This window comes from Staphylococcus pasteuri, assembly GCF_030547725.1.
Lineage (GTDB): Bacteria > Bacillota > Bacilli > Staphylococcales > Staphylococcaceae > Staphylococcus > Staphylococcus pasteuri.
In genome coordinates, this window is the sequence record NZ_JAUOQO010000007.1 from 1 (window position 1) to 57671 (window position 57671).

Annotated in this window: 65 protein-coding genes (1 of these 65 running past the window's edge); 36 read left to right on the forward strand and 29 right to left on the reverse strand. The window is 30.8% G+C overall.

The annotated features are described in order from the left end of the window. Positions 1 to 94 precede the first annotated feature (94 nt). A complete protein-coding gene (locus Q4528_RS08870; RefSeq protein WP_046467118.1) occupies positions 95 to 625 on the reverse strand; it encodes a hypothetical protein in 531 nt (176 codons plus the stop codon). 310 nt (positions 626 to 935) lie between these two features. On the opposite strand from Q4528_RS08870, the gene Q4528_RS08875 reads away from it, so the two are divergent. From Q4528_RS08875 to Q4528_RS08885, 3 genes are all read left to right on the forward strand, one after another. Then, complete coding sequence (locus tag Q4528_RS08875) at positions 936 to 1862, forward strand: bile acid:sodium symporter family protein (protein WP_046467119.1); 927 nt, start codon at positions 936 to 938, stop codon at positions 1860 to 1862. A 117-nt stretch (positions 1863 to 1979) separates the two neighbouring features. Next, entirely contained in the window at positions 1980 to 2618 is a 639-nt protein-coding gene (locus Q4528_RS08880; RefSeq protein ID WP_029055817.1) for an HAD family hydrolase, read from the forward strand. Positions 2619 to 2628: 10 nt separating this feature from the next. Continuing rightward, positions 2629 to 2817 (forward strand): hypothetical protein, encoded by a 189-nt coding sequence (locus Q4528_RS08885; RefSeq protein ID WP_046467120.1) that lies wholly within the window; start codon positions 2629 to 2631, stop codon positions 2815 to 2817. Between the two features lie 69 nt (positions 2818 to 2886). Here Q4528_RS08885 and Q4528_RS08890 read toward each other — a convergent pair whose 3' ends face one another. Together Q4528_RS08890 and Q4528_RS08895 are read right to left on the reverse strand one after the other, a co-directional pair. Continuing rightward, positions 2887 to 3069, reverse strand: coding sequence for a hypothetical protein (locus tag Q4528_RS08890; RefSeq protein WP_017636465.1), 183 nt, complete (start codon positions 3067 to 3069; stop codon positions 2887 to 2889). Further along, positions 3069 to 3422: a hypothetical protein gene (locus tag Q4528_RS08895; protein ID WP_046467121.1), complete on the reverse strand. Its 354-nt coding sequence runs from the start codon at positions 3420 to 3422 to the stop codon at positions 3069 to 3071. The genes Q4528_RS08890 and Q4528_RS08895 overlap by 1 nt, the downstream gene beginning before the upstream one ends. 273 nt (positions 3423 to 3695) lie before the next feature. Between Q4528_RS08895 and Q4528_RS08900 the strand changes: the two genes are divergently transcribed. Next, complete coding sequence (locus Q4528_RS08900; RefSeq protein ID WP_046467122.1) at positions 3696 to 5093, forward strand: amino acid permease; 1398 nt, start codon at positions 3696 to 3698, stop codon at positions 5091 to 5093. A gap of 130 nt (positions 5094 to 5223) precedes the next feature. Here the strand turns inward: Q4528_RS08900 and Q4528_RS08905 are convergent, their stop codons facing one another. The 5 genes from Q4528_RS08905 to Q4528_RS08925 form a co-directional block, all read right to left on the reverse strand. After that, a complete protein-coding gene (locus Q4528_RS08905; protein ID WP_303521286.1) occupies positions 5224 to 6096 on the reverse strand; it encodes a MurR/RpiR family transcriptional regulator in 873 nt (290 codons plus the stop codon). 1 nt (position 6097) lies between these two features. Then, the gene (locus tag Q4528_RS08910) at positions 6098 to 7540 is read right to left on the reverse strand and encodes a PTS transporter subunit EIIC (protein ID WP_017636461.1); all 1443 of its coding nucleotides are present in this window, start codon (positions 7538 to 7540) and stop codon (positions 6098 to 6100) included. 14 nt (positions 7541 to 7554) lie between these two features. Further along, positions 7555 to 8442: an N-acetylmuramic acid 6-phosphate etherase gene (gene murQ / locus Q4528_RS08915; RefSeq protein WP_017636460.1), complete on the reverse strand. Its 888-nt coding sequence runs from the start codon at positions 8440 to 8442 to the stop codon at positions 7555 to 7557. Positions 8443 to 8445: 3 nt separating this feature from the next. Continuing rightward, positions 8446 to 9501 (reverse strand): MupG family TIM beta-alpha barrel fold protein, encoded by a 1056-nt coding sequence (locus tag Q4528_RS08920; RefSeq protein ID WP_046467124.1) that lies wholly within the window; start codon positions 9499 to 9501, stop codon positions 8446 to 8448. A gap of 185 nt (positions 9502 to 9686) precedes the next feature. Then, on the reverse strand, positions 9687 to 10031 hold the full coding sequence (locus Q4528_RS08925; RefSeq protein WP_046467125.1) for a hypothetical protein: 345 nt from the start codon (positions 10029 to 10031) through the stop codon (positions 9687 to 9689). Positions 10032 to 10076: 45 nt separating this feature from the next. Between Q4528_RS08925 and Q4528_RS08930 the strand changes: the two genes are divergently transcribed. After that, positions 10077 to 10811, forward strand: a complete 735-nt coding sequence (locus Q4528_RS08930; RefSeq protein ID WP_046467126.1) for a CPBP family intramembrane glutamic endopeptidase — start codon at positions 10077 to 10079, stop codon at positions 10809 to 10811. A gap of 286 nt (positions 10812 to 11097) precedes the next feature. On the opposite strand, the gene Q4528_RS08935 is transcribed toward Q4528_RS08930, so the two are convergent. Continuing rightward, on the reverse strand, positions 11098 to 11808 hold the full coding sequence (locus Q4528_RS08935) for a helix-turn-helix transcriptional regulator (RefSeq protein WP_046467127.1): 711 nt from the start codon (positions 11806 to 11808) through the stop codon (positions 11098 to 11100). Between the two features lie 447 nt (positions 11809 to 12255). Between Q4528_RS08935 and Q4528_RS08940 the strand changes: the two genes are divergently transcribed. The 7 genes from Q4528_RS08940 (at position 12256) to Q4528_RS08970 (ending at position 20328) form a co-directional block, all read left to right on the forward strand. Beyond that, on the forward strand, positions 12256 to 13047 hold the full coding sequence (locus Q4528_RS08940) for an inositol monophosphatase family protein (RefSeq protein WP_046467128.1): 792 nt from the start codon (positions 12256 to 12258) through the stop codon (positions 13045 to 13047). A 174-nt stretch (positions 13048 to 13221) separates the two neighbouring features. After that, positions 13222 to 14172: an LCP family glycopolymer transferase gene (locus Q4528_RS08945; RefSeq protein ID WP_029055824.1), complete on the forward strand. Its 951-nt coding sequence runs from the start codon at positions 13222 to 13224 to the stop codon at positions 14170 to 14172. Between the two features lie 243 nt (positions 14173 to 14415). Then, positions 14416 to 17370, forward strand: coding sequence for a formate dehydrogenase subunit alpha (fdhF, locus tag Q4528_RS08950; RefSeq protein WP_072291829.1), 2955 nt, complete (start codon positions 14416 to 14418; stop codon positions 17368 to 17370). After that, positions 17370 to 17840 carry a helical membrane plugin domain-containing protein gene (locus Q4528_RS08955; protein WP_017636452.1) on the forward strand — a complete coding sequence of 157 codons (471 nt, stop codon included), beginning with the start codon at positions 17370 to 17372 and terminating at the stop codon, positions 17838 to 17840. The genes fdhF and Q4528_RS08955 overlap by 1 nt, the downstream gene beginning before the upstream one ends. A gap of 142 nt (positions 17841 to 17982) precedes the next feature. Then, positions 17983 to 18231: a hypothetical protein gene (locus Q4528_RS08960; protein ID WP_017636451.1), complete on the forward strand. Its 249-nt coding sequence runs from the start codon at positions 17983 to 17985 to the stop codon at positions 18229 to 18231. A gap of 23 nt (positions 18232 to 18254) precedes the next feature. Next, positions 18255 to 19031, forward strand: a complete 777-nt coding sequence (locus Q4528_RS08965; protein WP_046467130.1) for an N-acetylglucosaminidase — start codon at positions 18255 to 18257, stop codon at positions 19029 to 19031. Between the two features lie 172 nt (positions 19032 to 19203). Beyond that, positions 19204 to 20328, forward strand: a complete 1125-nt coding sequence (locus tag Q4528_RS08970) for an FAD-dependent monooxygenase (protein ID WP_029055829.1) — start codon at positions 19204 to 19206, stop codon at positions 20326 to 20328. Between the two features lie 119 nt (positions 20329 to 20447). Here the strand turns inward: Q4528_RS08970 and Q4528_RS08975 are convergent, their stop codons facing one another. The 5 genes from Q4528_RS08975 to Q4528_RS08995 form a co-directional block, all read right to left on the reverse strand. Next, positions 20448 to 21407, reverse strand: a complete 960-nt coding sequence (locus Q4528_RS08975) for a 2-hydroxyacid dehydrogenase family protein (RefSeq protein WP_046467131.1) — start codon at positions 21405 to 21407, stop codon at positions 20448 to 20450. Between the two features lie 78 nt (positions 21408 to 21485). Continuing rightward, complete coding sequence (locus Q4528_RS08980; protein WP_017636447.1) at positions 21486 to 21800, reverse strand: DMT family transporter; 315 nt, start codon at positions 21798 to 21800, stop codon at positions 21486 to 21488. After that, positions 21800 to 22132 (reverse strand): DMT family transporter, encoded by a 333-nt coding sequence (locus Q4528_RS08985; RefSeq protein WP_046467132.1) that lies wholly within the window; start codon positions 22130 to 22132, stop codon positions 21800 to 21802. The genes Q4528_RS08980 and Q4528_RS08985 overlap by 1 nt, the downstream gene beginning before the upstream one ends. A gap of 151 nt (positions 22133 to 22283) precedes the next feature. Further along, positions 22284 to 22784, reverse strand: a complete 501-nt coding sequence (locus tag Q4528_RS08990) for a CHAP domain-containing protein (protein ID WP_303521297.1) — start codon at positions 22782 to 22784, stop codon at positions 22284 to 22286. A gap of 319 nt (positions 22785 to 23103) precedes the next feature. Beyond that, entirely contained in the window at positions 23104 to 23547 is a 444-nt protein-coding gene (locus Q4528_RS08995) for a DUF4870 domain-containing protein (protein ID WP_046467134.1), read from the reverse strand. Between the two features lie 388 nt (positions 23548 to 23935). On the opposite strand from Q4528_RS08995, the gene Q4528_RS09000 reads away from it, so the two are divergent. Beyond that, the gene (locus tag Q4528_RS09000; RefSeq protein ID WP_017636250.1) at positions 23936 to 25006 is read left to right on the forward strand and encodes an NAD/NADP-dependent octopine/nopaline dehydrogenase family protein; all 1071 of its coding nucleotides are present in this window, start codon (positions 23936 to 23938) and stop codon (positions 25004 to 25006) included. Between the two features lie 71 nt (positions 25007 to 25077). After that, on the forward strand, positions 25078 to 26472 hold the full coding sequence (nhaC, locus tag Q4528_RS09005) for a Na+/H+ antiporter NhaC (protein ID WP_303521301.1): 1395 nt from the start codon (positions 25078 to 25080) through the stop codon (positions 26470 to 26472). A gap of 435 nt (positions 26473 to 26907) precedes the next feature. Here the strand turns inward: nhaC and Q4528_RS09010 are convergent, their stop codons facing one another. Beyond that, positions 26908 to 27690 carry a CHAP domain-containing protein gene (locus tag Q4528_RS09010; RefSeq protein ID WP_017636248.1) on the reverse strand — a complete coding sequence of 261 codons (783 nt, stop codon included), beginning with the start codon at positions 27688 to 27690 and terminating at the stop codon, positions 26908 to 26910. Between the two features lie 624 nt (positions 27691 to 28314). Between Q4528_RS09010 and Q4528_RS09015 the strand changes: the two genes are divergently transcribed. The 4 genes from Q4528_RS09015 (at position 28315) to Q4528_RS09030 (ending at position 32165) form a co-directional block, all read left to right on the forward strand. Further along, positions 28315 to 30288 (forward strand): helix-turn-helix transcriptional regulator, encoded by a 1974-nt coding sequence (locus Q4528_RS09015; RefSeq protein ID WP_072291830.1) that lies wholly within the window; start codon positions 28315 to 28317, stop codon positions 30286 to 30288. A gap of 40 nt (positions 30289 to 30328) precedes the next feature. Continuing rightward, positions 30329 to 31051 carry a transcriptional regulator, SarA/Rot family gene (locus Q4528_RS09020; protein ID WP_046467137.1) on the forward strand — a complete coding sequence of 241 codons (723 nt, stop codon included), beginning with the start codon at positions 30329 to 30331 and terminating at the stop codon, positions 31049 to 31051. 28 nt (positions 31052 to 31079) lie between these two features. After that, positions 31080 to 31409 carry a PH domain-containing protein gene (locus Q4528_RS09025; protein ID WP_046467138.1) on the forward strand — a complete coding sequence of 110 codons (330 nt, stop codon included), beginning with the start codon at positions 31080 to 31082 and terminating at the stop codon, positions 31407 to 31409. A 414-nt stretch (positions 31410 to 31823) separates the two neighbouring features. Next, entirely contained in the window at positions 31824 to 32165 is a 342-nt protein-coding gene (locus tag Q4528_RS09030) for a transcriptional regulator, SarA/Rot family (protein WP_029055839.1), read from the forward strand. A gap of 349 nt (positions 32166 to 32514) precedes the next feature. On the opposite strand, the gene Q4528_RS09035 is transcribed toward Q4528_RS09030, so the two are convergent. From Q4528_RS09035 to Q4528_RS09065, 7 genes are read right to left on the reverse strand one after another with little or no spacing between them, the layout of a single operon-like run. Then, positions 32515 to 33351 carry an urease accessory protein UreD gene (locus Q4528_RS09035; RefSeq protein WP_017638565.1) on the reverse strand — a complete coding sequence of 279 codons (837 nt, stop codon included), beginning with the start codon at positions 33349 to 33351 and terminating at the stop codon, positions 32515 to 32517. Next, entirely contained in the window at positions 33351 to 33965 is a 615-nt protein-coding gene (gene ureG, locus Q4528_RS09040) for an urease accessory protein UreG (protein ID WP_017638564.1), read from the reverse strand. The genes Q4528_RS09035 and ureG overlap by 1 nt, the downstream gene beginning before the upstream one ends. Before the next feature lie 12 nt (positions 33966 to 33977). Beyond that, the gene (locus Q4528_RS09045) at positions 33978 to 34667 is read right to left on the reverse strand and encodes an urease accessory protein UreF (protein ID WP_046467139.1); all 690 of its coding nucleotides are present in this window, start codon (positions 34665 to 34667) and stop codon (positions 33978 to 33980) included. Continuing rightward, positions 34660 to 35112, reverse strand: a complete 453-nt coding sequence (ureE, locus tag Q4528_RS09050; protein WP_017638562.1) for an urease accessory protein UreE — start codon at positions 35110 to 35112, stop codon at positions 34660 to 34662. Before ureE ends, Q4528_RS09045 begins: the two co-directional genes overlap by 8 nt. Before the next feature lie 14 nt (positions 35113 to 35126). After that, positions 35127 to 36842 carry an urease subunit alpha gene (ureC, locus tag Q4528_RS09055; protein ID WP_046467140.1) on the reverse strand — a complete coding sequence of 572 codons (1716 nt, stop codon included), beginning with the start codon at positions 36840 to 36842 and terminating at the stop codon, positions 35127 to 35129. Then, the gene (locus tag Q4528_RS09060; protein ID WP_017638560.1) at positions 36842 to 37249 is read right to left on the reverse strand and encodes an urease subunit beta; all 408 of its coding nucleotides are present in this window, start codon (positions 37247 to 37249) and stop codon (positions 36842 to 36844) included. The genes ureC and Q4528_RS09060 overlap by 1 nt, the downstream gene beginning before the upstream one ends. A 13-nt stretch (positions 37250 to 37262) precedes the next feature. After that, complete coding sequence (locus Q4528_RS09065) at positions 37263 to 37565, reverse strand: urease subunit gamma (protein ID WP_017638559.1); 303 nt, start codon at positions 37563 to 37565, stop codon at positions 37263 to 37265. 264 nt (positions 37566 to 37829) lie between these two features. Between Q4528_RS09065 and yut the strand changes: the two genes are divergently transcribed. Then, positions 37830 to 38741, forward strand: coding sequence for an urea transporter (gene yut, locus Q4528_RS09070; RefSeq protein WP_029055840.1), 912 nt, complete (start codon positions 37830 to 37832; stop codon positions 38739 to 38741). Positions 38742 to 38792: 51 nt separating this feature from the next. Here yut and Q4528_RS09075 read toward each other — a convergent pair whose 3' ends face one another. From Q4528_RS09075 to Q4528_RS09090, 4 genes are read right to left on the reverse strand one after another with little or no spacing between them, the layout of a single operon-like run. Beyond that, complete coding sequence (locus Q4528_RS09075) at positions 38793 to 39482, reverse strand: amino acid ABC transporter permease (protein ID WP_303521307.1); 690 nt, start codon at positions 39480 to 39482, stop codon at positions 38793 to 38795. An 11-nt stretch (positions 39483 to 39493) separates the two neighbouring features. Continuing rightward, the gene (locus tag Q4528_RS09080) at positions 39494 to 40177 is read right to left on the reverse strand and encodes an amino acid ABC transporter permease (protein ID WP_029055842.1); all 684 of its coding nucleotides are present in this window, start codon (positions 40175 to 40177) and stop codon (positions 39494 to 39496) included. A 1-nt stretch (position 40178) separates the two neighbouring features. After that, on the reverse strand, positions 40179 to 41006 hold the full coding sequence (locus Q4528_RS09085; RefSeq protein WP_070453748.1) for an amino acid ABC transporter substrate-binding protein: 828 nt from the start codon (positions 41004 to 41006) through the stop codon (positions 40179 to 40181). 26 nt (positions 41007 to 41032) lie between these two features. Continuing rightward, the gene (locus Q4528_RS09090) at positions 41033 to 41782 is read right to left on the reverse strand and encodes an amino acid ABC transporter ATP-binding protein (protein ID WP_017638554.1); all 750 of its coding nucleotides are present in this window, start codon (positions 41780 to 41782) and stop codon (positions 41033 to 41035) included. Between the two features lie 155 nt (positions 41783 to 41937). Here Q4528_RS09090 and Q4528_RS09095 point away from each other — a divergent pair, with 155 nt between their 5' ends. From Q4528_RS09095 to Q4528_RS09115, 5 genes are all read left to right on the forward strand, one after another. Further along, positions 41938 to 43083 carry an acyl-CoA dehydrogenase family protein gene (locus Q4528_RS09095; protein WP_046467142.1) on the forward strand — a complete coding sequence of 382 codons (1146 nt, stop codon included), beginning with the start codon at positions 41938 to 41940 and terminating at the stop codon, positions 43081 to 43083. 129 nt (positions 43084 to 43212) lie between these two features. Beyond that, positions 43213 to 44121: an ABC transporter substrate-binding protein gene (locus tag Q4528_RS09100; RefSeq protein ID WP_017638552.1), complete on the forward strand. Its 909-nt coding sequence runs from the start codon at positions 43213 to 43215 to the stop codon at positions 44119 to 44121. 156 nt (positions 44122 to 44277) lie between these two features. Further along, positions 44278 to 45216, forward strand: coding sequence for a nucleoside hydrolase (locus tag Q4528_RS09105; protein ID WP_017638551.1), 939 nt, complete (start codon positions 44278 to 44280; stop codon positions 45214 to 45216). Between the two features lie 68 nt (positions 45217 to 45284). Next, the gene (locus Q4528_RS09110) at positions 45285 to 45833 is read left to right on the forward strand and encodes a biotin transporter BioY (RefSeq protein WP_046467143.1); all 549 of its coding nucleotides are present in this window, start codon (positions 45285 to 45287) and stop codon (positions 45831 to 45833) included. Between the two features lie 73 nt (positions 45834 to 45906). Further along, on the forward strand, positions 45907 to 46662 hold the full coding sequence (locus Q4528_RS09115) for a GNAT family N-acetyltransferase (protein ID WP_303521314.1): 756 nt from the start codon (positions 45907 to 45909) through the stop codon (positions 46660 to 46662). Positions 46663 to 46687: 25 nt separating this feature from the next. Here Q4528_RS09115 and fdhD read toward each other — a convergent pair whose 3' ends face one another. After that, positions 46688 to 47491 (reverse strand): formate dehydrogenase accessory sulfurtransferase FdhD, encoded by an 804-nt coding sequence (gene fdhD / locus Q4528_RS09120; RefSeq protein ID WP_017638548.1) that lies wholly within the window; start codon positions 47489 to 47491, stop codon positions 46688 to 46690. A 187-nt stretch (positions 47492 to 47678) separates the two neighbouring features. Between fdhD and modA the strand changes: the two genes are divergently transcribed. From modA to Q4528_RS09145, 5 genes are all read left to right on the forward strand, one after another. Next, complete coding sequence (modA, locus tag Q4528_RS09125; RefSeq protein ID WP_017638547.1) at positions 47679 to 48464, forward strand: molybdate ABC transporter substrate-binding protein; 786 nt, start codon at positions 47679 to 47681, stop codon at positions 48462 to 48464. Between the two features lie 12 nt (positions 48465 to 48476). Next, positions 48477 to 49148, forward strand: coding sequence for a molybdate ABC transporter permease subunit (gene modB / locus Q4528_RS09130; protein WP_017638546.1), 672 nt, complete (start codon positions 48477 to 48479; stop codon positions 49146 to 49148). Further along, a complete protein-coding gene (locus Q4528_RS09135; protein WP_017638545.1) occupies positions 49149 to 49754 on the forward strand; it encodes an ATP-binding cassette domain-containing protein in 606 nt (201 codons plus the stop codon). 187 nt (positions 49755 to 49941) lie between these two features. Further along, entirely contained in the window at positions 49942 to 50946 is a 1005-nt protein-coding gene (locus Q4528_RS09140; RefSeq protein WP_046467189.1) for a ThiF family adenylyltransferase, read from the forward strand. A gap of 20 nt (positions 50947 to 50966) precedes the next feature. Continuing rightward, positions 50967 to 51470: a MogA/MoaB family molybdenum cofactor biosynthesis protein gene (locus Q4528_RS09145; RefSeq protein WP_046467144.1), complete on the forward strand. Its 504-nt coding sequence runs from the start codon at positions 50967 to 50969 to the stop codon at positions 51468 to 51470. A gap of 68 nt (positions 51471 to 51538) precedes the next feature. Here Q4528_RS09145 and moaC read toward each other — a convergent pair whose 3' ends face one another. Then, positions 51539 to 52027, reverse strand: a complete 489-nt coding sequence (moaC, locus tag Q4528_RS09150) for a cyclic pyranopterin monophosphate synthase MoaC (RefSeq protein ID WP_046467145.1) — start codon at positions 52025 to 52027, stop codon at positions 51539 to 51541. Positions 52028 to 52085: 58 nt separating this feature from the next. Here moaC and Q4528_RS09155 point away from each other — a divergent pair, with 58 nt between their 5' ends. The 7 genes from Q4528_RS09155 to Q4528_RS09185 all read left to right on the forward strand — a co-directional run bounded on the left by Q4528_RS09155 (position 52086) and on the right by Q4528_RS09185 (position 56777). After that, positions 52086 to 53345 carry a molybdopterin molybdotransferase MoeA gene (locus tag Q4528_RS09155; RefSeq protein ID WP_046467146.1) on the forward strand — a complete coding sequence of 420 codons (1260 nt, stop codon included), beginning with the start codon at positions 52086 to 52088 and terminating at the stop codon, positions 53343 to 53345. Further along, the gene (gene mobB, locus Q4528_RS09160) at positions 53342 to 53812 is read left to right on the forward strand and encodes a molybdopterin-guanine dinucleotide biosynthesis protein B (protein ID WP_046467147.1); all 471 of its coding nucleotides are present in this window, start codon (positions 53342 to 53344) and stop codon (positions 53810 to 53812) included. The genes Q4528_RS09155 and mobB overlap by 4 nt, the downstream gene beginning before the upstream one ends. Positions 53813 to 53817: 5 nt before the next feature. After that, on the forward strand, positions 53818 to 54264 hold the full coding sequence (locus Q4528_RS09165) for a molybdenum cofactor biosynthesis protein MoaE (protein ID WP_046467148.1): 447 nt from the start codon (positions 53818 to 53820) through the stop codon (positions 54262 to 54264). Position 54265: 1 nt separating this feature from the next. Continuing rightward, on the forward strand, positions 54266 to 54499 hold the full coding sequence (gene moaD / locus Q4528_RS09170; RefSeq protein ID WP_126567520.1) for a molybdopterin converting factor subunit 1: 234 nt from the start codon (positions 54266 to 54268) through the stop codon (positions 54497 to 54499). A 4-nt stretch (positions 54500 to 54503) separates the two neighbouring features. Next, positions 54504 to 55109 (forward strand): molybdenum cofactor guanylyltransferase MobA, encoded by a 606-nt coding sequence (gene mobA, locus Q4528_RS09175; protein ID WP_046467150.1) that lies wholly within the window; start codon positions 54504 to 54506, stop codon positions 55107 to 55109. A 12-nt stretch (positions 55110 to 55121) separates the two neighbouring features. Next, positions 55122 to 56144, forward strand: coding sequence for a GTP 3',8-cyclase MoaA (moaA, locus tag Q4528_RS09180; protein WP_017638536.1), 1023 nt, complete (start codon positions 55122 to 55124; stop codon positions 56142 to 56144). Positions 56145 to 56426: 282 nt separating this feature from the next. After that, complete coding sequence (locus Q4528_RS09185) at positions 56427 to 56777, forward strand: SarA family transcriptional regulator (protein ID WP_017638535.1); 351 nt, start codon at positions 56427 to 56429, stop codon at positions 56775 to 56777. Between the two features lie 82 nt (positions 56778 to 56859). On the opposite strand, the gene Q4528_RS09190 is transcribed toward Q4528_RS09185, so the two are convergent. Further along, on the reverse strand, positions 56860 to 57671 hold the 3' portion of the coding sequence (locus Q4528_RS09190; protein ID WP_046467151.1) for an MFS transporter. 394 nt of this gene lie beyond the right edge of the window; 812 of the gene's 1206 nt are visible here — the last part of the coding sequence; its start codon lies off the right edge, out of view; it ends in the stop codon at positions 56860 to 56862.

A 57671-nucleotide genomic window follows, 5' to 3' on the forward strand; every position in this document is an offset into this window, starting at 1 on the left:
AAAAAAGACAATTTCTATATTATTTCAATAGAAATTGTCTTTTTTTCACTTATCCAAGAACTTTATGTCCCGGACTCTTTTATAGTTAATTGAATTAGGAAATTCTAGCTTTATGAATCATTTTAGATTTATAACCAGCTGATAGGATATCTATATTACGTGTTGCTACTGTATGTAATAATTTAGAAAAAACTTCAGGTGGACAAATGATACTTGCACAATTTTTATTTAATGTATAACTAATATCATAATGATTCATAAACATATTCATTATATCTATCACTTTGTCTTTAATAAAAGCATCTTGTAATCCGTCAATAGATAGTTCAAATCGTTTAGCTGATTGATATAAATGATCTGAATCAAGTAGTTCATCAAGTTGTTTTGGTGATAATATTTGATAAATAGTGAAATTATGAAAACTTAAAAAGCTAATAAAATAAGGTAATTGTTGTTTTGGTAAGCTCACTTCTAAAGCATACATACCTTGTTGTTTAAATATTTGATATTGAAAGGATTCGCAAAATTTAATCTGCTTACATAGCTTTGATAATGTTTTGCGAGATGATCGAGATTTTAAATCTGCGATATTTATAATGTAAGTTTCAAATTTGTCTATCAACATGTTATGCCTCCCGATTGCTAACATTCATGGTTTAGAAATTTATTGTTAAGTAGGGTAATAGTTTTTGTTGCTTTAAAATGATTGTACCATGCTTCTTTTTGATATTCACTAGGACTTTTGAATGAAGACTAGTAAAAAAGAATATTTCATTAGCCAATACTATGAGTATCATGGATTAAAGGACTTTATTAAAATCTAATTACAGGGACCGTAAATAACTTAAAATATAAGAAAATTCTGAAAATAACATTGTCCATTATAAATAGTTATGATAATATTTGTCATTATTAACTATTAAGGGTGTGTTTATATGTTAAATCGAATCAGTCAATTTGCGACAAAAACATTTATATTTTGGATGTTATTTGCTGCTGTGCTTGGATTTATTTTTCCTTCACACATCTCAATATTAGGTGGTTTCGTACCATACTTGCTTGGGATTGTTATGTTAGGAATGGGGATGACTATAGATCCTAAAGACTTTAAAATTGTTTTACAATCACCAAAACCTGTCATTATTGGCGTTATTTTACAGTTTACGATTATGCCTACCTTAGCATTTCTTATTGCTAAAGGCTTTCAATTACCTCCTGAAATTGCCATAGGTGTGATTTTAGTTGGATGCTGTCCAGGTGGAACATCTAGTAATGTAATGAGTTATTTAGCTAAAGCAAATGTAGCATTATCTGTAGCGATAACGAGTGTCTCAACTTTAATTGCGCCTTTTGTTACACCAGCATTAATCTATATTTTTGCACATGAATGGTTGAAGGTCTCATTTGCTAGTATGTTATGGTCAGTCGTTCAAGTAGTATTGATACCAATTATTATAGGATTTGTATTCCAAAAGGTAGCAAGACGTTTTGCTCAAAAGACAGCTACAGCATTACCATTAATTTCTGTTATTGCCATTTCTCTTATTTTGGCAGCTGTAGTCGCAGCTAGTAAAACACAAATTTTGAAAACAGGATTGTTAATTTTTGTAGTTGTTATCTTACACAATATTCTTGGTTATACAATCGGTTATGTATTAGCTAAAGTATTCCGAATGGATTATAAAGATAAAAAAGCCGTAGCGATAGAAGTAGGTATGCAAAATTCTGGTTTAGCAGTATCACTTGCAACAGTTCATTTTAGTCCTTTAGCTGCTGTGCCAGGGGCTGTATTTAGCTTAGTTCATAATATTTCAGGACCTATTCTTGCAAAATATTGGTCTTCTAGAAGTAAAGATATTTAATTGACTCATTTATCTGAAGATTAAATCCCATTTTTAACTAAGATAGTATCTAGATTATGTTAAAATATGAGACATTGAGATTTAATTTTTATTATAAAAAGATAAAGGAGTACGCATATGTATAGAGCAGTTGTTTTTGATTTTGATGGAACTATAATCGATACAGAAAAACATCTTTTTGATGTCATTAATAAACATTTAACTAAACATAATGAATCACCAATTACTTTAGAATTTTATAGAAGATCAATAGGTGGGGCAGCAACTGAACTTCATAATTATCTTGAAGCACTTATTGGCCCAGAGAAAAAAGCAGCTATTTATAAAGAACATAATGATACAAGTGGACATTTACCAATAATAGAAACAATTCAACAATTAATGGAATATTTAAAGCAACGCCATATACCGATGGCAATTGCGACTAGTAGTCATAGAGAAGATATATTACCTACATTTCATAAACTAGGTTTAGATAAATATATAGAAGTGATAGTAGGTAGAGAAGATGTTGAAAATGTTAAGCCCAATCCTGAACCTTATTTAACAGCAGTACAACAACTAAATTATAATCCGACAAACTGCTTAGCGATTGAGGATTCAGTAAATGGTGCAACGGCTGCAAATAGTGCCGGTTTGGATGTTATTGTAAATACAAATGTTATGACTGAAGAACAAGACTTTTCTACTGTTAATTATGTAGCTAAAGATATTGATTTCGATAATATTGTTCAGCGCTTCTTTAGTCGTAAATAGGAGGTATGGTATGTTTTATACTATCCTGTTTTTCATAGCTGGACCTATCATTATCGGTATTGGAAACTTGATATTAGGTCCTATGTTTAATAAACGTATTCCTTTACACATACATGTGCGATCTTTTTTTGTTGGTACGATGATATATTTAATATTAGCTACAATTGGATATTTCTTATTATTACAAGGTAGATTATAAAAAATCCGCTTCAATTATGAGTAGATCTTACTCAGTTTGAAGCGGATTTTTACTGATTAAAATATTTCATTACATAATTTTTAATAACAAGGTAACTAAAATCAATACAATTAATATCGCATCAATACCAACCATAATAGCAAAACGAGTGGTTTTTTGACCTTGAGACTTAGCTAATTTTAAAGCGTTATAATTTGGTATTAAACTAATAATTAATAAGATAAGAATAATTACGCCAATAATGACAGACATTAACTTTGTCCTCCGTTCCTATTTTCAATATATTCCCAAATAAATCCTGCGATAATACCCACTATAATCCCTATTAAAACGCCTATTTTTATATGTGAAATCATGGCACCAATAATTAATCCAATAATAATGGCTATTGGCAAAGTAGTTCCAAATTTCATTTTTCTCTCAGGAGAATTTAAAATGGTAAACGCAACTACATATATGATAAAGAAAACAATTGCTGCCAGTAGTGACTTACCAATTAATGGTAGTAGATTTGGGTTTTTAACAGAAAAATAATTGAGTAAGAAAAAGATAATTAAAAATATGATTGATATTTTTAATGCTTTTTGAATTAATGTTTTACTCATAATGTACTCCTTAATAAATATATGAAAAGTATATCATAAACCTAAAATGAACCATAAAGTAAATCTCTTTAAAGAAATTTTTAAAAAAGTTGAAATTAATTAATTATTGCAAATCCAGTAAAATTGCGGGTTTGCAAAAGACTGTCATAATAGTTTTGTAAGCGATTTCAATAAATTGTTAAAATATTGTTTCAATTTTGTCATTTTATAGTATAATTGCGTCAATAAGTTTATTATTATTTTATCCTAGTAAAAAAGAGGTGTGTTATTAACATGGAGAATAACGAATTACAAAGGGGATTAAGTGCACGTCAAATGCAGATGATTGCACTAGGCGGTACGATTGGTGTTGGCTTGTTTATGGGAGCAACAAGTACAATCAAATGGACAGGACCGTCAGTAATATTTGCGTATTTAATTGCGGGTATATTTTTATTTTTAATCATGCGTGCTATGGGAGAAATGATTTATATTAATCCAACAACTGGTTCTTTTGCTACATTTGCTAGTGATTACATACACCCAGCAGCTGGATATATGACAGCATGGAGTAATATATTCCAGTGGGTAGTCGTAGGTATGAGTGAAGTTATAGCTGTCGGAGAATATATGAATTATTGGTTCCCGAATTTACCTCAATGGATTCCAGGGGTTATAGCTATTTTATTATTAGCAGCTGCTAACTTAGTATCAGTAAAAGCCTTTGGAGAATTTGAATTTTGGTTCGCTTTAATTAAAGTTATAACAATTGTTTTAATGATTATAGCAGGTTTTGGTTTAATATTATTTGGCTTAGGTAATGGTGGACATCCAGTTGGTTTTTCTAACTTATGGTCACATGGTGGATTTATGCCAAATGGTATAGTCGGTTTCTTCTTTGCACTATCAATCGTTATAGGTTCATATCAAGGTGTTGAATTAATTGGTATTTCAGCAGGTGAAACTAAAGATCCACATAAAAATATTGTAAAAGCAGTTAACGGTGTTATCTGGCGTATACTTATTTTTTATCTTGGTGCCATCTTTGTTATCGTTACAGTTTATCCATGGGATGAGTTAGGAAGCATCGGAAGTCCGTTTGTAGCAACATTTGCTAAAGTCGGTATCACATTCGCAGCTGGTTTAATTAACTTTGTAGTATTAACAGCAGCAATGTCTGGTTGTAACTCAGGAATCTTTAGTGCGAGTCGTATGATTTATACATTAGCACGTAAAGGTCAACTACCTAAGATTTTTACTAAAGTTATGAAAAATGGTGTACCAATTTATACGGTATTAGCAATTTCTATAGGAATCTTAATTGGAGCTTTATTAAACGTTATTTTACCACTGTTTATTAAAGGTGCAGATAGTATATTTGTATATGTGTATAGTGCTTCAATTTTACCTGGTATGATTCCTTGGTTTATGATTTTAATCAGTCATATTCGTTTTAGAAAATTACATCCTGGTGAAACTAAAAACCATCCATTTAAAATGCCAGGTGGTATAGTTGCAAGTTACTTAACAATAGCGTTTCTAATTATTGTTTTAATCGGTATGTTATTTAATAAAGAAACTGTAGTATCAGTAGTAATTGGTATCGTATTCTTAACTGCTGTAACTATTTATTACTTTATTAGATATAATAAAGCAGAGAAAAAGTTAAAAAAAGATAATACATTAAAATAAAATCAATTTAAAAAGCAGCATTAACGTCATTAAACTTGCGTTAGTGCTGCTTTTCTATATTTGAAATGTATATAATTAACAATAGGATTGAGCTTAGACAATAATTTAGTCTAAACTTAATCCTATTTAATTAATGCTTAAAGTCAATATTAGAAAGATGCTTTCTATAATTATCTAATGCAATTTTAGATTGTGTAATAAAGTCTAAAGAAGATTGATAGTTTAAAGCAATATATCGATAATAAAGAACATCAATCGTAAACATTTGTGCTAGTAAAGATGTTGTAGCGCCCATGCGCATTTCATTTTCATCAGTTTCACCATAATCTAGTACGATATCTGACATTTGAGAAATGGTATTGTTGGGTGAACTAGTTATTGTCACAATTGGAATATGATAATCTTCAACTACTTTAGCAATAGATTGCATTTCACTTTGTGTTCCATTGTTTGTGATAAAAATAACGCAATCTCGACTATCACAAGAAGCAAGCATCGTAGTGAAAATATGTGTTTCTTGTGCAAGTTGTGCATTCATACCAATCCGTGAAAGCTTTTGATATAAGTCGGTCGCTACGACAAAAGATGCACCATATCCATAAATGAATATTCTATTAGAATGTTTGAATTGATCGCAAATGAGATCTACGGTTTTATCGTTCAGATTATTATTTGCTTTAGTTAATGCACCATTTGCACGAGCAAGCATCTTCTTTTTAAGTGATGAGGTGCTTTCATTATCAACTAATTCAACATTATAAACAGTTGTTTCTTTAGGCATGTACTTTGATAGTTCGATTTTTAATTCTTGAAAACCACCATCTACCAATTTTTTACTAAATCGGATAATAGATGATGGACTCGTATCAAGTTCTTGTGCAAGATCTTGAGAATTCATCTTTATGACTTCGTGTGGTGCATTTTGAATATAATTTGCTATTTTTTTCTCGTTTTTTGTTAAATAGGGATACTGGTTATCTATTTCATATAAAATGTTCGTCATTTTAATCACCCAGTTTGTTAGAGTTTCTCATTTTTTTTGTAGTTCCAAATAAAAATGTCATGATAAAGCCACCTATATATGCTGAAATTAAACCAGCAATATAACCTAGATACATATTGTCTGAGATTAAAGGTAATAAAGATAAGCCACTAGGTCCAACAGCTTTAGCGCCTATATGACCAATTCCTCCAATAACAGCACCGCCAATACCGCCACCAAGACATGCAGTGAAAAAAGGTCTACCGAGTGGCAACGTTACACCATAAATCAATGGTTCCCCTATACCTAAGAAACCTACGGGTAATGCGCCTTTTAAAGTATTTCTAAGTGGTTGATTATGACGACAGCGTACCCATAAAGCAAGGGCAGCACCAACTTGACCAGCACCAGACATTGCAGCGATAGGTAGTAAATAGGTTGCGCCAGTACTATTAATAAGCTCGATATGGATTGGTGTAAAAACGTGATGAAGTCCTAACATGACTAATGGAAGGAAAAAGGCACCAATAATAAATCCGCTAAAGATACCACCAACGTCAATCACCCAATTCACAACATGCACTAAACCATCTGATATAAAACCAGCAATTGGCATGATTATAAATATCGTCAATAAACCAATGGTAAGTAGTGATAGGGTGGGTGTGATAATAATATCTATTGATTCTGGTACTGATTTATGTAGTTTCTTCTCAATGATACTTAAGATCCAAACGGCAAATATAACACCTATAATTCCACCTTGACCAGCAACAAGAGGTTCTCCTGTGAAAATATTTTTTATAGGATTTTCATCGGTTAGACCTGTTAATAATGTTGTACCTCCTATAACTCCACCTAAACCTGGTGTAGCACCGAATACTTTAGCGCTATTAATCCCAGTGAAAATGGCTAAGTAAGCTAACATACCGTCTTTAATAACATTTAATACGGTAACAAGTTGTTTCATGAAATCTCCAGATATCATGTGCGCAGTTAACATATTGTTTAATACTGCAGCTATACCACCGATTAAACCTGCCCCTATAAATGCCGGAATTAAGGGGATAAAGATGTTAGAAATGGACTTTAAAATACGTTGCCATTTACTTTGCTTTCTTGAATTTTGATAATGCTTTTTATTTTCGTTAGCAAGTTGTTCAGCTTGTGATTTATAGCTTTGATTTTCAGAATGATTGATGTCTTCACCCAATGGTACATGACTGTATTCAGCCATTTTATTAGCGACCTTATTAACAATACCTGGACCAACAATAATTTGAAGATGATCATCTTCGACAATCCCCATGACACCTTCAATTTGATGTAGTTTATCGTAATTTACAATACTTGAATCATTGATAGTTAATCGAACTCTAGTCATACAATGCATTATTCGCTGTATATTTTCGATGCCACCTACAGCTTTTATAATTTCTTGAGCAAGTCGTTCTTCTTTACTCATGGAATTAGCCTCCTTTAACCTTTGATGGCTTGCTTAATCACTCCATTATGTTGTAGTAATTTTTGTTGTGCTTCATCTTTGGTTATGTCACTTAAATTCATGACAATTGCAGTTTTAATATCTTTATCGGCTTTTTCATAGAGTAACTTTGCTTCTTCGTCATTTAAATCACATATTTCTTTAATGATGCGTATTGAACGGTGAATTAATTTCTGATTGGTTGGTTTTAAATCTACCATTAAATTATCATAAACTTTGCCAACACCTATCATTGTCATTGTAGAAATCATATTGAGAACGAGTTTTTGTGCCGTTCCTGATTTTAAACGTGTTGATCCTGTTAGTACTTCCGGACCTACAGGTATTTCTAATGCATATTGCGCTACTTTACTCATTTTACTGTCTGTATTACATGAGATTGAAACACTAGTAGCACCCACTTTGTTAGCATAAGTTAAAGCACCTTTAACATAAGGTGTGCGCCCACTTGCAGAAATACCTATAACCATATCATTTTCAGTTAAACCAATATTCTCTAAATCTTTTTGACCTAGCGCTTCATTATCTTCGGCACCTTCAACAGCTTTTGTCATCGCTTTAGGGCCTCCAGCAATAATACCTATTACTTCATTTGGTGAAGTGTTAAAAGTGGGTACACATTCAGCAGCATCTAGTACACCTAATCTACCGCTTGTTCCTGCACCAATGTATATCAATCTACCGTGCTGACTAAATTTTGCAATTGACTCATTAATAACGTTTGTTAACTTTGGAATAATAGATTCTATAGCTTTAGGAACTAATTGATCCTCTTGATTCATTGTTTTAAGTGCATCTTGAATTGACATTTCATCTAAATGCATTGTTTGTGCGTTACGTGATTCAGTTGTTAAATCATTCAATGCTTATGTCTCCTTTAAACATATAAATTCAAAAGTATCGCCTGGCTGCATGATTTTAAGAAAAGGAAGATCTTGTTTACAAATACGTGCAAGACGATTGATATTTGAATGTCCTGGAAGAGATGTTTTAATAATTTGAAGTTCACCTTCATAACGACCATTGAGGTGGTTATCGATAGTAATATCTCCAGGCAAACGTTGTTCGATACCAATAGGTGTAATTTTCTGATTCACCATTAATCTAGATGTTTGAGAACGTAAGACATGTTCGGGCGAATCAATTCTTACATGGTGTTTTGCATATAATAGATTTAATAAATGATTATCATTATTTTCGACATTATTGATATGCAATACAAAGTGATGTTGAACAAATATTTGATAAAGTTGTTTAGCTAAATTGATTTCAAAACCATTGTCAGCAATAACGATAGTATTAATACCAGTTAGCTGTAGTTCATGTACAGCTTGAAAAGCATGTTCATGCCTATGATTTTCTATTGTAGGTAAGCCTTTGTATAGAGGACCTCTTAAGTTTGTTCCAGGAATAAAGGCAAATATCTTAGCATTTGGATCGAATAAATGAATAAGATTATTTTGCTGTTGAAGTGATGACAAACTTAATCCTGTATCGGGTCTAGGATAATAATTATGACAATAAACAAGTGTTCGAATATTTGGATTACTATAAATAGTAGATAATATATGATGCGTTATTGTACTAGCGTTAATACAACATTGATATCCTCTTTTTTGAATATCAAGAATAAGATTCACATTAAGTTGATCATCAATTCTAATAACAAATTCCCCGTTTGAGAATTGATCTAATAAACTGTAAAAGTGGTGATTAAGTAAAGAAGGATTTACATCAATAATAAAAGTGATTGAATATTGCGATAATAACTGGCACAATTCTCCCAAATGCGACAGTTTAAATTGATCATCTTCTTCTGGTATTTGAAGGGAAGTAAAAATGGTATCGTATCCCTGAGATACCATTGATAGAATATAAGATTCATTCAATCTTTGTCCTATAGATACCGAGAAACCAAGCATGATCATCCTCCTCAAATAATTGCTTAATCATATCCGATTATAACGCTAATATTATTAATTTACAATTTGCATATTAGAATAAAGTATAAAACTTTTACAAAAAAATTAAAAAACAATAAAAATTAAAATAAATAGTTGTTTAGAGGTTAATGTGTATTCATTGAATATTGTAGAGAAAGAAGTTTTTAATAGGTATAAGATTTATAATAAGTTAAACTGTCGAAAATCATTAATTGATAATGATTGATGGTTTGGCAACTGTCTCCATTTTTTGTAATGTTAAAAGGATGTTCGTTGAAAAAGGTGATTAAATTTTTATAATTGTTTAAATTTAGATCAGTGGATTTAAATTGATCTGATAATTGTGAGGTAATCCAGTGAGATTCTTCAATGAGTAAAGTGGTAAATTCGTTTAATGTAGTCTCGAATTTGTTATGATTAAAAAGTATATAATACTTTAACTTTTCAGTTATCATAATGAGTTGAGTTAATTTTAATTCTATGTGGGTAAATGTTTCTTGCGAATTCATAAAGCCTCCGTTTAGATATAAAGATAAAAAGAAAGGATACATAATATGAAACTTTCGAACAAAGGATATCGTTTTAAAGATATTGCGTGGAGAGATTTGTTATTAATACCAATTATCTATATTGTGTTATTGATATTTTCGATGGTAGGTTTTGGGATATTAAATACACATTATACTCACCCAGATAAATTAATGCAGTCAATGATGGCGACTGTTGCACAAGTGATGAGTTATATTATTGCAATTTTAAGCTTTTATTTAATGCATATAAAATCATTTCCCAAACGATTTAGTAATGGAATTAATTATGTTAAAAAGCATTGGATATTCTTAATTTTTATGTTACTTATAGCGCTTGGGGCATCATCGCTTTATGAGTGGTTGATGCAATTTTTACCAAAATCATTACAGTATAGTGAAACGCAAAATGAATTAGCGCTCAATCAATTATTCAAAACACCTTTATTTTTACCTATAGCATTTCTCTTAATAGTCATTGTTGCGCCTATTGTTGAAGAATTAGTGTTTAGGCATATCCTTATCGGAGAATTAGGTAAGAAGTTTAATTTTATTTTTATGGGGATTATTTCAGCAGTAACCTTTACTTTATTACATGTTAGTGGCGCGAAATCACCATTTGAATTTGGGGCATATTTTATATTAGCTATTATATTGGTAGTTAGTTATTTAAAAGCTAAAAGAAATTTAGCGGCCTCAATGACCATTCACATATTAAATAATCTTATATCATTTATATGGACGTTATTTATTATTTATTAGTAAAACGAAGTATAGCCTGTGACTTGAAAGATGTCACAGGCTATATGTATATTGTCGCCTAGTGAGATAGTTATAGAAATCATTTAAAGTCATACTTTTTGTGTAACAAATTAGTATGACTTACTTAATAGCAATAAGCTATTAAGAACAGAAGGTTCGCATGAACTAAAGAGTTCATGCATAAGAGTTACTAAGCACTAAAGTGCAAGTACCTCTAATGAATTAGGAGTGAAATAAAGGATTACACTAGCTATAGCTAGTGCATAAGAACCACTAGCCTAATGAATTAGGAGTGGTTCTTTATATTTCTGGTGGGGTCTGATAAAAATTGCTGATAGTTATCAATTGTTATATCTTGTGTTTTAATTGTTTTTTCAAATGAATAAGAAATGTCTTGTATATCTCTTATTAAAAGTTCTCTAGTGGAACCTAAGCCAATTTCGAATACGATAGCATGCCATTGACCATCTTTACACAACAATCCAATAAAGATTACATTTTCAGCAACAGTTCGATCTTCTTCGTAAAAATCTACTAGCATCACTTTACGCTCAGAACAGTATATTAAAATATCAGAAAAAATATTGGGTAATGTAACCTGAGTAGTGTCTTCAAATTTTATATAATAGTCCATCTTTTTTAATAATTTGCGTATACGTGTTTGCGGTAAACTTAAACATTGTTTCAAAATAGCCTGAATTTCTTTCGCATAGGGCAAAGTTGAATAAGATTGACTTTCATTTAAAGTAAGAAATAATGCAGAAAGTTGAGCATCTGTTAAAGTTAGCGCAATTTTTGATTGTGATTCTTGAATTTTATAGCCGCCTTGACTGCCATGTGATGCATGTATTTGTACACCTTGATTTTCTAAATCATCAATATCTCTAAGAATTGTACGTTTTGAAACTTTAAATCTTTTTGCTAATTCAGAAGCAGTAATCTTATTACTTTGCTGAATTTCTTGTATCAGTCGATTTTGACGTTCTAATTTATTCAATGAAAGTCACCTCCAATAAACATTACATATTACAATAATTATATCATATAAGCGACAATGATGACATTTGTAGCTTATTTTAGAAATAAAAAGTGAAAATATCTCAAAAAAATTTTAGAAAACGCTTACAAATGAAAAACGTTTATGTTAATATATTATTTGTAACAGGGGGAGCGATTAACAAAGGGGTAGAGCTATATAACAGGTAGCTGATAATCGTTCGAGTTACACTAAAACATCTTCAATATTTATTACTTACTTTCCTTTCTATTTGTCGGCTAGCATAAGACTAGCCGATTTTTTTTATGTCAATAATGTTAATGTAGGACTAAAATTTTTAAGTACAATATATTATGACTGTGTTAGAGTAGATTTTAATGAATTATAGTTTTTAAATAAAATTTGAACATACAATGATAAATAGAAAAAAATAAAGAGGTGTTATAGATGACTAATTATCAACTAAATGATATAGATCAAATGGTTACAGAATGGTTAGAAAATATAGACAATATTATCCCTAAATTAATTTTTGATATGCATACTGAAACAAAATTAAATCGATTTGATTTAGTGACGAATGTTGATCAGCAAATCCAAAATGAATTTCAACAATTTTTAAGTAAACACTTACCAGACCATCAATTATTTGCTGAAGAAAAGAGCAATGAAGGGATTGATCCTAGGCAAGGCCATGTATGGATTATGGATCCTATAGATGGTACAGCGAATTTAGTTAAACAGCAAGAAGATTATTGTATAATTCTAGGTTATTTCGTAGATGGAGAACCTAAATTATCATATATCTATGATTATCCACATGGACATTTATATAAAGCGATTGAAAATAAAGGTGCATATGATAATAACCAAATATTATTAGCCCCGCCAATCATAGATATAAAAGATGCCATTCTATCATTTAATACACAAGTGTTGAATGATGAAACAATGCATGAATTATATGAGGCATCCTTTGGACATAGAATTATAGGATCATGTGGTTTAGATTCATTAAGAGTGATTAAAGGTCAATTTGGTGCACATATCAATACTAATCCTAAACCTTGGGATATCGCAGCTCAATTCTTATTTGCAAAAGAACTTGGTTTAAAAATGAGTTCATTGGATGGCAAACAAATAGACTTATCAACTGCAGCGCCATTTATTATAAGTAATGAAGGATGTTATAAAGAAGTCCTTGAAATTTTAAATAGTGGTTCTGGATACGGAAAGTAATATTATAAATATATTGCCTCATCACTATATGATGTCCATATTTGACACTTAGATTATTCTTTTAAATTAATTTTTGTATAATAAGACTTTAGAAGTATAGTAAAATTAATTTTCTATTATATAATAATTAAGGTATGTAGTATGTGACACAGTTAAGGAAAAGGAGTGATGGGTGTGCGCAGATCAGAAAAAAATAAAATGAGTCTACCCGCAAAAATTTTAGTTTGGTTTATTGGAATTTTATTTATTTTAGCCTTAGTAGCAGTGATTTATGTCGTTGCTAAAATTTTTATCACTGGCGATAAAATACATAATCCTTTAGATAGAGACCATTCTCACTTGAGAGATGGAAAGGTTAATTTAAAAAATGGTGATCCATTTACGATTGCACTATTTGGTGTAGATTCAGATGCTGAACGTAAGGCACAGGGTGGCGGCTCTCGTAGTGATACGATTATGATATTATCAATTAACCCAGAAAAGAAAAAAACTGAAATAGTTAGTGTTCCTAGAGATACACAAGCTAAAATTGTAGGAAAGGGTACAACAGAGAAAATAGCGCACGCTTATGCTTATGGTGGGCCTAGTATGTCTATCAATTCATTAGAAAAATTAATGAATGTACCTATTGATCATTATGCAACCATTGATATGGACGGATTACATGATATGATTGATACACTTGGCGGTATAGATGTTGTCAGCAATGATACTTTTACAACTAATGGCGTTCATTTTGAAAAAGGAAAGAAAACACACGTAAATGGAAAAGAAGCAATGAGCTTTATTCGAAGTCGTAAAGAAGAAGGTGCTGGTGGTGACTTCGGACGTCAAGAACGTCAGCAACTGATATTAGAAGCTATGGCAAATAAAATGACTAGCGCATCTTCTATTGCACACTTCCCATCTTTAATGAATGAAATCCAAAAAAATGTGAAGACAGATTTATCATTAGGTGAACTGAATACTATTAGAAGTAAATATAAAGATGCAAATGATACAGTTAATCGTCATCAACTAGATGGACAAGGTGGCATACAAGACGATGGATTATATTACTTTGTGCCAAGCGATAGCTCTCTTCAAGAAAATGCTAATTTATTAAAAGAAAATCTAAATATGTAATAAAAATTCATAATTTCAATTAATAAAGAACAATGGTGTTAATAGTTAATACCATTGTTCTTTTTTTGCAATTCTCAAAAGCTTTAATTTTATATTAAAATGTAAAAAGTCCTTAACATTGTATGTTTTAAGTTATACAATTAATATGATTCTATCTATTCATATATGTGGGGCATGTAGTTGGATAAGAATAAAAGAAAATGACGTTAGCAATTACGGAAAAATATATAATGGGGTGAAAGTATGAAAGAACATTTAATCGTTACCCTTGACGGAACAGATTATTTAGTTGAACCAGGTACCAATTTATTAGAATTCATACGTTCAAGAGATACATTTGTACCAGCGATTTGTTATAACGAATCAATGGGACCAATTCAAACTTGTGATACTTGTACAGTAGAAATAGATGGCAAAATTGAAAGAGCATGTGGAACATCAATTGATAGACCAATGACAGTTAATACAACAACAGACCATGTTCAAGCTTCTCAAAAAGAAGCGTTAGATCGTATTTTAGAAAAACATATGCTGTATTGTACAGTTTGTGACTATAACAACGGTGATTGTGAAATTCATAATACGATGGATGAGTGGGGGCTCCAACATCAAACTTATGAATATAAAGAAAAGCCATATGAAAAAGATTATGGTCCATTTTATCGTTACGATCCGAACCAATGTATTTTATGTGGACGCTGTGTAGAGGCATGCCAAGATATAGAAGTTAATGAAACAATTAGTATTGATTGGGATAGAGAACATCCAAGAGTAATTTGGGATAATGATGTTCCTATTAATGAATCTTCATGTGTATCTTGTGGTCAATGTGCAACAGTGTGTCCATGTAATGCAATGATGGAAGTCAATATGGAAGGTAATGCTGGTTATATGACTGATACAGAGCCAGGTTCATTAGCTGCTATGATTGATTTAACTAAAAAGGCTGAGCCAGGATATGGACCATTATTTGCCATTTCAGATTCTGAAGCAGAAATGCGTAAAGAACGTATCAATAAGACTAAAACAGTATGTACATATTGTGGTGTTGGATGTTCATTTGAAGTATGGACTAAAGATAGAGAAGTATTAAAAGTACAACCTTCACACGATTCACCAGCAAATAAAATGGCATCATGTGTTAAAGGTAAATTCTCATGGGGCCATATTAATTCAGATCAACGTTTAACTAAACCTTTAGTACGTAAAGATGGACAATTCCATGAAGTAGAGTGGGATGAAGCGTTAAATGTAATCGCTGATAACTTTACTAAAATTAAAGAAAAATATAATGCAGACCATTTAGCATTTATTTCTTCGTCTAAGGCAACTAATGAAGAATCTTATTTAATGCAAAAATTATCACGACAAGTTATTGGTACAAACAATGTTGATAATTGCTCAAGATATTGCCAAGCACCAGCAACAAAAGGGTTATTTAGAACTGTTGGACACGGCGGAGATTCTGGTAGTATTGAAGATTTAGAAAAAGCAGCTATGACTGTACTTATTGGTACAAATACTGCAGAGGCACATCCAGTTATCGCGTCACGTATGAAACGTGCACAAAAACTATTTGGCCAAAAATCTCATGTGTTTGATATTAGAAAACATGAAATGGCTGAACGTGCTGATGAATTCTATCAACCTAAACCAGGAACTGACTTAGTTTGGTTAAGTGCAGTAACAAAATATATCATCGACCATGATTTACATGACAAAGACTTTTTAGATGAATGGGTAGATGATTTTGATAAGTATTATGAATCATTATCAACATTCACTATGGAATTTGCAGAAGAAACAACTGGTATTCCAAAAGAACGTTTAATTAAATTTGCTAATGAAGTAGCCAAAGCTGAATCAGTATCTATTTGTTGGGCAATGGGTATTACGCAACAAGATATCGGTAGTGATTCAAGTACTGCTATTTCTAATTTATTATTAGTTACAGGAAACTATCGTAAACCAGGTACAGGTGCTTATCCATTACGTGGACATAATAATGTTCAAGGTTGTAGTGATATGGGTAGTATGCCAGACAAAATTACAGGTTATCAAAGTGTTGAAGCGGATGATGTTCGTGCTAAATTCGAAAGAGAATATGGCGTAGAATTAAATAAAAAACCAGGTCGTGATAACCACCAAATGATTGAAGGTATTCATAATGGTGAAATCAATTCACTATATTTATACGGTGAAGATACTGGTATCGTTGATTCAAATATCAATTTCGTTCAAGCAGCTTTCGAAAAATTAGACTTTATGGTAGTTCAAGATGAATTTTTAACATATACAGCGACATATGCTGATGTTGTACTACCTGCAAGCCCATCATTAGAAAAAGATGGTACATTCACAAATACAGAACGTCGTATCCAACGTTTATATAAAGCTTTAGAACCTAAAGGCGATTCTAAACCTGACTGGGAAATTTTCCAACTTATTGCTAATCGCTTAGGTTTTAATTGGAATTATCAACATCCTAGCGAAATTATGGATGAAATTGCGCGTTTAACACCTTTATATTCAGGTGTAAGTTATGAGCGTTTAGAAGGGTTCAATAGTTTACAATGGCCAGTTCATGAAGATGGCACAGATGAACCATTACTTTATTTAGAAGGATTTAATTTTGATAATGGTAAAGCTAAACTTTATCCATTAACGTTTGATAATTACTTTAAAGAAGATGAAGTTTATGACCTTCACGTTAATAACGGTCGATTATTAGAACATTTCCATGAAGGAAATATGACGTATCAAACTGAAATGATTAAATATAAAATGCCTAACGCATTTGTTGAAATCTCACCAGAACTTGCTAAAGATCGAGGTATTCATGAAGGCGCAGAATTAAAATTCATTTCTGAATCAGGTGAAGCTACTTTATTAGCACATATTACTGATAGAGTGAGCGGCAAACAAATTTATATTCCATTAAATAATGACGCCCTTGAAAATGGTGCTATGGGTGCGATCAATGCACTTACGAATAGTGATGTGGATCCTGAAACAGATACACCATCATATAAACGAACTAGCGCTCGCATGGAAGTGATTTCTAAACGTGGTAAGTCACCATTGAATCCAACTAACTTCCGTGTAGATAAACAACGTAATCCACAATACAGTGTTAGAGTTGATAAAAAATGGGATCGTGAGGACTATGTTTTCCCGGGAAATCAGGTGAATGACTAATGGCAGAAAGAATAACTGAAATCAAACGTATGCAAAAGTCACCCGAACAAGTTAAAGCAGAAAGTCTTAACGAAGTATTGGATGCTATATCTGAAAACAAAGACAGTATCTTAAAAGCCATACGATTAGTTAAAGTATTAGATGAAGCGAAAATATTAGATGCATTAAATGGTGGTATTAAAGGTAGACAAGTAATTATTAATAAATTTGCTGTTGAACTTAATAAAGACATTTATACAGGATTACTTTCAAATATGGCATCATTAGTATTCTTATTAGGAGACTTAAATGTTAAAGATTTAAGTGAAATGCTTAATAAACTTAATAAAGGTATGCATGTTGCAAATCAAGCAAGCCCTAACTCTAAAACAACGATTAGAAGCTTAATGGGTGTATTAAAAGATGATGATATGAATCGTAGTCTTACATACATGCTAAACTTATTAAAAGGCATGTCTCGAGAAGACTAATTAACATTTGAGGTCAGAACATTTTATCTAGGATAAGCATATTCTCCTATGATGTTCTGATCTCTTTTCTTTATGTCGACAGAAATTTAAAAAATCATGTATCATGTATATTAAATATTATTTTAAAGAATAGAGGTGTCGTATGATAAATCCTAATATATTAAAAGCAATGGCAATTGTATCCAACGTGTTATTAGTGATAGGTATTATCTTTTTAATTATGTTGAAATTAGTTTTAGCCATTACTTTTTTTGCAGTGTCATTAGCTATTAGCTTAGTTATATTTAATGTACTCTTCAGAGATAAAACAGGAATGAAGATTGCTATTAATGTTTCTTTCTTTATAGTTGTCGTGGCAATTGTCGTTGCTTATTTCGTATTATCTAAATAGTTATAAATAGGAGCTTTGAATAAATGAAAAATATGAGTAAAGCCCGCTTGAGTACATTAGTTATCATTGTACTAATTATTATTTTTGGTATTTTGTATATTATTTTCGATACTAATTTATTTAACAATGATAAACGTGTTTCATTTAATGAAGCAGTATCAAGACAACAAAATAAAGGTGTTCTAAATACAAAAGAAGAAAATGGTGAATTTAAAAAGGCGAATGAATCTGATATTAAAAAAGCAATGTCAATTCACCGTGGTGACAATAAACTAAAATACATGGACATATCTGAAAAGGTTCCTATGTCAGAAGCGGAAGTAAATAAGATACTAAAAGGTAAAGGTATATTAGAAAAACAAGGAAAAAGCTTTTTAGATGCCCAAGATAAATACGAAGTAAATATTATTTATTTAATCAGTCATGCTATTATTGAAACAGGTAATGGACAATCAGATTTAGCTCATGGCATTAAAGATGGTAAACATCATTATTATAACTTTTATGGTATAGGTGCTTTCGATGAAAATGCAGTGCATACTGGTAAAAGTTATGCTAAAAAGCAAGATTGGAATTCACCTAGAAAGGCTATTTTAGGTGGTGCAAAATTTGTTAGAAAGCAATATTTTGAAAATCAGCAAATTTCTTTGTATCAAATGAGATGGAATCCACAAGAACCCGGACAAAATCAATATGCTAGTGATATACATTGGGCAGATAATATTGCCAAGTTTATGAAAAAATATTACGAACAATTTGGTATAAAAAAAGATAAAGTTAGAAAAGATTTTTACTTATAGTCGGTTTCAAATACAAAAGATTAACGTTAGATAGGAAGTTACTATTCATCTGTAATGATGTAGTATACTTCCTTTTTTGTGAAATTTGAAATTTATATTGTAAGGACCGAATTTTTTTAAAGTTTGAGATATGATAAAATATATTAGAATCACAATGATGAGGTGGAATCATATGAAAATCGCAATCGTCGGTGCAGGTATTGGTGGATTAACTGCTGCTGCACTATTACAAGAACAAGGTCATCAAGTTAAAGTATATGAAAAGAACGACGCTATTAGAGAAATAGGTGCTGGGATAGGTATTGGCGATAATGTGATTAAAAAATTACATAATCACGATTTAGCTAAAGGTATTAAAAATGCAGGTCAAAATTTAACAGCAATGAAAACATTTGATGAACAAAATAATCCATTAATGACTGCTTTTCTTAAACAAGATACACTTAATGTGACATTATCTCGTCAAAAACTAATTAATATTATTCAATCGTACGTTGAACCTGACAGTATTTACTTAAATCATAATGTAACTAAAATAGATAATAATAACTCAAAGGTGACGTTACATTTTATTAAACAGGAAAGTGAAGCATTTGATTTGTGTATTGGTGCAGATGGTATTCATTCCACTGTGAGAAATACTATAGATGAACAAAGTAAAGTACAATATCAAGGTTATACATGTTTTCGTGGTTTAGTGGATGATGTCCAATTAGAAGATCCATTTGTAGCAAAAGAATTTTGGGGTAGAAAAGGTCGAGTAGGTATTGTTCCTCTTGTAGGCAATCAAGCGTATTGGTTTATAACAATTAATACCAAAGAAAATGATCTTAAATACAAATCATTTGGTAAACCACATTTACAAGCGCGTTTTAACCATTACCCAAATGAAGTAAGACATATTCTAGATAAACAAAGTGAAACTGGTATTATATTAAACAATATTTATGATATGAAACCACTCAAATCCTTTGTAAAAGAACGTACTATTTTATTAGGTGACGCTGCACATGCTACAACTCCAAATATGGGACAAGGTGCAGGCCAAGCAATGGAAGACGCAATTGTATTAGCTAATTGTCTAAAAGAATATGATTTTACTAAAGCACTAGAACGTTATGATAAATTAAGAGTCAATCATACATCTAAAGTGATTAAAAAATCACGCAAAATCGGTAAAATAGCTCAATATCAAAATAGATTAATGGTTAAGGCTAGAAATACTGTTATGAAGATATTACCTAATAAAATTGCCTCTAATCAAACTAAATTTCTTTATAAATCTAAAGAAAAATAAAGAGTTACTTCAGAATTTTATTAGATTAGCAGTACTTGTGTCAGAGACATAAAGTTATTAAGAAAAGAGAAACAGCAATCAAGCTCTTTGATGAGCTTGATTGCTGTTTTTAATTACCATTATTTATTATTCACAATAAATTGAGGCGTTTCGCCATTAAGTTTTTTAATAGTGTCGTTAGCAACAATTTTAGCCATCATATCTCTTGCTTCAAATGTTGCATTACCAATATGAGGTGTTAATACTACATTTTTTAATGTTTTTAATTCATCAGTGATTTGAGGCTCAAATTCATAAACGTCTAAAGCAGCGCCTTCGATTTCTTTATTTTTTAGTGCTTGTACTAATGATTGTTCGTTGACGATAGGGCCACGTCCTGCATTTACTAAGTAAGCTGTTGATTTCATTTTCTTAAATTGCTCAGTATCAATTAAATGGTGTAAATCGGGATTGTATGCAGCATTTATAGTAATGAAGTCTGCATTTTCCAATAAAGTATCTAAGTCTACGTATTTAGCTCCGATATCTCTTTCTTTTTCTTCTTTACGATGAGGACCAGTGTATAAAACGTCCATATCAAATGCACGTGCACGTTTTGCAACTGCACCACCAATTTCACCTAAACCTATAATACCAATAGTTTTTTCAGATACTTCTCGTCCTCTAAAGAATAAAGGTGCCCAACCATCAAATCCTTTAGTACGAGATAATTCATCACCTTCAACGATACGACGCGCAACACTTAAGATAAGACCAATTGTTAAATCAGCTGTTGCATTAGTTGAAGCTTTCGGCGTATTTGTAACATCGATATTTTTTTCACGTGCATAGTCAATATCGACATTGTTGAAGCCAGCACCATAATTTGCAATGATTTTTAAGTTTTTACCACTATCAATAACTTCTTTATCAACGTTTGTTGATAGTAAACTTACTAATGCTGTTGCATCTTTAACACCATTTATCAATGCTTCTTTACTTATTAAACCTTCGTCATCATACATTTCTACTTCAAAATGCTTTTTCAAAAGTTCTAATCCAACTTCTGGAATTGCACCTGCTATAAATACCTTTTCCATCCTAATCACTCCTTTTATCAACAGTATATAAAAAGATAGGAGTCTTAACAATTAATTCAACTATAAGAATAGATCAAATTAACTTATTAATCGTAATCCGATTACAGCAGCTAATATCATTGCAATACATATAATACGAAATACATTTTTAGATTCATTATAAAAAATCATACCTATAATAGTACCTCCCGCTGTACCAATGCCTGTCCAAATAGCATAAGCAGTACCCATAGGTATTTCAGTCATTGAAAGCTTCAATGTGCTAAAACTACAGACAAAAGCTATCCCAATTAAAATCATAAATATTTTATTTTTAGTTCGAGACCATTCATTCATAAATACAACGCCAGTAATTTCTAGACAACCAGCGATGATGAGATATATCCATGCCATTATTGATGACCTCCTTCAACATCTTCATTCGTTGAAAGTTTTAAACCGATAATTCCTAATATTAATAATATAATTAGAAATAATTTAATAAATGTAAAAGGTTGATTGAAAAAGACCATATCAACAATAACTGTACCTGCAGCTCCTATACCAACAAAAAAAGCGTATACAGTACCTACAGGTAAGCTTTTAGTAGTATCAATCACAAGATAGAAGCTTAAAAATATAAAAATAAGGGTTACTAACCAACTAATAAATGAATCAGTGTTTTTTAAACCAGTAACCCATATGATTTCTACTAATCCTGCTAAAATGACTTTTAACCATTTCAATATTGTATTCCTCCTAATAAAATGACAATAAATCTATTCTCTCAAAATCGGTGATAAGAGGCAAAATGTAAGTGTTATAACATAAAAAAACTTGTAAATGATTAATTAATCATTTACAAGTTTTTATTCATTATTCAAATTACTATCAATATTAGATATGGATATAGTTGTATGAACCAGCTTCACTTGCTGAGATAGTACGTGTACTAACAGAGAAAGGTCCACCATTATAGTTCATTTCTGAAACTGTAACTGATCCATCGCTGCTAACATTTTCAACATAAGCAACGTGACCGTAGCCGCCAGCTGACGATTGTAAAATTGATCCTGCTTTAGGTGTGTTGTTTACTGTATAACCAGCTTGTTGTGCTGCTGATGCCCAATTTCTAGCATCTCCCCAAGTTGAACCAATTTTTCCACCGACTTTGTCATATACGTACCAAGTACATTGACCAGCAGTATATAAATTACCAGATGAAGAATTCTGTGTAGTAGTAGATGTTGTAGTAGTTGTAGTTGAAGTCTGTGTTGTATTATATGATTGATTATTTGGTTGATTAAATTCAGCAGCATCTGCATGATAAGATGTTGTACCGAAATATGCAGCGCCAATGCCTGCTGTTAATGTAGTAATAGTTGCAATTTTTTTCATGATAAATATCCTCCCGAATTTGTTTGGTATTAATATGTAAAGTGATATGGTGTAGCGATCCAAATATCATCTTCATTTACCAATTTAAGTTTTAATCGTTTTACGACAAGAGTAACTTTAACAGATATCAATGACTTTGTGTGTGTTGTTACACTATCGTAATTAAATTAAAAAAACCATGACTCTTGTTGTAATAAACAAAAATCATGGTAATAAATATAGTTAACGCTTCCAAAGGCGTTGTAAATCTATTTTTTTAATATAAGTAACATTTCTAAAAAACATATATTACAAGAGGTTGTAATAAACTATCCAGAAATTATTTGAAAAATCTTATGCTTAAAGGAATTAAATATTCTTTACCACCATAATATTTTACACATGCAATGATAGTAAAAATAAATGATAGTAAACATAAAACTAATAATGCAATTATGCCAACAATATAGAAGATGATGCCAATTATTGCGGCAGTATCATTATTCATACTTAAACCGATAATAAAAGGTATTAACATAATTACTGTAAGAATGATTGTCCAAATAGTATACGAAATAGCAAAATTAAAATAGTTCTTACCAGCTTTATCAACAAGTTTAGATTCTTTACGTTTAATAACCCAAATAATAATCGGTCCAATAATGCCACTAAATAAACTTAGTAGATATATTAGCATAGACATAAGACGTGAATCTTCATCGTTCGAATCAACCATTTGAGACGTTTGATCAGATATTTCATTATCTTGCAATTGTTCTGCCATAGGAATACCCCCGTTTTATATGTAAATTAAATTTATTACATCTTTACTATATCAAATGTTTATAAATTAATAAATAAGTTTTTAGTTTATATAATAACATGTTTTGTCTTATCGTCTATCTACAGGTTTATTTATTTTAAAATAGGATATATAAAATTATTAGTTTCGTCATTAAGTATTCTGTAACCTAAGTTTATATATAAATTTAATATGTAAATGGTGACTAAACTAAATAAATAGTTTAATCATATTGTATCAACAATTATAATGTAGAAATGTAAAATTATTAATGATTTACGAAGGTATAGAGTGGGACTAGGATAACTTTTTATAAAGCCATTTTAGTTCCACCTTTTTAATGAAATATAAATAAGAAAGAGGTTTTTATATGAAAATTGCAATTATTGGATCAGGTAATGGTGCAGTAACAGCTGCTTTAGATATGGTAGACAAAGGGCATGATGTTAAATTATATTGCCGAAATCAATCTATTGAAAAGTTCAATAAAGCATTTGAACGTGGTGGGTTTGATTTTAATAATGAAGGCGAAGAAAAATTTATAGAATTCACTAATATTAGTGATGATATTGAAGATGTAATGAAAGATGCAGAAATTATTCAAGTTATTATTCCTTCTTCATTTATAGAATATTATGCAAAAGTGATGTCTTATCATGTGACAAATGATCAATTAATATTCTTTAACATTGCAGCTTCTATGGCATCTATTCGTTTTATGAATGTATTAGAAGACAGACATATTGATGTTATGCCTAATTTTGCAGAAGCGAATACATTAACATATGGGACTCGTGTTGACTTTAATGAAGCACGTGTTGATTTATCTTTAAACGTACGTAGAGTTTATTTCTCAACATTTAACAGAGAAGAATTGAATGATAGTTATGATAAAGTATCAGAAATTTATCCAAACCTAGTTAAAGAAGAAAGTTTACTTAAAACTAATTTAGAAAATGGTAACCCCGAAGTTCATCCAGGACCAACTTTATTAAATGTAGGTCGTATAGATTATGCAGAAGAGTTCTCATTATATAAAGAAGGAATAACAAAACATACGGTACGTTTACTTCATGGCATTGAATTAGAACGTTTAAATTTAGGACGTAAATTAGGTTTTGAGTTAGAAACCGCTAAAGAATCAAGAATTCAAAGAGGGTATTTAGAACGTAAAGATGAAGACGAACCATTAAATAGATTATTTAATACCAGTCCAGTATTTTCTCAAATTCCAGGTCCTAATCATGTGGAAAATAGATATCTGACAGAGGATATTGCATATGGTCTAGTGCTATGGTCAAGTTTAGGCCGTGTCATAGATGTACCTACACCTAATATAGATGCAGTCATTGTCATTGCTTCTACTATATTAGAACGTGATTTCTTTGAAGATGGTTTAACTGTAGAAGAATTAGGATTAGATAAATTAGATTTAGAATAATTACATGTCAAAAATATTGAAAGGAAAGAGGTCTTGTTTCAAAAAGAAAAGTATAGATAAGGGGAAAATATATGAAAAGACAACCAACTTTTTTAGAATCGATATCTACTATTATAGTTATGGTAATAGTAGTAACTACTGGTTTTGTAATATTTAACATACCTATTCAAGTATTGTTATTGATCTCTTCTGCATATGCAGCTTGTATTGCATACCGTGTAGGCTTACGATGGGGAGATTTGGAAGAAGGAATTTCTAAGCGTTTAAATACAGCAATGCCAGCTATATTTATCATTTTAGCAGTAGGTGTTATAGTTGGTAGCTGGATGTTTTCAGGTACAGTTCCGGCACTCATTTATTATGGTCTAAATTTCTTAAATCCGAGTTATTATTTAGTATCAGCTTTTATAATTAGTGCAATTACTTCAGTAGCAACAGGGACTGCTTGGGGATCTGCATCCACTGCAGGGATTGCTTTAATATCAATAGGAAATCAATTAGGCATTGATAGTGGTATGGCTGCCGGTGCAATTATTGCTGGAGCTGTTTTTGGTGATAAAATGTCGCCACTTTCTGATACTACCAATTTAGCTGCTTTAGTTACAAAGGTGAATATCTTTGCACATATCAAATCGATGATGTGGACAACAATTCCTGCATCAATCATAGGTTTAATTGTTTGGTTTTTTGCTGGATTACGCTACCATAGTCAAACTAATCCTAAACAAATTGAACAATTACTACATGAACTTGCAAAGATATATCATATCAATGTATTTGTATGGATTCCTTTAATTGTTATAATCATTTGTTTACTATGTAAAATATCTACAGTACCTGCGATGTTAATATCAAGTTTAAGTGCATTATTAGTCGGTACATTTAATAATCATTTCAATATTGTTGATGGATTTAAAGCGACATTTAATGGCTTTAGCCATACAATGACGAATCATAGCCATGTGTCGAATAATGTTAAAGCACTTATTGAGCAAGGCGGTATGATGAGTATGACCGAAATTATAGTTACGATATTTTGCGGTTATGCATTTGCGGGGATAGTAGAAAGAACAGGTTGTTTAGACGTATTGTTAAAAACTGTCTCTAAGGGTGTTAATTCAGTAGGGACACTGATTTTAATAACAGTTGTATGTTGTCTTATGTTAGTTTTTGCGGCAGGTGTAGCTTCTATCGTCATCATTATGGTTGGCGTTTTAATGAAAGAAATGTTTGAAGAAAGACAATTATCGCAAACTGTGTTATCAAGAACGTTAGAAGATTCAAGTACAATGGTGTTACCCTTAATTCCTTGGGGTACTTCAGGTATATACTATGCACAACAATTAAATGTAAATGTTAATGACTTCTTTATTTGGACAGTTCCTTGTTACATTTGCGCAATTATAGCAGTGATATATGGCTTTACAGGAATAGGAATTAAAAAAATTAATAAAAATGAAGTTTAAATTAATAAATAAGTGGAAAATAGTAAATACGTTAAAACAATTACATAGGTATAAATTGTAGCGATTATATCTTCATTATGTTTTAACTATGATAAATATCCTTCTAATTAGAGTAGGGGTTAAGTTTTGTAGCGGAATTTAACCGTGAAATATTAGACTAAACGAATTCTTTTAAACAACATATTAATAAATTGCCAATTATTATGAGAAAGACTAATCAAGAAATTTATTTGAATTTGTTTATAATCAAAGAACCAGGTGAGATATATTGATATTACCTGGTTCGTTTGGTTATTGACTATGTCGAATGATAAGTTACGACATTTTTGATGAGTAAATAATAGTTGCACTAATATAATATAAGAAGACCGAGCTATGAAATCACTAGAAAGTGACTTATAGTTCGGTCTTCTTTTTATTAATATTTAAAATTGATTAGTGAATGTAGTTATATGAAGCGGCTTGACTAGCTGAGATTGTACGTGAAGTAACAACACCAGCACCATGACCATAATTCATTTCAGATACACGTACTGAACCATTACTATTTACACTTTCAACATATGCAACGTGACCATATCCACCTTGAGTTGTTTGTAAAATAGAACCAGCAGCTGGTTTATTATTTACTGTATAACCTGCAGCTGCAGCAGCATTTGCCCAGTTATTAGCATTGCCCCAAGTTGATCCAACTTTACCACCTACGCGATCATATACGTAATAAGTACATTGACCAGCAGTATATAAGTTACCACCATTTGAAGATGCTTGAGATAATGATACACCGTTTGATGATGGTGCAGTAGTAGTAGTTACATGTACATTGCTGCTTGAAGTTGAGTAACTAGCACCAAGACCACCTGTACGTTGGTTGTTTTGATTATAAGCTTGTGTATTATAGCCGTAATCATAACTATTTTTGTAGCTATTGTAATTATTGTTATAACTATTGTAATTATTATTGTTGTAATTGTAAGCTTGAGTATTGTAACCATAATCGTAGCTATTATTTTGGTTTACTTGATTTGGACTCCAGTTACCTTTCCAAGTGTAGTGGTAGTTACCTTGTTGATCGATTGTGTATGAGTAACTATATGAACTTGGGTCATTTGGGTTGTAGCCCCCGTTATTATTTTCTGCTGCTTGAGCATCATGACTTGCAAAAGCGAAAGTAGCGATTCCTGCAGTTGCGATTGTAGCTGTAGCGATTTTTTTCATTTGATAAATATCCTCCTAAAATATGTTTAAAAAGTTTAAATAGCATTAATGCTATAGTTTATGTAAGTTTTATTTCGTTTGTTAACGACAAGACATACTTTACCAAAAAAAAGTGAATTTGTGTGCCTTGTTATTGATTTGTAATTTTATGCTAATATTGTTACACAATTTAAAATTAATATAATAGTACATGAAAGGCACATAAATATGGTGGTTAAGCTATTTATCAAATATATTAAAAAAGTTACAAAATGATGTGTTACATATCTGTAAATTTACAGAAAATTTAAATTGAATATAGATGAAAAGTATAAACAAAATTTTTAAGTGTGAGACAACCTCTTTTAATCATACGTTGACTAACGTGCATATTTTAAAATCAAAGTAAGATGAATGAGCAGTGATAAAATATTAAGAAATATGGATAAAGTAACATATAGTTCAAAACATGCTATTTAAATATAATTAAAAAATGATATAATATAAAAATAAATTGCTACTATAAATTTTTGAATCATTATACAATTAAGTAAGAAGATAGATGTTATCTAATTTAAAGATTTAAAAGAAATGGGGACAAAATAAAGATTAGAAATATGTCTATATGCAACGTGAGGAATTTAAATGATAGAAAATTATTCAATTCGTGTTTTCAAGAATTTAATTATTAATAATAGTAAAGAGACAAATGTTAAACTAGTTTATTGGTTGAAAGGGAATGGAGATATATTAATCAACTTAAAAAGATATAAAATGCAAACCGGTAGCATTGCACTTATTATGATTAATGATGTGTATCAAATTAATAGTGAAGAACAAGCTATAACTAGTCTAATAGAAATTTCGGCAAAGGATTTTATGAGATTTATGACTCCTGGGACGAGTTTATTAGGTGGAGAAATTAATTCAGAAAATCATACAAGAATATCTTGGTTATTAAAGAAACTAATTGAATTAAGATGTATCAATCAAACTCAATACATGACGATAGATAAAGTTATTAAATACTTGTGTATCGAACTATGTTCAGTTGATTCAAATATTAATGATAATGAAAAATTATCTTTTATTGCTGAACCAGTTCATGAATACTTAGTTAAGAATCATTCACAAAAAATTATTAAAAGTGATCTCGTGTCTGCTACAAAAATACCTAGCCAATTATTAACAGAAATGTTTCGTCATACGCCATTCAATAGTTTTAATCAATATTTAAATCATATTAGACTTAGATTTTGTTTATTAGATATTATTTCAACGAACCTTCCTATTGAAGATATAGCTGGTAAGCATGGGTTTAATCACTATTCTCGATTTATACAACTTTTTAAAGAAGCTTATGGACAAACTCCTAAATTAATTAGAAAGAAATACATAGGAACATCTATCTCAAATAATGAAACTGAAGAAATTAAATTGGACGAAAATGTGTTTAAACTTATACGTAATATAGAGAAAGGTTCTAATAACACATCTATACAATGTGATATTCAATTTTCTGCGCAAGACAAACAGAATTGTATTTTTCCATATCAACTTTATATAGAAATGAATAAATTAATGACGTTGAGTCATTTTGATTTATTAAAATTAAAAAATAAATTGAATTATAGAAGTAATGAGATACATCTCATTATTGACGTTGATTTTGAGTTAATTATGCAAAATATAAAAATATTTGAAGATAACATAACTCAATTGTTGACATTAATGGACGATGTACATATGACGCCTGTTTATAAAATCAAAACTAAACAATCTAAGTATTTTACAGCGCAAGAAAGAATAGCATTACAACAATTTATGAATACGTTGTTTCAAGTATCAAGACGCTTTAGAAATGAAAATATTGAATTTTTAATGCATGAATTAAGTTTATTTGAAATAAAAGAACTTAAGCAAATTTTAAATTCATATTTTGATAATCACATTTTGCTATGGAGACCTAATGAAGAACAATTAGCAATAGTTGAACAAGTTGAAACATTCGTTGACTATATTATTCTTCCAATAAATCAGACAGATAAAATCAAATTAGCGCAACCAAATAAGTTAATGATAAGTAATTTATTTACAAATACAACAAAAGAACTTATTGATATAGTTGATTTAAAAAATTTGAAAAATATATTTAAACATCTATGTAATATGAGATCTATTCATTTATATTGGCAACATTTAGATTTGAAAGAAAAACAGTCATCTCAAATTTCATTGTCAGATTCCATTTTATTTATGCTAAATATTTTTAATCAACTACGAGGGGATATAGTTTATCTAGATACACAATTATTAGTTACTAATTATAAAAATGAATATCAATGTATTGCACTATTTGATTTACCTATTTCCAAAAATCCAAATGTTGAGCAAGTTCAATTAAATTTCTCAAGTATTAATAAAATCACTCATGCTGAAATTAACATGATTAATTATCAAACATTTATGAAACCAATGAAAAACGATAATGAATCAATTGTAAGTGAAATGAAAATAGAGAACCTTTATTGGATTGGCGAAATGACTAAAAAAGACATAGAAGAAAGCTTAATTCGATTACCAAGTATGACAATAGCACATATTAAAATATTGATTTAGTTAATTATGCATGACTGATTAGTAGAGAGGAAGATATGTCATGTCATATGTGAAAATGAACTGTTTTGTAGCACACTATATGTTAGTTAAATTAGCTAATGATTATTTAAAATATTCATACCATTTAACTATAAATCATGTTAAATTACTCTACTTTATATTATATTTATATGATGAAAATAAGCATATAGATATTAGCCAACTCGAAATGTATAATAAGCGATCGAAATTTTCAATTTTAAAAATGTTGCAATATTTGTATCAAAACAATTGGATATCAAAAGAACGTGATGACAAAGATCAACGAAAATTGGTTATTACTATGTCAGAACAACAGAAGAATAAAATTCATTTATTATTTAATGAAATTGATGAGATGCTAGAATCTCGAAAGATAGTTATAAATCAGAGAGTAAGTAACCACATTTTATATTTTATTAAATGTGGTGAGGTACTTGATGATATGGATGAACAATTAATGATTAATAATCTCTCTTTGGAAGAGGTGTATTTGTTAGCAATATTACTTAATAATGATAATAAAATGACAGTTAAGTATATGAGATATAAAACTCAAGTAGGTATAGTTTCTTTAAGTTCTATAATAAAAAAGTTAAATCAAAAAGGCTATATAATCAAAGAACGTAGTTTAGAAGATGAAAGAACGATTATATTAAAATTGAACGATTGTAAAGCATCCTTAATACTTTCTATTATTGAATCATGTTACAATACTTTAAAACAAGGAATGAAGAACTTGTAAATTAGTAAGTGATAGAAGGAGTTAACATATGATTTTAGATAATGTAAATCCCAATGATTTATTTCCAACAGAGAAAAAAGGGCCTTCTGTATTAGGCATTATGGATTACGAAGTTAGAGGACAGTCACAATTTGAAGGTGCATTTATAGCTACTTCAGAAAGAATTATAATGAATGTAGATATGAATGGACAATTTTATTATAGAAGTATTGGGTATGATGAAGTTAATGATATACAATATGATGGTAAAACAATCACTTTTGATTTCAATATTGGTAAAATTCCAATGCATGATTTTAAATCTAACGATGTACAAAGTTTTGTTGATTTTGTTAAAGAAAAATTACAATCAAAGTAATTTAGAGTTTCAAAATCAGCTGAATTAAAATTATTAATATAGCGATAAACCGTGAATAAATTAATTCTTAATTTTTTCTGGCTTATCGCTTTTTTATTTTAAAAGTTTAAACATGTAGAATTACTTCTAAAAAGTCAATTAATCAGATAGTTATTATAAAATAATTAAAATATAATCAATAATTAAAAGTATTAAAATTTTGATATGCATATTTTAATAACCTTGAATAAAGTTAAATAAATGTTTGTGAAAAGTAATAAATATATAAATGCAAATTCGAGTAATAAAATTATTGAATTTTTATACTTGTTTGTTTAAAATGAACTTTGTAACATGGGTGGAGTTCAATTCAGTTAGATGAAATTATGTGAGCCTTGCTACAACAAGATGTGCATCAGAGGAGTGGTTTTTAAAATGGCAAAAATAAAAAATATTAATGATTTAGTAGAAGCTACATTTCAAGTGAAAAAGTTCTTTAGAGACACTAAAAAGAAATATAATTTGAATTATGAGGAAATTTATATTTTGAATTATATCTTAAAAAGTGGTTCTACTGAGATTTCTTCTAAAGAAATTGCGACATGTTCTGAATTTAAACCATATTACTTAACAAAAGCATTACAAAAACTAAAAGAGTTAGATTTATTATCGAAAAAAAGAAGTGTTCATGATGAACGTACAGTTATAGTATATGTAACTAAAGAACAAAAAGATAAAATTAAAAAGCTCATTGATGAATTAGAACAATATATCTAAGTAACTCGTTTTATTATATTGTATTTCTTATATTAAGGGTTCAAATTCAGGTGATTGATGTAATGGAAAAGTAGGTTTTGGAATTGAGAAGTGGAATGGAGTATATAAATTTATATGATATGCTCCATTTAATAGGGTAGCTAGGAAATGATAGATGTTGATCAGTAAGAAAGTTTATTAAATAGAAAAGAGATTTATTTAATGGTTAGTGAATGTGTTTTTATTGTTAATACGATAAAGAGTATCCATTGATCACAAATTGAATAGCATCTAAACTACATAATATAGCTTCATCCTTATTTTTTAGCTTGAAAAAGGCATGGTTACATTTGTAACCATGCCTTTTAATTTAATATTTTCTTAAAAAGTTAATTTCTCTATCATACAGTTCATTAGCAATATAAGATTGGGCTTTTTCAAGTATGGATTCTATATACTGCGTACGGTTAGACAAAATTCTAATTGAAAGTCCATGAGTAGGTAATTGCGTTATACCTAATCGACAGTTTAATTCTTTCTCAAAGTGTTTAATTTGATTATAAATTTCATCAATGAATTTTTGATTTACACTAGGATGAATAAAATATGCTGAGCCTAAGTGTGTATAATTTTCCATGTAACCTAAAGAATCAATTGAATTTTTTTCAGGATTTAACATAAGATTGTCGTATGTTACGAGTTCATTATTGATATAAATTTCATTAACTAAATGCATATATTTATATGAAAAGTTTTTATCATCTGATGAGTAACCAGGTGTGAGAATATCGGTATAAAACATCGCACTTGTTTCATCTAAATCAAAACGATTGTGTTGATAAAATTTAGCATTTTCATAAGCAATGATTGGATCAGCTACGTATTCCATATAAGCATTAGGTTTTAATTGGAAAGTTTGATATTGTTCAACATGATCTTTTAAAGTTTTATAAATTTTTGTAGCACCTTGAGACGTTAATGTGACACTAGCATTATCTTCAATATTGAAATTCATAGAATAACGGTCACCATCAAGGTAACCACCACCTACATTAACAATATAGAAAGTAGGGGTAGTTGACCCATTTAGGTAAACAGGACGTATGACTTTTAATGCTTTTTCAAAAAAGATGTCACGTGCTACAGAACGTTTACCATTGTTAAAAACCGTTAAATCAAGTTGACCTGTCCAAGATTGTTGAGACATTATGATAATCCTTTTAGTAACGTATCTCGTTCAATCCACTCAATAACTTCATCTAGGCCTTCATCTGTTTTTAAGTTTGTAAATGCGAATGGTCTGTCACCACGAAATACTTTTGTATCTTCAGCCATTTGGTCTAAAGAAGCGCCAACGTGAGGTGCTAAGTCTGTCTTATTAATGATAAAGAAATCAGATTTAATCATACCTTGTCCACCTTTACGTGGAATTTTTTCACCTTGGGCAACGTCGATAATATAAATTGAAAAGTCAACAAGTTCAGGACTAAATGTTGCAGCTAAATTATCGCCACCAGATTCAATGAAAATAAGTTCGATGTCATCATTTCTTTCTAACAATTCATCAATAGCAGCAAAGTTCATAGAAGCATCTTCACGAATTGCTGTATGCGGACAACCACCAGTTTCAACACCGATAATTCTATCTTCTGGTAAGACACCTGTATTGACTAAGATTTTTTCGTCTTCTTTTGTATATATATCGTTTGTTATAACGCCAATGCTCATATCTTTAGCTAGACGTCTAACAACTTTTTCTATTAATTGAGTTTTACCTGCACCAACAGGTCCACCAATTCCAATTTTAATTGGTTCAGTCATATATTTGACCTCCTATGAAATAAATATTCTTACATTTACATTTTCGTGTTCCATTTGATTTAATTCTAATCCAGGCGCAGTCATACCAAAGTCACTTTCATCAAGAGATAAAACATGATTTCGTGTTTCTTCTATATAAGGAATCATTTGAGTTACTACTTTTTGACCGGCAGTTTGACCTAAGGGAATAGCTCTTACTGCATTTTGCGTGAGACTAGATACATTTTGATAGAGATAATAATCAATAATTGTACTAATATCAACGCCTAAATAATGACCAAGCATAGTAAAACAAATTGCTGGATGTAACTTAGCTTTTTTATTTTTCATTTGTTCATGATACCATTGAATCCATTCACTATCGTATAATTCCATAGCTAATTTCACCATTCGAGTGCCCATTTGTTTAGCTCCGACACGAGTTTCTTTAGGTAAACTTTGAACAAAGATAAGTCGATCCATACGTAAGATTTTATCAACATCATTATTGTCTAAGGCTTCGTATACAATTTTCATTGCTAAACCATCAGAATAAGTTAGCTGTTCATTTAAAAATAATTTTAACCATTGAACAAATGTTAAATCATCATGTACCGCTTCATGTTGAATATATGTTTCCAAGCCGAATGAATGACTAAATGCACCGGTTGGAAACTGTGAATCACAGAACTGAAATAAGCGTAAATTTTGATGATCAATCATGAGAATGTCCTATATGTCTAAACGCTTGGTTTACTTTTCTATCTTCATGACTATAAGGAATACCTAAAGATTTAAGTAAATCTTCAACGAGATAGTCATATTGTACTAACATCTCAGTTTCTGTGAACTGTGCAGGTAAATGACGATTACCAAGTTGATGGGCAATATCTCCCATTTCTTTTAATGTACGTGGTTTGATAACAAGTAAATCTTCAGAATTTACATCAACGATAATCATGTTTGTATCATCTTTATATAAAATATCACCGTACTGTAAATCGATAGGTTGTTTCAAACGAATACCAATTTCATTACCATGATCCGTTTTTACGCGTTGGATACGTTTAACTAAGTCAGAATTTTCTAGATAAACTTTTTCTACATGTTTATTTTTTTCATCAGCTGATAAATTAGCAATATTGCCTTGAATTTCTTCTATAATCATTAACAATTTTCCTCCTAGAACAAGAAGTATCTTTGAGTTAATGGTAACTCAGTAGCAGCTTCACTTGTAATTTTTTCACCGTCAACAAATACTTCATATGTTTGTGGATCAACGTCTAATTTAGGTGTTGCACTGTTATTTTTCATATCTGCTTTAGATAAGTTACGAATGTTTTTAACAGGTCTTACCATACGTTGTAAGTTAAGTTGTCTATAAATACCATTTTCAAATGCAGTGTTAGAAACGAAAGTCATTGCTGTATGAGTGATATTACCACCATATTGACCATACATTTTACGATATTTCATAGGTTCTGAAGTTGGAATAGAGCCATTAGCATCACCGTTAACTGCTACATTGATTAAACCACCTTTAACTACAAGTTCAGGTTTAACGCCAAAGAACGCAGGATCCCATAATACAAGGTCAGCTAATTTACCTGATTCAATTGAGCCAACATATTCTGAAATACCATGTGTAATCGCAGGGTTAATAGTATATTTAGCGATATAACGTTTAATACGATTGTTATCATTATATTCTGAGTCGCCTTCTAAAGCACCACGTTGTTCTTTCATACGATGAGCAGTTTGCCAAGTACGTGTAATCACTTCACCTACACGACCCATAGCTTGAGAGTCAGAACTAATCATACTGAATACTCCCATATCTTGTAATACGTCTTCTGCAGCAATTGTTTCTTTACGAATACGAGAATCCGCGAATGCAATATCTTCAGGAATAGAAGCATTTAAATGGTGAGTAATCATTACCATGTCTAAATGTTCGTCTACAGTATTATGTGTATAAGGTAGAGTTGGGTTTGTAGATGAAGGTAAAATATTTGAATATGAAGCGGACTTAATTAAGTCAGGTGCGTGACCACCACCAGCACCCTCAGTATGGTACATGTGTAACACACGGTTCTTAATTGCTTTCATAGTGTCTTCCATAAATCCAGCTTCATTCAATGTATCAGCATGTAAAGCGATTTGGACATCGAATTCATCTGCAACATCTAAAGCATGACTTAAAGCTGAAGGCGTTGCACCCCAGTCTTCGTGTACTTTTAAACCAATAACCCCAGCGTGAATTTGTTCAATAAGTGCTGTATGATTGACAGCTTGCCCTTTACCTGTGAAACCTACATTGATAGGTAATGCTTCAGCAGCTTCTAACATACGATGTATATGCCAAGGTCCAGGTGTAACTGTAGTTGCTTTTGCACCTTCAGATGCACCAGTTCCGCCACCAATATGAGTAGTGATACCACTTTCTAAAGCAACTTCAGCTTGTTCTGGGTTAATAAAGTGAACGTGTGTATCAATACCACCCGCTGTAACAATTTTACCTTCAGCAGAAATAATATCTGTTGTACTTCCGATGATTATATTGACGTTATCCATAATATCTGGATTACCCGCTTTACCGATTGCAAAAATATAGCCGTTTTTAATACCGATATCGCCTTTAATTACCTTGTCATAGTCAATAATGACTGCATTAGTTATAACTAAATCGGCTACATTTTTATCATCACGAGTCACGTTAGGATTTTGAGCCATACCATCACGGATAGATTTTCCGCCACCGAAAGTTGCTTCGTCACCATAATTGGCATAATCTTTTTCAACTTCTGCGAATAGGTTAGTGTCGCCTAATCTAATTGCATCTCCAACTGTTGGACCATATAAACTTGTATATTGTGATTGAGTCATTTTAAAGCTCATTATCTTTTACCACCTTTTTTATTGGTATTTTCATGACCTTCGTCATTATAAACACCAGCGTACTCGTCGTCTTCACCAGTAGGGCGATAAACACGGGAGCCATCAATTGGACCATTAACGAATCCACGGAAACCATAAATTCTACGGTTACCAGAATACTCTACTAGTTGCACGTGTTTTACATCGCCAGGTTCAAATCTGACAGCGGCACCAGCTGGAATATCTAAATGTTTACCATATGCTTTGTCTCTTTCAAATTCTAAACCTAAGTTAGCTTCAAAAAAGTGGAAATGTGAACCAATTTGAATAGGACGATCTCCAACATTCTTAACTTCAATAACTGTTTCAGGTGAATTTGGATTAATTTCAATATCTGTTTTTTTTACTCTAATTTCTCCAGGAATCATACTTATGTCCTCCTTAGACAATTGGATGATGGACAGTGATTAATTTAGTTCCATCTGGGAATGTTGCTTCAATTTCAATTTCAGTAATCATACTTGCAACCCCATCCATAACATCTTCTTCATTTAAAATTGTTTTACCATAACTCATCAATTCAGCTACAGTTTTACCATCACGAGCACCTTCTAATAATTCATCGCTAATTAATGCAAGTGCTTCTGGATGATTTAATTTAAGTCCTCGCGCTTTTCTGCGACGAGCAACTTCTGCAGCTACAACTATCATTAGTTTATCTTGTTCACGTTGTGTAAAGTGCAAAATAATCCCTTCTTTCCCGAAATAAAGTTCGCAATAAACTTGCAAATTTTATATTAGGTCGATTTTTAATTTTAAACAAGTATAACGATTCCATAAATTTAAAAATTTAATTAAAATGGGCAAAACTTTTAATGATTACAGCGTGTTTACTAATATTATTTGAATTTTTTAATTAGTAAAACATTTTCATTCTTTATATCGAATTAATACACATTAATATTAAATTGTTGTATCATATTCATTGTCGAATTGGGGGAAAAGTTCATGAAATCCATTCAAATCATTTTGAAAAACATTTCACAAGTTTTATTAATTAATAATCATTACACAGGGCTTTTTATATTAATTGCATTATTTGTTGGTAATTGGAAAGTCGGAATAAGTGCATTAATTGGAAGTATCATTGCATACATACTTGCGCCATATATTAACTATTCTCAAGAAGAAATAGATAATGGATTAGCAGGTTTTAATCCTGTATTAACTGCAATAGCTTTGACATTATTTTTAAATGAAAACTGGGCAGGTATTCTAATTACATTGATGGCAACAATATTAACATTACCTGTTGGATCAGCAATAAGAGAATGGTTAAAGCCATACGGAATAGCAATGCTTACAGCACCATTTGTCATTTTGACGTGGTTTGCAGTTTCTATATCTGAACAAGTAAAAGCTGTGAAAACACCATTAAATTTATTACCAAACACCATTAAACCAGTGACAAGTAATTCTGGTCATCATTTAAATTTACTACATTCCATTTTAGATGGGTTTAGTGAAGTATTTTTAATACCTAGTGTATGGGCTGGATTATTAATACTTATTGGAATTTTAATTGGCTCAAGAAAAGCGTTTGTTTTTGCAATAGTAGGAAGTATTATTGGTTATTTAATTGTTGGTTTATTAGGTGGTAACACTGATAACATCAACCAAGGACTATTTGGATATAATTTAATTTTAACTGCAATAGCTTTAGGCTCAACATTTAAAACGTCAATTAATACATATGTTTCTGCCTTTTTAGGGTTATTACTAGCAGTACTATTAAATCTAGGTTTGAACACAATGCTTGAACCTCTTGGGTTACCTTCATTAACAATGCCATTTATATTAGCAACATGGATTATGTTATTTGCAGGCCGTCAAAATAGAGATATAGGAAGTAGAAATTAATTAAAAATTATGGGACTCACCATTAAAGTAGTGAGTCCCATAATTTTTTTATTAAGATGTTAAATAGTGTGTTGTGCGATGTTCAATTTTATGGAACACATACTCAATAACAATTGCCAATGCCCAGTAAAATATCGCTGCTACTGTATATACTGGTACAAATTGATAACCTTCATTAGCAATTTCAGTACTTATCGCCATAATTTCTGTTACTTGTACAGCAAAAGCAAGTGATGTTCCTTTTAATAACATAATAAATTGATTTTCAATATTAGGTAATGCATAGCCAAACGCTTGAGGGAAAACAATGCGTCTATAAACATTCCATTTAGATAAACCTACAGTTTGAGCAGCTTCAATTTGTTTAGGATCAACAGAAAGTAAACCACCTTCAATAGATTCTGATAAATAGGCCGTCGCATGCAATGCAAAGGTGATTGCAGCAATCATCAATGGATGTGCCATATCTGGATTAAGTGAAGTATGAAAAATTGAGTTGAACCATAGAATAAGTGCTGGCAAACCATAATAGAAAATGAATAATTGAACTATGAGCGGTGTACTTCTGAAAAATGAATTATAAACGATTACTAATTGAGATAGTACAGGTATTCGTTGCAATCGAATAATCGCAAATACTGTACCTATAATAATACCAATCAACATAGCTATAAGTGTAATTGCAATTGTATTTGGTACACCCTTTAAAACTTCAATGAAGGTATGTAAAATGAATGACATTTGATTGCCTCCTATGCTTGATATGGTTTTTCTGAAACTTTATTAATTAATGTAAACACACCTTGAACAATCAAAGCGAGCATCCAATATATAATAGAAATAACAATATATACTTCTAACATTCCTAAACCATAATTATTGCCAATAATAAGTTGAACTTGTCCCATCATGTCTATAATTCCAATAGTAAATGCTAACGATGTATCTTTAATTAATTCTATAATCTGAGTCGTTAAATTAGGAATACTGTTACGTAAAGCTTGTGGAACGATAATATTTTTTAGTATTCTCGGATAGCTTAAACCTACTGATAATCCAGCTTCAATCTGACTATATTCAACAGATAAATAACCAGCTCGAAAGACTTCTGATAAATAAGCAGCACTATGAAGACTAAAAGCTAATATTATGAAAAATAATCTGTCAAAGTGATTAATGTTTATATGAAATATTAATAAAAATTGAGGTAATGCAAAATATACTAAAAACAATTGAAGTAGAAGTGGGGTACTTCTCATAAATGATTGGTATATTCTGACGCAAGGCGCCAATATAGGCGTTTGTTTAATACGAATCATTGTTAATAATAGTCCTAATATAATGGCAAAGATTAAAGCACTTATAATCATTACTAGAGTAATAGGAAGTTGTTGTAATACTTGATTAAATAAATCTAACCATTGTGTGGCAGACATATTATTGCACCTCCAATTGTTTCTTATGCTTATTGATATTTTCTAAATCATCAAACACATCAATATCAAAATATTTTTTAGATAATTTTTGAAGTTTACCTTCTTTTTTTAATTCTTGAGTAGCTTGATCAATATCATCATGTAATTGTTGATTATCTTTGTTATAAACGATGTGAAGCGGTTCTTTTTTAACAATGCCACCAATTTTAACATCTTCATTTACTTTTTCTTGAATCGCTTTATATGTATTCCAATTTAAAAACATTGCATCACGTCGATGATTACCAACCATTTTTAAATTATCTCCATTAGAAGGTGCTTGAATCGTATCTATATTGATAGGTTCTTTATGTGACTTGTTATATTGTTTTAATATAGAAAATAAACCACCACTTGGTGCCATTGGAGTTAATCTCTTATTAGTTAAATCGCTAAGCTGATGTATATCATGATTATTTTTATTAACTGCAAGCATAGGTAATGCATAACTGTAAGGAACATCTTGATATAAAAATTGTTTTTCGCGTTCGGGTGTTTTAAAGAACCAATTAATTCCCATATCAAATTTTTTAGAACCTATACCTACTAGGTTAGACTCTTCTTCACCAACTTCATATTTAAAATGATATTGTGGTAATTTCTTCTCTAATAATTTCATATAATCCATATCAAGTCCTACAAATTCATTCTTTTTATTAGTATATAAATATGGAGGATTTACTTCTGCCGATAACGCTACTTTGATTTCTTTTGGATGAGCTTTAGTAGCACGTTGTGATTGATCATTTGAGCATGCAGATAAAGCTATAGTAGATATAAATACGCTCATTAATACTAACCAAGGGAAGAATCGTTTCAATTTACATCTACCTCCGTTCTAATACGTTGTATAAAACGTTGAATACGGTCATTATCTTGATTATATAAAACATCACTTGGTGAACCATGTACGACTAGTTCTCCGTTATCAATAAATAAAATTTGATCAGCAATAGCTTCAGCAAAGCTAATTTCGTGAGTTACTATAACCATTGTCATTCCTTGTTGTGCAATACGTTGTATAAGATTTAATACACTTTGGATTGATTCAGGGTCTAATGCAGATGTAGGTTCATCTAATAATAGTACTTTAGGATTTAATGCAAGTGCACGTACTATACCAACACGTTGACTTTGACCTCCTGATAGTTGGATAGGGTACTTATCTTTATGTTCTAATAAATTCACCATATTTAAGTGATCTTCAGCAATATGTATCGCTTCTCTTTTTCCTTTACCTTGCCCATAAATTAAGCCCTCAGTAATATTCTCTAATACGGTTTTGTTTTTAAATAAATTATAATTTTGAAAAACCATTGCTGATTGTTGTCGAAGATGATAAATATCTTTTTTAGTATGTTGTTCAGCATTAAATTGATAATCATCAATCGTTATCGAACCTTTAGAAGGAGTTGCGAGTGCGTTGAGAGTACGAAGTAAAGTTGTTTTTCCTGAACCACTAGGTCCAATAATAGCTGTCACGGTTCCCTGTTCTTGTGAAAAATTAATATCTTTTAAAACCTGATTTGAATGATAAAAATGAGATAAATGTTCTACTTGTATCAAGGTATCAGCTTCCCAAATATATTAAAGTAAATTTATCATATTAATTCTTATCGGTAAAGTAGGAATTATGAAATATCAGTCCTTTTATTTAATAATGTTGAGTGTTAAACTAAGGATAATTAACAAGCTATTAATACTATGATGAGGTGAAAATAATGACACAGTCATTCTTGGTGCAATCAGAGATACAACATAAATGGATAAAAAAGTTTAAAACAATAGAAGAGCAGTTTAAATCGTATGCGGAGCAAAATGATATTGCCTCACGCTTTCCATTTGAAAATATAGAGTGGTTAATTAATGAAGGATATACTTTATTAACATTACCAAAAGCATACGGCGGTGAAGGCGCTACGATTGAAGATATGGTTATTTTGCAAACTTATTTAGCAGAAATAGATGGCGCAACTGCCTTATCAATAGGTTGGCATTTAAGTGTAGTGGGTCAATTATTTGAACAACAATTGTGGGAGCCTGAATTATTAGAAGAATTTGCCGAAGCAGTGAAAAAAGGCGCACTCGTTAATCGTGCAGTAAGTGAAGCTGAAACTGGTAGCCCTACACGCGGAGGACGTCCGGCAACTCATGCAGTAAGAGAAAAAGACGGCTATATTTTAAATGGTGTCAAAACATTTACTTCAATGAGTAAGGCATTAACACACTTTATTGTAGGAGCATATGTAGAAGAATTAGATCAAGTAGGATTCTTTTTAGTTCCAAGAAATGTTGAAGGCGTGGACATCGCCGATAATTGGAACATGATTGGTATGCGTGCTACTGAAAGTCATGATTTAGTGTTAAATAATGTAAAAATTCCTCATAAATATTTTGTTGAACAGAAACGTAAACCTGGAGCAAATGGTTGGATTTTGCATATTCCTAGTGTCTATTTAGGAATCGCACAAGCAGCTAGAAATTACGCAGTAGATTTCACTAAAACGTATAGTCCGAATAGTATAGAAGGAACTATTGCAGAATTACCTACAGTTCAACAAAATTTAGGTAAAATGGAATCTCTATTATTATCGGCAAGACATTTTTTATGGAGTACTGCCCACGGTTATCAATTATATGAGAAAGACACAGAAATTTGGAATGAGACTTCTGCAAGTAAAGTACTTGTATTAAATCAAGGATTGGAAGTTGTAGATTTAGCAATGAGAATTGTAGGAGCAAAAAGTCTTGAGATGGAAAGACCATTACAAAGATATTATCGAGATATGCGCGCAGGTCTTCATAATCCTCCGATGGAAGATATGGCATATACTAATATTGCAAAAAGCATTACAGGATTAAAATAGTAATAAGTTACTTTATTGAAATAAATTTATTAAAATTTAAAAAAACTGGTGAAATTGCTTATTGTAAAAATATATGTAAAGTTGTATAATTTTAATGAAATTGATAATCGTTTTCAATGGGAGGAAAAAATGAAGAAATTATTATTACCTTTAATAGCACTAGTGTTAGTTTTAGCTGCATGTGGTAACAACTCAGACGATAGTTCAAAGAGTTCTGAGAAGAAATCTTACAAAACGGATGATGGGAAAACAATAAAAGTTCCTAAGGATCCAAAAAGAATTGCTGTTGTAGCTCCATCATATGCTGGTGGCGTGAAAAAATTAGGTGGAAATGTAGTAGCAGTAAGTAATCAAGTCGATCAAAGTGATATTTTGAAAGACAAATTTAAAGGTGTAACTAAAGTTGGAGACGATGATGTCGAAAAAGTTGCAAAAGAAAAACCAGATTTAATTATTGTCTTAGATCAAAATAAAAACATTAAAAAATATAAAAAAATCGCAGCAACTGTACCATTTAACTATGCGAAACATAGTTACTTAGAACAACAAGAAGAACTAGGTAAATTACTAGGTAAAGAAGATGCAGTTAAAAAATGGGAAAAAGAATGGAAAGATCAAACTTCTAAAGACGGCAAAGAGATTAAAGATAAAATTGGTAAAGATAAAACTGTAACTATCTTTGATGAATTTGATAAAAAATTATACACTTACGGCGACCATTGGGGACGTGGCGGAGAAATTTTATATCAAGCATTCGGTCTTAAAATGCCAAAATCAGTTGATGATTTAACTAAAAAAGCTGGATTTGCTGAAGTTAAACAAGAAAAAGTTGATCAATACGCTGGCGATTACATTGTATCTACAAGTGAAGGTAAAGCAACACCTGCATATGAAAAAACAAATATGTGGAAAAACTTACCTGCAGTTAAAAATGGTAATGTGATTAAAGTTAAAGCAGAAACATACTGGTATAATGATCCATATAGCTTAGACTTCATGCGTAAAGATTTGAAGAAAAAATTAATGGATACTAAATAAAAAGATAATAAAAAAACGATATCAATAACTTAGAAGTTGAGACGCAAATTGTGTCTCAACTTCTTTTATGTAGTAGTAAATTATGAATTTTGTTTGTGATTTCGATATAATTACATATAAATTGAAAGAAATAAAATAATAAAAAGGAGAAAAACAATGAAAAAAGTTTATTTTAATCATGATGGTGGCGTTGATGATCTTATATCTTTATTCTTACTTTTACAAATGGAAGAAATAGAACTTGTAGGTGTAAGCACGATTGGAGCAGATTGCTATTTAGAACCATCTTTAAGTGCGTCTATCAAGATTATCAATCGCTTTTCCAATCAAAAACTTGATGTTGCACCATCATTTGAAAGAGGGAAAAATCCATTTCCTAAGGATTGGAGAATGCATGCATTTTTCATGGACGCGTTACCAATTTTAAATGAAAAAGTTACTTTAACAAATTCAAAAGAAAATCATCTTGAGGCTTATGAAGATATCATTAATATTCTTCAAAATACTGAAGAAAAAATTACATTGTTATTTACTGGTCCTTTAACTGACTTAGCTAAAGCATTAAAAATACAACCAACTATAGTGAACAAAGTAGATAAATTAGTTTGGATGGGAGGAACATTTTTAGAAAAAGGTAATGTTGAAGAACCAGAGCATGACGGCACGGCAGAATGGAATGCGTTTTGGGATCCAGAAGCGGTGAAAACAGTATTTGATAGTGATATCAAGATAGATATGGTAGCTTTAGAAAGCACCAATCAAGTTCCTTTAACTTTAGAAGTGAGACAACGTTGGGCAGATGAACGTCATTATACAGGTATTGATTTCTTAGGTGTTAGTTATGCAGCTGTACCACCATTAACACATTTTATAACAAATTCGACTTACTTTTTATGGGATGTGTTAACAACAGCTTATGTAGGTAATCCTAAATTAACTAAATCAGTTAAATTGAATGTAGATGTTATAGCACATGGTCCAAGTCAAGGTAGAACATTTAAATGTAATGATGGCCGAGAGGTTAATGTGATTAATTATGTAGAGCGAAATAATTTCTTTAATTATATAAGTGATTTAGCAAAACGTGTCAACTAATGTAAACTTTTTATTCCATTAAGTTTACATTAATGGTATAATCATTCTCATGTAAGGAGGATGAAATGATGAGTACAAAAGAATTAGTATTTACAGCTTTGATGGCAGCCATCATTTGTATTTTAGGTTTGGTACCACCAGTACCTTTACCAATTATGCCAGTACCAATTGTATTGCAAAATATAGGGATATTTTTAGCAGGAATAATGTTAGGAAGAAAGTTAGGAACTTTAAGTGTTGTTGTATTTTTACTGTTAGCTGCAGTAGGACTACCAGTGTTATCAAGTGGTAGAGGGGGTATCGGCGTTTTCGCAGGTCCTTCAGCAGGATTTTTATTCTTATATCCAGTTGTAGCTTTCTTTATCGGATGGATAAGAGACAAATATTTACATAAAGTAAACTTTATAACGCTATTAGTTGCTACTATTATCATTGGTGTACTTGGATTAGATATACTAGGTACCATTATAATGGGATTCATTATAAATATACCTATTTCTAAATCCATCGTATTATCATTAACTTTTATGCCTGGGGATATAGTTAAAGCAATTATTGCAAGCTTAATAGGAGCGACTTTACTTAATCACTCTCGATTCAAACAGTTGATAAAATAAAATCAGTGAAAGACAATGTTTCATATATAGAATCATAACAATTCTAATTATCTGCTGAGATGGGGTAATATTTATGAAGCATTTGACGATGTCTGATATATATTTGGAAGGTAATATTTTTTTAGAAGATTCAATGAAGACCGTTTATTTAACACCATCAGATGCACTTCAATTTCCCAACAATACTTGGTTATATCATCAGTGCCCATCACAAGTTCAATGGTTGAAAGATATTGAAACCCAAAAGGAAATGCATGTTGCACAAGGTTCCAATCACTTATCTTTTTACTTTCCTGAGAACGATCAACTTAATGAACAGTGGTTTGAACTGTTTAAAGAATTAGGATTTGAACTTGGTGTATTAGAATTCTATATCATTGAAGCAAATGACTTAGCCCAATTAAGTAGAAATCAAGATGTAAGATTAATCAAAGTAAATCGTACTAACTTAAATGATTATCTTGATATTTTCTATCAATTTTCATTACCATATGGCAAAAAATATGCTAAAAAAAATGTTGAAAAGATTAGACAAAACTTTGATAACATGAAAGCAACGCCTATGATTGGATATTTAGAAAATAAGCCAGTAGGTATTGTCGATGTGATAGAAAATAAAAATTCTGTAGAAATAGATGGATTTGGCGTACTTGAAAATTACCAAAGAAATGGTATCGGTCGTACAATGCAATCGTATATAGGGGAATTAGCAGGGCAACGCCCAGTTATTTTAGTTGCAGATGGTGAAGATACAGTTAAAGATATGTATTTGAAACAGGGTTATGTATATAGAAGTTTTAGATATCAAATATTAAAAGAAAATATATAAAAAGAGCTGCTGTTGATTTCAAACACTAATTGAAATCACCAGCAGCTTTTATACGTTCTGGATGGCTATATATATTAAAGTTACCGTCTCTAATAAATCCAACAGCAGTAATGTTTAAATCATCTGCTAATTGTACAGCTAATGTCGTTGGTGCTGATTTAGATAAAATAACGCCTACGCCAATTTTGGCAGCTTTAATTAAAATTTCCGAGGAAATACGACCACTAAATATTAAAATTTTATTTCTTACAGGAATATTATTTTGTATACAAAATCCAAATAATTTATCTAGCGCGTTATGACGACCAATATCTTGACGATGTTCAAAGAAGTTATCACCATCGCTAATAGCCGCATTGTGCAATCCGCCTGTCTGCTTAAATATTGTACTGGCAGTTTGTAAGCGAGTCATCATATTTAAAACTTGCTGAGGAGTAATAGTGATATTAGATAAGGATGTTTTAGCAGTAGCAGCATCGTTATGAAAATAAAATTCACGACTTTTACCACAACATGATGCAATCATTCGTTTACTAGAGTATTCGAATCGATCATTTAGCGATTTTGTTAGTTCAACATGGGCAAACCCTCTACTATCATCTATTTGTAATGATTTTAGTTCTGCTTTTTTTAATAATGCACCTTCTGATGCTAAGAAACCCAATACTAATTCTTCCATATTAGTAGGACTACAAATAACAGTTGCAAACTCTTCACCATTGACCATGATAGTTAATGGGAATTCTGTTACATAAGTATCTACAGTATCCTTTAATTCACCATTTTCAAATCTAATAATGTGCTGATTGGATGAAACATCTTTATTCATTTTGTAACTCCTTTATATCACTATAAATTCTATATTAGTGCGTTTTTCACAAAATATAAATAAATTTGCTTTGATAGTTATTTCAATTTAAAAAATTAAAGTATATAATCTACATATAGATATTAACTTCAAATAAAATATAAATCTATTAAATTTGAAGTGTAATGTACTTTAAGGAGGAATTTTTGTGAAGATTAAAAGTTTATTTGTGATTTTGTTAATGGGACTTTTGGTTCTAGCCGGATGTTCGAATTCATCATCGGATAATGGAAAGAAAAGTGAAAAATCTGACAGTAAAGATAAGAAACAAGAATTACAAATTTCAGCAGCAGCAAGTTTAACAGATGTTAGTAAAGAATTGAAAAAAGAATTTGAAAAAGATCATAAAGATGCTAAAGTTGATTTCAACTATGGTGGTTCAGGTGCTTTAAGACAACAAGTTGAATCAGGTGCACCAGTAGACGTTATTATGTCAGCTAACACAAAAGATGTTGATATCTTAAAAGATAAAAAGAAAGCGCATGATACATATAATTATGCCAAAAATAAATTAGTACTTATAGGCGACAAAGATAAAAATTATAAATCTGTTAAAGATTTAAAAGATAATGAAAAATTAGCTTTAGGTCAAATCAAAACAGTACCTGCAGGTAAATATGGTAAACAATACTTACAAGAAAATAATTTATGGGATGCAACAAAAGACAAAGTAGTTTACGCAAAAGACGTTAAACAAGTATTAAACTATGTACAAAAAGGTAACGCACAACAAGGATTTGTTTATAAAACAGATTTATATAAAAATAAAAAGAAAATTGATTCAGTAAAAGAAATTAAAGAAGTAAAATTATCAAAACCAATTACTTATGAAGCGGGAGCGACTTCTGATAAAAAATTAGCTAAAGAGTGGATGGAATTCTTAAAATCAGACAAAGCTAAACAAATCATCAAAGATTATCAGTTTTCAGCATAGGGATTGTTTTTAATGCCTGACTTAACTGCATTTTGGCTATCGATTCGAGTAGCAACTTTGAGTACATTGATTGTAATGGTACTTGGAATTATTGTATCAAGATGGTTATATCATCGTAAGAAACGATGGGTTAAAATCATTGAAAGTTTTATATTATTACCTATTGTTCTTCCGCCCACTGTAATGGGATTCATATTATTAATTATATTTTCACCACGAGGTATTGTAGGAAAATTCTTCAGTAATATATTGCATTTACCAGTAGTATTTACATTGACTGGAGCTGTTATTGCATCTGTTATTGTTAGTTTTCCACTGATGTATCAACATACAATTCAAGGTTTTAATAGCATTGATAAACGTATGTTGGATACTGCTAGAACAATGGGAGCAAGTGAAGGAAAGATTTTCTATAGAATAGTATTACCTTTATCTAAGCGTTATATATTATCAGGAATTATGATGAGTTTCGCCAGAGCTATCGGTGAATTCGGAGCAACTTTAATGGTTGCCGGCTATATTCCTAATAAAACCAATACGTTACCACTAGAAATTTATTTCTTAGTTGTTGAAGGAAAAGAAAATCAAGCTTGGTTGTGGGTGTTAGTTCTAGTAGCATTCTCTATTGTTGTTATTATGACAATCAATTTATTAAATTATGATAAGTTTAGGGAGCGTGATTAAATGTTGAATATTGATATTACACATCAAATTAATCAACGTCCAATTCATATTCACATTGAAGATCAGGTTCCCAAAATATATGCAATCCAAGGACCGTCTGGAATAGGCAAAACGACTATATTAAATATGATAGCCGGTTTAAAAAAACCAGATGATGGAATGATTCAAATTAATGATCGTGTACTAACCGAAACTGAAAAGCATATTGATATAAAAATTCAACAAAGACAAATTGGTTATTTATTTCAAGATTATCAATTGTTTCCACATCTCACTGTGAAACAGAATATTACATTTATGACATCTTCATCAGAACATATAGATAATTTATTAGAAACTTTAAATATAAAACATTTAATGAATCATTATCCAATCACCTTATCAGGTGGGGAAGCACAACGTGTTGCTTTAGCAAGAGCTTTAAGTATAAAACCAGATTTAATACTACTCGATGAACCATTTTCTAGTTTAGACGATCAGACTAAACGTGAAAGCATAGCATTAGTTCGAAAGATTTTTAATGAGTGGCAAATTCCTATTATATTTGTTACACATTCGAATGAAGAAGCCAAAGAACTTGCAGACGAAATGATTATGATTTCTTAAATATAATAAGTTATCAATTATTAATCAAAATTAATGAGAGTCAATTTTAATAAGTTCCTATCAGAGTAAACATTGAAAAATGAGAACTTTGATGGGAACTTTTTATGTTGAGGTTTTGTCACTTTGAGATACAAGATTTATAATAGAGATAACATACTTCAAGGGAGATTCAAAAATGAATCAGGAAATGAATCAAGATAGATATTCAAGACAGATGTTATATAAACGCATAGGTGTCGAAGGTCAACGTAGTATTAGTCAAAAACATGTGATGATTATTGGGATGGGTGCTTTAGGCACACATGTTTCAGAAGGTTTAGTAAGAGCCGGCATACAACAACTTACGATTGTTGACAGAGATTATATTGAATATAGTAATTTACAACGGCAAACTTTATTTACTGAGCAAGACGCACTTGATATGCTCCCTAAAGTCATTGCTGCCAAGAAACATCTAGAATCAATTCGACATGATGTGACAATCAATGAATTTGTCTCACACGTAGATGCTTACTTTTTAGATAAACATACATCTGGAATTGATTTAATCATTGATGCAACTGATAATTTTGATACAAGACAGCTTATTAATGATTTTGCTTATCAAAATTCAATTCCATGGATTTATGGGGGAGTTGTACAAAGTACTTATGCTCAAACTACCTTTGTTCCAGGAAAGACACCATGTTTTAATTGCTTATTACCACATTTACCTTCAATTAATTTAACTTGCGATACTGTAGGTGTGATACAACCGGCTGTAACAATGACAACTAGTTTTCAAATCACTGATGCATTGAAAATACTCACGCATCAAGATACTAATATTAAATTAAAATATGGTGATGTGTGGGAAGGATATCATCATGCCATTGGTTTTAAAAATATGCAAAATGACTCATGTTCTACCTGCGGACAATCACCTACTTATCCTTATTTGAATAATAGTCAACGTCAGTACGCAACATTATGTGGCAGAGATACAGTGCAATATATTAATAAAGATATTACCCAGGAAATGCTTATATCATTTTTAAATTCTCACCATATTCAATATAAACAAAATCCATATATGATTGTATTTTCATTTAAAGGTTATAGAATCGTAGCATTTAATGGAGGTCGATTATTAATACATGGATTAACTAGTCCTAACGAAGCTACTAAACTAATCAATCAATTATTTGGGTAAACATTTAAGGAGGAGAAATCATGCATCAACATATTAAACTGGATAGAGACATTGAAGTGGCAATTTTAACTGTATCGGACACAAGAGATTACAATACTGATAAAGGTGGACAACTTATTCAAACATTATTAGAAAATGAAAATGTTAATGTGAAAGATGACTATTATAAGATTGTAAAAGATAATCAGCAAGATATTCATGAACAACTTTCTACATGGTTAAAACAGAATGATATAGATGTCATTATAACGACTGGTGGGACAGGTATAGCACAAAGAGATGTGACAATTGAGGTTGTACGTCCTTTATTAGATAAAGAAATTGAAGGATTTGGAGAAATGTTTCGTTATTTAAGTTATACAGAAGATGTAGGTACGAGAGCTATTTTATCTAGAGCAATTGCAGGTACACATCAGGATAAACTGTTATTTTCACTTCCAGGATCAACTGGTGCAGTTAAATTAGCTATTGATAAACTTATTAAGCCAGAATTAAACCATCTAGTTCATGAATTAACAAAATAATATAAAAGAGGACTGAAGTCAAAGTTTCATTGCTTCAATCCCATTTAAGTATACAGTTATTTTATTTATTATTCTGGACGCTTGTAATCGCCTGATTTACCACCAGATTTAGCAGCTAAATAAGTTTGACCTATTGTCATTCCTTTATCAACTGCTTTCGTCATATCATATATTGTTAAAGCTGTTACCGATGCAGCAGTCAGTGCTTCCATTTCTACACCTGTTTTTCCAGTTGTTGATACAGTTGCTTTTATATGCAATTCGTATTGATTAGATTGATGAGTATCCCATTCAAAAGCGACGTCTATACCAGTTAATGGAAGCGGATGACACATTGGTATTATTGTAGAAGTATTTTTAGCTGCCATGATGCCAGCAATTTGTGCAGTATTTAATACGTTACCTTTAGCATTAGTATTTTGAACAATTTGTTGATAAATAGTTTCGTTTACTATAATACTGGAATAAGCGATTGCTGTTCGTTTTGTAATTTCTTTATTTGAAACATCAACCATTTTCGCATTACCCTGTTGGTTAATGTGTGTGAAATCTGACATATTAACCCTCCTTATCGATACAAGTATATCACGAAATAAATATTTTGGAGATGATCATATGACATTTGAAAAAAGAAGTCCAATTCCCGTTAAAGAAGCAATTCAACGTGTTGTAAAACAAGATATAAATTCTAGCAAAATTTCAGTTCCTTTAAATCAAAGTACTGGCCATATTTTAGCAAGTGACGTTGTAGCTACTTATGATATACCAAGATTTAATAAATCACCGTACGATGGATTTGCGATTAGAAGTCAAGACTCTATAGGAGCAAGTGGTGATAATCGAGTACATTTTAAAGTGATTGATCATATTGGTGCTGGTTCCGTGTCTGATAAAAAAGTTGGTGAACATGAAGCGGTAAGAATTATGACTGGTGCACAATTACCTGAAGGAACAGATGCAGTTGTCATGTTTGAACAAACTGTACAACAAGAAGATACGTTTTCAATTAGAAAGACGTTTGAACAACATGAAAATGTTTCATTGAAAGGTGAAGAAACACAGACTGGAGACATTGTTTTGAAAGCAGGACAACAAATCAATCCAGGAGCTATAGCTGTATTAGCAACATATGGTTATACAGATATTGAAGTATGGAAGAAACCAAGTATAGCTGTTATTGCGACAGGTAGTGAGTTACTAGAAGTGGAAGATGAGCTTCAACCTGGTAAAATTAGAAACTCAAACGGTCCGATGATTAAAGCATTAGCTGAAAAGTTTGGATTAAAAGTAGGTACTTATCAAATTCAGCAAGATGATTTACAAAGTAGTATTGAAGTCGTTAAAAAAGCGATGGATGAACATGACATTGTTATTACTACAGGTGGCGTATCTGTCGGAGATTTTGACTACTTACCTGAAATTTATCAAGCACTACATGCAGAAGTATTATTTAATAAAGTTGCAATGAGACCAGGAAGTGTAACAACTGTTGCAGTTGCTAATAATAAATACTTATTTGGTTTGTCTGGTAATCCTTCAGCATGTTTCACAGGATTTGAATTGTTTGTAAAACCAGCAATTAATCAAATGATGAACGCTAATGCAGTTTATCCTCAAATTGTTAAAGCTACATTAATGGAAGATTTTACTAAAGCTAATCCATTTACTAGATTTATACGTGCTAAAGCTACATTTACATCTGCTGGCGCTACAGTTATTCCATCTGGATTTAATAAATCAGGTGCAGTAGTCGCTATTGCTCATTCAAATTCTATGATTATGTTGCCAGGAGGAACACGAGGGTTTAAAAAAGGACACCTAGTAGACGTTATACTTACAGAATCATCTGCTTATGAAGAGGAATTGAATATATGATTCTTCAAATAGTCGGATTTAAAAATTCTGGAAAAACAACACTCATGATGCACACAATTAATAAATTGAAATCTCTAGAGTTAAAAGTTGCGACAATAAAACATCATGGGCATACTGGTTCGGATATTGAGTTACAAGGACAACATGTGGATCATATGAAACACTTTGAATCAGGAGCAGACCAAAGCATTATACAAGGGCATGAATATAGTCAAACTGTGACTAGAATTAATGAACAAAGCCTTTCAAAGATTATTAAAGACTCTGTTACAATTGATTATGACATCATTTTAGTTGAAGGTTTTAAGGATGAAAAATATGAAAAAATCATAGTTTATAACAGTGAATCACAATTGCAAAAGCTAAATCATTTAAACAATGTAGTTTATAAGATAAAATTAAATGAACCTAATGCTTATCAATTATTTGATGAATGGTTAATAAATAAAGTGACACATAAGGATTGAGTGTAATGAAACAATTTGAAATCGTTAAAGAACCAATTCAAATAGAGCCATATCGCGCATTTACACTAAACGAACATCAAGGTGCAATGGTGACGTTCACTGGACATGTTCGTGAATGGACTAAAGGAGTAAAAACTGAGTATTTAGAATATGAAGCTTATATTCCAATGGCTGAAAAGAAAATGGCTCAAATAGGTCAAGAAATAGAACAAAAATGGCCAGGTACTATAACAACTATAGTACACAGAATTGGTCCTCTTGAGATATCAGATATAGCTGTCTTAATTGTAGTATCGTCTCCTCATCGTAAAAACGCATATCATGCAAATGAATATGCCATAGAACGAATTAAAGAAATAGTACCAATATGGAAAAAAGAGATATGGGAAGATGGGGCTGAATGGCAAGGCCATCAAAAAGGCGACTATGATGAAGCTAATGGGAGGAAATAAATTGGAAGTACTTTACTTTGCAGAATTAAAAGATATAGCTAATCAACAGTCAGAAACAATAGATGTTTCAAAACCTTTAACGGTAGAAGCGTTTAAAGTGATGATTGTTGAACGTTATCCAGAAATGGCACATAAGCAATTTCAAATTGCAGTTAATGAAGAATTCGTTAAATTAACTGATAATATTAAACCTGGTGATACTGTAGCACTCATTCCACCAGTGAGTGGAGGATAAATAAATGAAAGCAATTATACTCGCTGGAGGACAATCAAGTCGTTTTGGGCGTCCTAAAGCATTTGCTTCAGTTGACGGACAAATGTTTTATCAGCGAATAGTGAATGTACTTAAATCAACAAATATGTTTAATGACATTATTATTAGTACGAATAGTCAACTTAAAAATGAATTTAAATATCAAAGTATAGTTGTAGATAAAGACAATTATAAAGGAAAAGGACCGTTAGCAGGAGTATTGTCAGTGATGGAACAATATCCGGATGAAGAATTGTTTTTCGTAGTGTCAGTTGATACTCCGATGATAAACGAAAAAGCCATAAATCAACTATATCAATTTATGATGTCTCATCTTATTGAAGATCAAATAGATATAGCAACGGTTAAGTCAAATGGATATATGATTCCGACGATTGGTTTTTATAGTCCTAAAACGAAAAATGTAATTGAACAAATTTTGAATTCTGATGATTATAGTTTTAAGAAACTGTATGAAGAAATGAATGTAGATTGGATTAATGTAGAAGACATCGATGCACCGTCATATTGGTATTATAATATCAACTCTCAACAAGATTTGGACACTTTAAAACAACAGTTAGATCAATAAGGAGGGTCCATTATGGTGGAGCAAATTAAAGATAAACTTGGTCGCCCGATAAGAGACTTAAGATTATCAGTCACAGATAGATGTAATTTCAGATGTGATTATTGCATGCCAAAAGAAATATTTGGCGATGATTTTGTCTTTTTACCTAAAGATGAATTATTGTCTTTTGATGAAATGGTCAGAATTGCTAGATTGTATGCTCAATTAGGAGTTAAAAAGATAAGAATAACAGGTGGGGAACCATTATTAAGAAGAAATCTTTACCAACTCATTGAGCAACTGAATCAAATAGAAGGCATTGAAGATATAGGTATGACTACTAATGGATTACTTTTAAAAAAACATGGTCAAAATTTATATAATGCAGGCCTTAGACGTATTAATGTGAGTTTAGATGCTATTGACGATGAAGTCTTTCAAGCAATTAATAATAGAAATATTAAAGCTTCTACAATATTAGAACAGATTGATTATGCGATTTCGATTGGTTTACAAGTTAAAGTGAATGTCGTTATTCAAAAAGGCGTGAATGATGATCAAATCATACCTATGATTGAATATTTTAAAGATAAAGCTATTGAAATAAGATTTATTGAATTTATGGATGTCGGTAATGACAATGGCTGGGACTTTAGCAAAGTAGTGAGTAAAGATGAAATGTTAAATATGGTTGAACAACATTTTGAAGTTGAGCCTGTAGAACCTAAATATTTTGGGGAAGTAGCTAAATACTATCGTCACAAAGATAATCAAGTGAAGTTTGGACTTATAACTAGTGTATCTCAATCATTTTGTTCAACATGTACGAGAGCCCGTTTATCCTCAGATGGTAAATTTTACGGATGTTTATTTGCGGATGTAGAAGGATTTGATGTTAAGAACTTTATGCGCTCTGGTGCAACAGACGAGGAATTATTAGAGCAATTTAAAGCACTTTGGCACATTAGAGATGATCGATATTCAGATGAACGAACAGAACAAACAGTAAAAAATAGAAAACGTAATAAGATTAATATGAACTATATTGGTGGATAGTATTAAATTTTAATTTAAATAAGTGGAAAAATAGAGTCATATTTATACAATCATAAAATCTTTTATAGATTATATGTGTCTCGTAATTTCAATACAATAACTTTTATATACTTTTCACTATTAAACATGTACTTTAAAATGTTGAATTTCTAAACAAAATTTAGACTTAAATTTAATATTTGTAATAGATAAAATGCTTACTATGTTATATAATAAAGTTAAGCAATTTAATTGTACAATACAAACATAACATCTAAGAATCAACATAGGAGGCATTTTAATATGAATAATAAAGTACAAGGGTTTATTGCATCTGAAAGAGAACTAAGTCAACTTAAGCACTGGTTAAAAACATCTTATCGCACTTCAATTGAAGAATTTGTCGTTTTATACAAAGTCTTTGAAGGTGAGAAGATTAGTGGTAAAGAATTAAGAGATACGTTACATTTTGAAATGTTATGGGACACAAGTAAAATTGATGTTATTATCCGTAAGATTTATAAAAAAGAACTTATTTCAAAATTACGTTCAGAAACAGATGAGCGACAAGTTTACTACTTCTTTAACGCAAAGCAAAAGAAATTAATGGATAAAATGATAAACGAAATCGAAGCAATTAGTATTGCAAACTAAATATATAAAATAAAAGCTAGAGACATCATCTTTAATGTGATGTCTCTAGCTTTTTAACTTTTTAATTTATTTGTAGTAACTACTATTCATATGAATATGTGTTTTTAACTTTTTTACCATGAACAAAGAAATATACAATTGTAGTTAGAATGCCTAAAATAGCCATTGCTCCATAAATTTGACTATATGAAATCATATGTGTAAATAAACCTAAGAATGAAGGACCGAAGCCAATACCAACATCTAATCCGATAAAGTAAGTTGATGTAGCTAAGCCATACTTAAATGAAGGTGATACTTTAATTGAAATAGCTTGCATTGATGAAGAAAGGTTACCGTAACCAATACCTAGTAATACACCAGAAAGTAATAATAATCCACTATTAAAACTAAACATTAAACAAATGAAACTTAGTATAAGAGCAATAAATGAAGGGTAAACGACTACATTTTCATTTTTACTATCCATTAAACGACCGGCAATAGGGCGTGTAACTAAAGAAGCCACTGCGTAGAAAATAAAGAAGTAACTAGCCGCACTGACTAAATCACGTTGCTCAGCAAAAGCTTGTAAGTACGTTAATATCGCTGCATAAGTAACACCAACTAGTAACATAACAATTGCAACTGGTACAGCTTCTTTAGCGATGAAATTGTGAATACTAAAGCCATTTGAATTTGTAGAATTTTGTTCTTTATTCGTAGGGTTAAAATCAATATTAATAAAGAACGATAAGATAAGTCCTAAAATACCTAACACAATACATAACGTGAATAGTAATGTGATAGAAAATGTATTTAGTAATAAAATACCAAAGAAAGGACCAACAGCAGTACCTAATACTAAACTTAATGAAAATAAGCTAATGCCTTCACTTTTACGTGTTTGTGGTG

Coding starts and splice junctions, on each gene's coding strand:
- Q4528_RS08870 (WP_046467118.1), bottom strand. CDS start 625: ATGTTGATAGACAAATTTGAAACTTACATTATAAATATCGCAGATTTA.
- Q4528_RS08875 (WP_046467119.1), top strand. CDS start 936: ATGTTAAATCGAATCAGTCAATTTGCGACAAAAACATTTATATTTTGG.
- Q4528_RS08880 (WP_029055817.1), top strand. CDS start 1,980: ATGTATAGAGCAGTTGTTTTTGATTTTGATGGAACTATAATCGATACA.
- Q4528_RS08885 (WP_046467120.1), top strand. CDS start 2,629: ATGTTTTATACTATCCTGTTTTTCATAGCTGGACCTATCATTATCGGT.
- Q4528_RS08890 (WP_017636465.1), bottom strand. CDS start 3,069: ATGTCTGTCATTATTGGCGTAATTATTCTTATCTTATTAATTATTAGT.
- Q4528_RS08895 (WP_046467121.1), bottom strand. CDS start 3,422: ATGAGTAAAACATTAATTCAAAAAGCATTAAAAATATCAATCATATTT.
- Q4528_RS08900 (WP_046467122.1), top strand. CDS start 3,696: ATGGAGAATAACGAATTACAAAGGGGATTAAGTGCACGTCAAATGCAG.
- Q4528_RS08905 (WP_303521286.1), bottom strand. CDS start 6,096: ATGACGAACATTTTATATGAAATAGATAACCAGTATCCCTATTTAACA.
- Q4528_RS08910 (WP_017636461.1), bottom strand. CDS start 7,540: ATGAGTAAAGAAGAACGACTTGCTCAAGAAATTATAAAAGCTGTAGGT.
- Q4528_RS08920 (WP_046467124.1), bottom strand. CDS start 9,501: ATGCTTGGTTTCTCGGTATCTATAGGACAAAGATTGAATGAATCTTAT.
- Q4528_RS08925 (WP_046467125.1), bottom strand. CDS start 10,031: ATGAATTCGCAAGAAACATTTACCCACATAGAATTAAAATTAACTCAA.
- Q4528_RS08930 (WP_046467126.1), top strand. CDS start 10,077: ATGAAACTTTCGAACAAAGGATATCGTTTTAAAGATATTGCGTGGAGA.
- Q4528_RS08940 (WP_046467128.1), top strand. CDS start 12,256: ATGACTAATTATCAACTAAATGATATAGATCAAATGGTTACAGAATGG.
- fdhF (WP_072291829.1), top strand. CDS start 14,416: ATGAAAGAACATTTAATCGTTACCCTTGACGGAACAGATTATTTAGTT.
- Q4528_RS08955 (WP_017636452.1), top strand. CDS start 17,370: ATGGCAGAAAGAATAACTGAAATCAAACGTATGCAAAAGTCACCCGAA.
- Q4528_RS08960 (WP_017636451.1), top strand. CDS start 17,983: ATGATAAATCCTAATATATTAAAAGCAATGGCAATTGTATCCAACGTG.
- Q4528_RS08965 (WP_046467130.1), top strand. CDS start 18,255: ATGAAAAATATGAGTAAAGCCCGCTTGAGTACATTAGTTATCATTGTA.
- Q4528_RS08970 (WP_029055829.1), top strand. CDS start 19,204: ATGAAAATCGCAATCGTCGGTGCAGGTATTGGTGGATTAACTGCTGCT.
- Q4528_RS08975 (WP_046467131.1), bottom strand. CDS start 21,407: ATGGAAAAGGTATTTATAGCAGGTGCAATTCCAGAAGTTGGATTAGAA.
- Q4528_RS08980 (WP_017636447.1), bottom strand. CDS start 21,800: ATGGCATGGATATATCTCATCATCGCTGGTTGTCTAGAAATTACTGGC.
- Q4528_RS08990 (WP_303521297.1), bottom strand. CDS start 22,784: ATGAAAAAAATTGCAACTATTACTACATTAACAGCAGGCATTGGCGCT.
- Q4528_RS08995 (WP_046467134.1), bottom strand. CDS start 23,547: ATGGCAGAACAATTGCAAGATAATGAAATATCTGATCAAACGTCTCAA.
- Q4528_RS09000 (WP_017636250.1), top strand. CDS start 23,936: ATGAAAATTGCAATTATTGGATCAGGTAATGGTGCAGTAACAGCTGCT.
- nhaC (WP_303521301.1), top strand. CDS start 25,078: ATGAAAAGACAACCAACTTTTTTAGAATCGATATCTACTATTATAGTT.
- Q4528_RS09010 (WP_017636248.1), bottom strand. CDS start 27,690: ATGAAAAAAATCGCTACAGCTACAATCGCAACTGCAGGAATCGCTACT.
- Q4528_RS09015 (WP_072291830.1), top strand. CDS start 28,315: ATGATAGAAAATTATTCAATTCGTGTTTTCAAGAATTTAATTATTAAT.
- Q4528_RS09020 (WP_046467137.1), top strand. CDS start 30,329: ATGTCATATGTGAAAATGAACTGTTTTGTAGCACACTATATGTTAGTT.
- Q4528_RS09025 (WP_046467138.1), top strand. CDS start 31,080: ATGATTTTAGATAATGTAAATCCCAATGATTTATTTCCAACAGAGAAA.
- Q4528_RS09030 (WP_029055839.1), top strand. CDS start 31,824: ATGGCAAAAATAAAAAATATTAATGATTTAGTAGAAGCTACATTTCAA.
- Q4528_RS09035 (WP_017638565.1), bottom strand. CDS start 33,351: ATGTCTCAACAATCTTGGACAGGTCAACTTGATTTAACGGTTTTTAAC.
- ureG (WP_017638564.1), bottom strand. CDS start 33,965: ATGACTGAACCAATTAAAATTGGAATTGGTGGACCTGTTGGTGCAGGT.
- Q4528_RS09045 (WP_046467139.1), bottom strand. CDS start 34,667: ATGATTGATCATCAAAATTTACGCTTATTTCAGTTCTGTGATTCACAG.
- ureE (WP_017638562.1), bottom strand. CDS start 35,112: ATGATTATAGAAGAAATTCAAGGCAATATTGCTAATTTATCAGCTGAT.
- ureC (WP_046467140.1), bottom strand. CDS start 36,842: ATGAGCTTTAAAATGACTCAATCACAATATACAAGTTTATATGGTCCA.
- Q4528_RS09060 (WP_017638560.1), bottom strand. CDS start 37,249: ATGATTCCTGGAGAAATTAGAGTAAAAAAAACAGATATTGAAATTAAT.
- yut (WP_029055840.1), top strand. CDS start 37,830: ATGAAATCCATTCAAATCATTTTGAAAAACATTTCACAAGTTTTATTA.
- Q4528_RS09075 (WP_303521307.1), bottom strand. CDS start 39,482: ATGTCATTCATTTTACATACCTTCATTGAAGTTTTAAAGGGTGTACCA.
- Q4528_RS09080 (WP_029055842.1), bottom strand. CDS start 40,177: ATGTCTGCCACACAATGGTTAGATTTATTTAATCAAGTATTACAACAA.
- Q4528_RS09085 (WP_070453748.1), bottom strand. CDS start 41,006: ATGAGCGTATTTATATCTACTATAGCTTTATCTGCATGCTCAAATGAT.
- Q4528_RS09095 (WP_046467142.1), top strand. CDS start 41,938: ATGACACAGTCATTCTTGGTGCAATCAGAGATACAACATAAATGGATA.
- Q4528_RS09100 (WP_017638552.1), top strand. CDS start 43,213: ATGAAGAAATTATTATTACCTTTAATAGCACTAGTGTTAGTTTTAGCT.
- Q4528_RS09105 (WP_017638551.1), top strand. CDS start 44,278: ATGAAAAAAGTTTATTTTAATCATGATGGTGGCGTTGATGATCTTATA.
- Q4528_RS09110 (WP_046467143.1), top strand. CDS start 45,285: ATGAGTACAAAAGAATTAGTATTTACAGCTTTGATGGCAGCCATCATT.
- Q4528_RS09115 (WP_303521314.1), top strand. CDS start 45,907: ATGAAGCATTTGACGATGTCTGATATATATTTGGAAGGTAATATTTTT.
- fdhD (WP_017638548.1), bottom strand. CDS start 47,491: ATGAATAAAGATGTTTCATCCAATCAGCACATTATTAGATTTGAAAAT.
- modB (WP_017638546.1), top strand. CDS start 48,477: ATGCCTGACTTAACTGCATTTTGGCTATCGATTCGAGTAGCAACTTTG.
- Q4528_RS09135 (WP_017638545.1), top strand. CDS start 49,149: ATGTTGAATATTGATATTACACATCAAATTAATCAACGTCCAATTCAT.
- Q4528_RS09140 (WP_046467189.1), top strand. CDS start 49,942: ATGAATCAAGATAGATATTCAAGACAGATGTTATATAAACGCATAGGT.
- Q4528_RS09145 (WP_046467144.1), top strand. CDS start 50,967: ATGCATCAACATATTAAACTGGATAGAGACATTGAAGTGGCAATTTTA.
- moaC (WP_046467145.1), bottom strand. CDS start 52,027: ATGTCAGATTTCACACACATTAACCAACAGGGTAATGCGAAAATGGTT.
- Q4528_RS09155 (WP_046467146.1), top strand. CDS start 52,086: ATGACATTTGAAAAAAGAAGTCCAATTCCCGTTAAAGAAGCAATTCAA.
- mobB (WP_046467147.1), top strand. CDS start 53,342: ATGATTCTTCAAATAGTCGGATTTAAAAATTCTGGAAAAACAACACTC.
- Q4528_RS09165 (WP_046467148.1), top strand. CDS start 53,818: ATGAAACAATTTGAAATCGTTAAAGAACCAATTCAAATAGAGCCATAT.
- mobA (WP_046467150.1), top strand. CDS start 54,504: ATGAAAGCAATTATACTCGCTGGAGGACAATCAAGTCGTTTTGGGCGT.
- moaA (WP_017638536.1), top strand. CDS start 55,122: ATGGTGGAGCAAATTAAAGATAAACTTGGTCGCCCGATAAGAGACTTA.
- Q4528_RS09185 (WP_017638535.1), top strand. CDS start 56,427: ATGAATAATAAAGTACAAGGGTTTATTGCATCTGAAAGAGAACTAAGT.